The sequence below is a fragment of the Kitasatospora sp. NPDC034023 genome, from assembly GCF_055575795.1.
In genome coordinates, this window is the sequence record NZ_JBVIRY010000017.1 from 1 (window position 1) to 55799 (window position 55799).

Annotated in this window: 55 protein-coding genes (1 of these 55 running past the window's edge); 24 read left to right on the forward strand and 31 right to left on the reverse strand. The window is 71.0% G+C overall.

Translation table 11 applies throughout. From position 1 onward, the window contains the following. From ACZ52R_RS22150 to ACZ52R_RS22175, 6 genes are all read right to left on the reverse strand, one after another. Window positions 1-602, reverse strand: a 602-nt coding sequence (locus ACZ52R_RS22150) for a galactose-1-phosphate uridylyltransferase (RefSeq protein ID WP_465753949.1), incomplete at its 3' end; no start/stop codon positions are given. A gap of 130 nt (window positions 603-732) precedes the next feature. Continuing rightward, on the reverse strand, window positions 733-1773 hold the full coding sequence (locus tag ACZ52R_RS22155) for an ABC transporter permease (protein WP_360503613.1): 1041 nt from the start codon (window positions 1771-1773) through the stop codon (window positions 733-735). Next, window positions 1770-3365, reverse strand: a complete 1596-nt coding sequence (locus ACZ52R_RS22160) for a sugar ABC transporter ATP-binding protein (protein WP_465624214.1) — start codon at window positions 3363-3365, stop codon at window positions 1770-1772. The genes ACZ52R_RS22155 and ACZ52R_RS22160 overlap by 4 nt, the downstream gene beginning before the upstream one ends. 47 nt (window positions 3366-3412) lie before the next feature. After that, the gene (locus ACZ52R_RS22165) at window positions 3413-4411 is read right to left on the reverse strand and encodes a substrate-binding domain-containing protein (protein WP_465624212.1); all 999 of its coding nucleotides are present in this window, start codon (window positions 4409-4411) and stop codon (window positions 3413-3415) included. Window positions 4412-4735: 324 nt separating this feature from the next. Continuing rightward, window positions 4736-5542 carry a DeoR/GlpR family DNA-binding transcription regulator gene (locus ACZ52R_RS22170; RefSeq protein ID WP_360503621.1) on the reverse strand — a complete coding sequence of 269 codons (807 nt, stop codon included), beginning with the start codon at window positions 5540-5542 and terminating at the stop codon, window positions 4736-4738. A 190-nt stretch (window positions 5543-5732) separates the two neighbouring features. After that, window positions 5733-7853 (reverse strand): alpha-galactosidase, encoded by a 2121-nt coding sequence (locus tag ACZ52R_RS22175; RefSeq protein ID WP_465753950.1) that lies wholly within the window; start codon window positions 7851-7853, stop codon window positions 5733-5735. A 408-nt stretch (window positions 7854-8261) separates the two neighbouring features. Between ACZ52R_RS22175 and ACZ52R_RS22180 the strand changes: the two genes are divergently transcribed. Next, a complete protein-coding gene (locus ACZ52R_RS22180) occupies window positions 8262-9293 on the forward strand; it encodes a substrate-binding domain-containing protein (protein ID WP_465663039.1) in 1032 nt (343 codons plus the stop codon). Between the two features lie 267 nt (window positions 9294-9560). Continuing rightward, entirely contained in the window at window positions 9561-10391 is an 831-nt protein-coding gene (locus ACZ52R_RS22185) for a YhjD/YihY/BrkB family envelope integrity protein (RefSeq protein ID WP_465624206.1), read from the forward strand. A 127-nt stretch (window positions 10392-10518) separates the two neighbouring features. Here ACZ52R_RS22185 and ACZ52R_RS22190 read toward each other — a convergent pair whose 3' ends face one another. Continuing rightward, window positions 10519-11805, reverse strand: coding sequence for an MFS transporter (locus ACZ52R_RS22190; RefSeq protein ID WP_465753951.1), 1287 nt, complete (start codon window positions 11803-11805; stop codon window positions 10519-10521). Then, complete coding sequence (locus tag ACZ52R_RS22195; RefSeq protein WP_465624202.1) at window positions 11802-12341, reverse strand: ArsR/SmtB family transcription factor; 540 nt, start codon at window positions 12339-12341, stop codon at window positions 11802-11804. Before ACZ52R_RS22195 ends, ACZ52R_RS22190 begins: the two co-directional genes overlap by 4 nt. Before the next feature lie 142 nt (window positions 12342-12483). Between ACZ52R_RS22195 and ACZ52R_RS22200 the strand changes: the two genes are divergently transcribed. From ACZ52R_RS22200 to ACZ52R_RS22230, 7 genes are all read left to right on the forward strand, one after another. Continuing rightward, window positions 12484-12807 carry a hypothetical protein gene (locus tag ACZ52R_RS22200; protein WP_465624200.1) on the forward strand — a complete coding sequence of 108 codons (324 nt, stop codon included), beginning with the start codon at window positions 12484-12486 and terminating at the stop codon, window positions 12805-12807. A 441-nt stretch (window positions 12808-13248) separates the two neighbouring features. Then, window positions 13249-13614, forward strand: a complete 366-nt coding sequence (locus ACZ52R_RS22205; protein WP_465624198.1) for a hypothetical protein — start codon at window positions 13249-13251, stop codon at window positions 13612-13614. Window positions 13615-13765: 151 nt separating this feature from the next. Further along, a complete protein-coding gene (locus ACZ52R_RS22210; protein ID WP_384379104.1) occupies window positions 13766-14113 on the forward strand; it encodes a VOC family protein in 348 nt (115 codons plus the stop codon). 246 nt (window positions 14114-14359) lie between these two features. Then, window positions 14360-15322: an alpha/beta hydrolase gene (locus tag ACZ52R_RS22215; protein ID WP_465753952.1), complete on the forward strand. Its 963-nt coding sequence runs from the start codon at window positions 14360-14362 to the stop codon at window positions 15320-15322. Between the two features lie 310 nt (window positions 15323-15632). Then, window positions 15633-16583, forward strand: coding sequence for an SDR family NAD(P)-dependent oxidoreductase (locus ACZ52R_RS22220; protein WP_465624223.1), 951 nt, complete (start codon window positions 15633-15635; stop codon window positions 16581-16583). A gap of 288 nt (window positions 16584-16871) precedes the next feature. Then, window positions 16872-17399: an Imm50 family immunity protein gene (locus ACZ52R_RS22225; protein ID WP_360503649.1), complete on the forward strand. Its 528-nt coding sequence runs from the start codon at window positions 16872-16874 to the stop codon at window positions 17397-17399. Continuing rightward, complete coding sequence (locus ACZ52R_RS22230; RefSeq protein WP_465624194.1) at window positions 17383-17781, forward strand: Imm50 family immunity protein; 399 nt, start codon at window positions 17383-17385, stop codon at window positions 17779-17781. The genes ACZ52R_RS22225 and ACZ52R_RS22230 overlap by 17 nt, the downstream gene beginning before the upstream one ends. Window positions 17782-17977: 196 nt before the next feature. On the opposite strand, the gene ACZ52R_RS22235 is transcribed toward ACZ52R_RS22230, so the two are convergent. Beyond that, complete coding sequence (locus ACZ52R_RS22235) at window positions 17978-18673, reverse strand: DUF1062 domain-containing protein (RefSeq protein WP_465753953.1); 696 nt, start codon at window positions 18671-18673, stop codon at window positions 17978-17980. An 821-nt stretch (window positions 18674-19494) separates the two neighbouring features. Here ACZ52R_RS22235 and ACZ52R_RS22240 point away from each other — a divergent pair. Further along, window positions 19495-20226 carry a DUF7873 family protein gene (locus ACZ52R_RS22240; protein WP_465753954.1) on the forward strand — a complete coding sequence of 244 codons (732 nt, stop codon included), beginning with the start codon at window positions 19495-19497 and terminating at the stop codon, window positions 20224-20226. A gap of 644 nt (window positions 20227-20870) precedes the next feature. Here ACZ52R_RS22240 and ACZ52R_RS22245 read toward each other — a convergent pair. Further along, window positions 20871-21452 (reverse strand): RICIN domain-containing protein, encoded by a 582-nt coding sequence (locus ACZ52R_RS22245; protein WP_465624190.1) that lies wholly within the window; start codon window positions 21450-21452, stop codon window positions 20871-20873. Between the two features lie 399 nt (window positions 21453-21851). On the opposite strand from ACZ52R_RS22245, the gene ACZ52R_RS22250 reads away from it, so the two are divergent. From ACZ52R_RS22250 to ACZ52R_RS22265, 4 genes are all read left to right on the forward strand, one after another. Further along, a complete protein-coding gene (locus ACZ52R_RS22250; RefSeq protein ID WP_465624188.1) occupies window positions 21852-22217 on the forward strand; it encodes a hypothetical protein in 366 nt (121 codons plus the stop codon). A 591-nt stretch (window positions 22218-22808) separates the two neighbouring features. Then, the gene (locus ACZ52R_RS22255) at window positions 22809-23759 is read left to right on the forward strand and encodes a hypothetical protein (protein WP_465753955.1); all 951 of its coding nucleotides are present in this window, start codon (window positions 22809-22811) and stop codon (window positions 23757-23759) included. Between the two features lie 10 nt (window positions 23760-23769). Continuing rightward, on the forward strand, window positions 23770-24534 hold the full coding sequence (locus tag ACZ52R_RS22260) for a hypothetical protein (protein ID WP_465753956.1): 765 nt from the start codon (window positions 23770-23772) through the stop codon (window positions 24532-24534). Continuing rightward, window positions 24531-25457: an MvdC/MvdD family ATP grasp protein gene (locus ACZ52R_RS22265; RefSeq protein WP_465624182.1), complete on the forward strand. Its 927-nt coding sequence runs from the start codon at window positions 24531-24533 to the stop codon at window positions 25455-25457. Before ACZ52R_RS22260 ends, ACZ52R_RS22265 begins: the two co-directional genes overlap by 4 nt. Window positions 25458-25810: 353 nt before the next feature. Here ACZ52R_RS22265 and ACZ52R_RS22270 read toward each other — a convergent pair whose 3' ends face one another. Further along, window positions 25811-26560 carry a hypothetical protein gene (locus ACZ52R_RS22270; RefSeq protein ID WP_465753957.1) on the reverse strand — a complete coding sequence of 250 codons (750 nt, stop codon included), beginning with the start codon at window positions 26558-26560 and terminating at the stop codon, window positions 25811-25813. 226 nt (window positions 26561-26786) lie between these two features. Here ACZ52R_RS22270 and ACZ52R_RS22275 point away from each other — a divergent pair, with 226 nt between their 5' ends. After that, window positions 26787-27161, forward strand: a complete 375-nt coding sequence (locus tag ACZ52R_RS22275; RefSeq protein WP_360503676.1) for a hypothetical protein — start codon at window positions 26787-26789, stop codon at window positions 27159-27161. 215 nt (window positions 27162-27376) lie between these two features. On the opposite strand, the gene ACZ52R_RS22280 is transcribed toward ACZ52R_RS22275, so the two are convergent. The 4 genes from ACZ52R_RS22280 to ACZ52R_RS22295 form a co-directional block, all read right to left on the reverse strand. Then, the gene (locus ACZ52R_RS22280) at window positions 27377-27988 is read right to left on the reverse strand and encodes a TetR/AcrR family transcriptional regulator (protein WP_465663029.1); all 612 of its coding nucleotides are present in this window, start codon (window positions 27986-27988) and stop codon (window positions 27377-27379) included. After that, entirely contained in the window at window positions 27985-29505 is a 1521-nt protein-coding gene (locus ACZ52R_RS22285; protein ID WP_465753958.1) for an MFS transporter, read from the reverse strand. The genes ACZ52R_RS22280 and ACZ52R_RS22285 overlap by 4 nt, the downstream gene beginning before the upstream one ends. A 73-nt stretch (window positions 29506-29578) precedes the next feature. Then, the gene (locus ACZ52R_RS22290; protein ID WP_465753959.1) at window positions 29579-30220 is read right to left on the reverse strand and encodes an NTP transferase domain-containing protein; all 642 of its coding nucleotides are present in this window, start codon (window positions 30218-30220) and stop codon (window positions 29579-29581) included. 68 nt (window positions 30221-30288) lie between these two features. Beyond that, window positions 30289-30849, reverse strand: coding sequence for an NUDIX hydrolase (locus tag ACZ52R_RS22295; protein WP_465624174.1), 561 nt, complete (start codon window positions 30847-30849; stop codon window positions 30289-30291). Between ACZ52R_RS22295 and ACZ52R_RS22300 the strand changes: the two genes are divergently transcribed. Next, entirely contained in the window at window positions 30818-31081 is a 264-nt protein-coding gene (locus tag ACZ52R_RS22300) for a phospholipase A2 (protein WP_465624222.1), read from the forward strand. The genes ACZ52R_RS22295 and ACZ52R_RS22300 overlap by 32 nt on opposite strands. On the opposite strand, the gene ACZ52R_RS22305 is transcribed toward ACZ52R_RS22300, so the two are convergent. The 6 genes from ACZ52R_RS22305 to ACZ52R_RS22330 all read right to left on the reverse strand — a co-directional run bounded on the left by ACZ52R_RS22305 (window position 31051) and on the right by ACZ52R_RS22330 (window position 38388). Then, window positions 31051-33516, reverse strand: coding sequence for a helicase associated domain-containing protein (locus ACZ52R_RS22305; RefSeq protein ID WP_465753960.1), 2466 nt, complete (start codon window positions 33514-33516; stop codon window positions 31051-31053). The two genes, ACZ52R_RS22300 and ACZ52R_RS22305, sit on opposite strands and share 31 nt — an antisense overlap. 140 nt (window positions 33517-33656) lie before the next feature. After that, the gene (locus ACZ52R_RS22310; RefSeq protein ID WP_360503697.1) at window positions 33657-33929 is read right to left on the reverse strand and encodes a hypothetical protein; all 273 of its coding nucleotides are present in this window, start codon (window positions 33927-33929) and stop codon (window positions 33657-33659) included. Continuing rightward, window positions 33926-34624 (reverse strand): helix-turn-helix domain containing protein, encoded by a 699-nt coding sequence (locus ACZ52R_RS22315; RefSeq protein WP_465624170.1) that lies wholly within the window; start codon window positions 34622-34624, stop codon window positions 33926-33928. The genes ACZ52R_RS22310 and ACZ52R_RS22315 overlap by 4 nt, the downstream gene beginning before the upstream one ends. Continuing rightward, window positions 34621-36993: a hypothetical protein gene (locus ACZ52R_RS22320; RefSeq protein WP_465753961.1), complete on the reverse strand. Its 2373-nt coding sequence runs from the start codon at window positions 36991-36993 to the stop codon at window positions 34621-34623. The genes ACZ52R_RS22315 and ACZ52R_RS22320 overlap by 4 nt, the downstream gene beginning before the upstream one ends. Window positions 36994-37000: 7 nt before the next feature. Next, entirely contained in the window at window positions 37001-37654 is a 654-nt protein-coding gene (locus ACZ52R_RS22325) for a DNA-binding protein (RefSeq protein ID WP_465663017.1), read from the reverse strand. Window positions 37655-37794: 140 nt separating this feature from the next. Next, window positions 37795-38388: a TetR/AcrR family transcriptional regulator gene (locus tag ACZ52R_RS22330; RefSeq protein ID WP_465663015.1), complete on the reverse strand. Its 594-nt coding sequence runs from the start codon at window positions 38386-38388 to the stop codon at window positions 37795-37797. Window positions 38389-38552: 164 nt separating this feature from the next. Between ACZ52R_RS22330 and ACZ52R_RS22335 the strand changes: the two genes are divergently transcribed. Further along, window positions 38553-39548: an alpha/beta hydrolase family protein gene (locus ACZ52R_RS22335; protein WP_465663013.1), complete on the forward strand. Its 996-nt coding sequence runs from the start codon at window positions 38553-38555 to the stop codon at window positions 39546-39548. 101 nt (window positions 39549-39649) lie between these two features. Beyond that, complete coding sequence (locus tag ACZ52R_RS22340) at window positions 39650-40669, forward strand: aldo/keto reductase (protein WP_465663011.1); 1020 nt, start codon at window positions 39650-39652, stop codon at window positions 40667-40669. Between the two features lie 98 nt (window positions 40670-40767). On the opposite strand, the gene ACZ52R_RS22345 is transcribed toward ACZ52R_RS22340, so the two are convergent. The 4 genes from ACZ52R_RS22345 to ACZ52R_RS22360 all read right to left on the reverse strand — a co-directional run bounded on the left by ACZ52R_RS22345 (window position 40768) and on the right by ACZ52R_RS22360 (window position 43848). Beyond that, a complete protein-coding gene (locus ACZ52R_RS22345; protein ID WP_465624161.1) occupies window positions 40768-41412 on the reverse strand; it encodes a hypothetical protein in 645 nt (214 codons plus the stop codon). Continuing rightward, window positions 41409-42089, reverse strand: coding sequence for an RNA polymerase sigma factor (locus ACZ52R_RS22350; RefSeq protein WP_465663009.1), 681 nt, complete (start codon window positions 42087-42089; stop codon window positions 41409-41411). The genes ACZ52R_RS22345 and ACZ52R_RS22350 overlap by 4 nt, the downstream gene beginning before the upstream one ends. A 422-nt stretch (window positions 42090-42511) precedes the next feature. Further along, complete coding sequence (locus ACZ52R_RS22355) at window positions 42512-43336, reverse strand: hypothetical protein (protein ID WP_465624157.1); 825 nt, start codon at window positions 43334-43336, stop codon at window positions 42512-42514. Window positions 43337-43461: 125 nt separating this feature from the next. Then, on the reverse strand, window positions 43462-43848 hold the full coding sequence (locus tag ACZ52R_RS22360) for a MerR family transcriptional regulator (protein WP_465624220.1): 387 nt from the start codon (window positions 43846-43848) through the stop codon (window positions 43462-43464). A gap of 130 nt (window positions 43849-43978) precedes the next feature. Here ACZ52R_RS22360 and ACZ52R_RS22365 point away from each other — a divergent pair, with 130 nt between their 5' ends. From ACZ52R_RS22365 to ACZ52R_RS22375, 3 genes are all read left to right on the forward strand, one after another. Further along, complete coding sequence (locus tag ACZ52R_RS22365) at window positions 43979-44644, forward strand: class II aldolase/adducin family protein (RefSeq protein ID WP_360503724.1); 666 nt, start codon at window positions 43979-43981, stop codon at window positions 44642-44644. Next, window positions 44641-45081, forward strand: a complete 441-nt coding sequence (locus ACZ52R_RS22370; protein ID WP_360503727.1) for a carboxymuconolactone decarboxylase family protein — start codon at window positions 44641-44643, stop codon at window positions 45079-45081. Before ACZ52R_RS22365 ends, ACZ52R_RS22370 begins: the two co-directional genes overlap by 4 nt. Before the next feature lie 285 nt (window positions 45082-45366). Beyond that, window positions 45367-47889 carry a hypothetical protein gene (locus ACZ52R_RS22375; RefSeq protein ID WP_465753962.1) on the forward strand — a complete coding sequence of 841 codons (2523 nt, stop codon included), beginning with the start codon at window positions 45367-45369 and terminating at the stop codon, window positions 47887-47889. A gap of 1356 nt (window positions 47890-49245) precedes the next feature. Here the strand turns inward: ACZ52R_RS22375 and ACZ52R_RS22380 are convergent. Then, a complete protein-coding gene (locus ACZ52R_RS22380; protein WP_465663004.1) occupies window positions 49246-49833 on the reverse strand; it encodes a DUF6939 family protein in 588 nt (195 codons plus the stop codon). Window positions 49834-50498: 665 nt separating this feature from the next. Here ACZ52R_RS22380 and ACZ52R_RS22385 point away from each other — a divergent pair. Together ACZ52R_RS22385 and ACZ52R_RS22390 are read left to right on the forward strand one after the other, a co-directional pair. Next, window positions 50499-50759 carry a hypothetical protein gene (locus tag ACZ52R_RS22385; RefSeq protein ID WP_465624151.1) on the forward strand — a complete coding sequence of 87 codons (261 nt, stop codon included), beginning with the start codon at window positions 50499-50501 and terminating at the stop codon, window positions 50757-50759. A gap of 693 nt (window positions 50760-51452) precedes the next feature. Continuing rightward, window positions 51453-51722, forward strand: coding sequence for a hypothetical protein (locus ACZ52R_RS22390; RefSeq protein ID WP_465624150.1), 270 nt, complete (start codon window positions 51453-51455; stop codon window positions 51720-51722). Between the two features lie 145 nt (window positions 51723-51867). Here the strand turns inward: ACZ52R_RS22390 and ACZ52R_RS22395 are convergent, their stop codons facing one another. The 3 genes from ACZ52R_RS22395 to ACZ52R_RS22405 all read right to left on the reverse strand — a co-directional run bounded on the left by ACZ52R_RS22395 (window position 51868) and on the right by ACZ52R_RS22405 (window position 53839). Continuing rightward, window positions 51868-52506: a nucleotidyltransferase domain-containing protein gene (locus ACZ52R_RS22395; protein WP_465624149.1), complete on the reverse strand. Its 639-nt coding sequence runs from the start codon at window positions 52504-52506 to the stop codon at window positions 51868-51870. Between the two features lie 378 nt (window positions 52507-52884). Continuing rightward, a complete protein-coding gene (locus tag ACZ52R_RS22400; protein WP_465663002.1) occupies window positions 52885-53451 on the reverse strand; it encodes a hypothetical protein in 567 nt (188 codons plus the stop codon). A 52-nt stretch (window positions 53452-53503) separates the two neighbouring features. After that, a complete protein-coding gene (locus ACZ52R_RS22405) occupies window positions 53504-53839 on the reverse strand; it encodes a hypothetical protein (RefSeq protein WP_465624148.1) in 336 nt (111 codons plus the stop codon). Between the two features lie 673 nt (window positions 53840-54512). On the opposite strand from ACZ52R_RS22405, the gene ACZ52R_RS22410 reads away from it, so the two are divergent. Then, on the forward strand, window positions 54513-54788 hold the full coding sequence (locus tag ACZ52R_RS22410) for a hypothetical protein (RefSeq protein ID WP_465624146.1): 276 nt from the start codon (window positions 54513-54515) through the stop codon (window positions 54786-54788). Window positions 54789-55136: 348 nt separating this feature from the next. Here the strand turns inward: ACZ52R_RS22410 and ACZ52R_RS22415 are convergent, their stop codons facing one another. Both ACZ52R_RS22415 and ACZ52R_RS22420 read right to left on the reverse strand, forming a co-directional pair. After that, a complete protein-coding gene (locus ACZ52R_RS22415) occupies window positions 55137-55544 on the reverse strand; it encodes a Mu transposase domain-containing protein (RefSeq protein WP_465624145.1) in 408 nt (135 codons plus the stop codon). Window positions 55545-55589: 45 nt separating this feature from the next. Further along, a protein-coding gene (locus ACZ52R_RS22420) for an SMI1/KNR4 family protein (protein ID WP_465624143.1) crosses the window boundary here: on the reverse strand, window positions 55590-55799 show its 3' portion. The gene runs 276 nt beyond the window's last position; the window shows 210 of its 486 coding nt (coding positions 277-486); its start codon lies beyond the right edge, outside the window — the gene reads right to left on this strand; the stop codon is at window positions 55590-55592.

Genomic DNA, 55799 nt, shown 5'->3' on the forward strand with positions numbered 1-55799 from the left:
GCGGTGCGCGGGGTGGTGAAGGGGAAGGCGTAGATCTGGCCGTGCGGGTGGGCGAGGGTGACGCCGATCTCGGCGCCGCGGTTCTCGAAGCAGTACACCTGCTGGACGCCCGGCAGGGCGGAGAGTTCGGCGGTGCGGTCGGTCCACGCGTCGAGGACCAGGCGGGCCCGCTCGGGGGTGAGGTCGGCGAAGGAGGCGTCGTGGTCGGCGGTGAAACAGACCACCTCGCAGCGGCCGGACGCGGGACCGCCGGTGTGCAGCGGGTCGGACTCCGCGGGCACGTGTGCGGCCGCGTCGAAGGAGAGGGACGGGAAGCGGTTCTCGAAGACCGCGGCCTCGTAGTCCAGGGCCGGGATCTCGCTCGACCGGTCCGGCCGGGAGGGGCAGAGCGGGCACTCGTCGGCGGGCGGGAGGTGGGTGCGGGCCTGGCGGTGGGCGGCGATGGTGACCCAGTCGCCGGTGGCGGGATCGAGACGGATCGCGGAGAGGCTGGTGGTGGCCTCCGGCGGCCGCAGGTCGGTGGCGTCGCGGACCACGGACTCGTCGGTGTCGTAGTAGATCAGCTCGCGGCCGTCCGCGAGCTTGGTGGTGGTCTTCTTCACTGTTCTGCCTTCCGGGACCTCCGGCACGTCACGGAGGTCGGCGTTTCCAGGATGGTCGGCGGTGCCCATGGCGGAGGCCGCCTCCGGTGGGGGGCGGAGGCGGCCTCCAGGGGGCTCGGGAGAGGGCGGGTCAGGCCGGCAGGCCGACCGCCCGCTCGCGGCCGCGCCGCTGCTGGATGACCACGGCGGCGACCAGCAGCAGGCCCTGGGCGACGTTCTGCCAGAAGGTGTTGATGCCCTGGACGGTGAGGCCGTTCTGCAGGGCTCCGAGCAGGGCGACGGCCAGCAGGGTGCCGCCGATCCCGCCCTTGCCGCCCTTGAGGGCGCAGCCGCCGAGGGCGGCGGCGGTGATGGCCTGGAGTTCCAGGCCCTCGCTGCCGGAGGTGGGCTGTCCGGAGCCGGTGCGCGCGGTGAGCAGGACACCGGCCACGGCCGCGACCATGCCGGTGAGCGCGTACACCGAGAGCAGGTACTTGTTGAGGTTGATGCCGGCCAGCCGCGCGGCGGTGTCGTTGCCGCCAAGGGCGTAGATGTTGCGCCCGATGTCGGTGTAGGTGAGCAGGACGTGCACGGCGGCGGCGATCAGGATGAGGATCCACACCATCGTCGGCAGGCCCGCGATCTTGCCGCGGCTGAGGAAGACGAACAGCGGGTCGCCGAGCACGTAGCCCTGGGCACGTCCGTCGGAGATCAGCTGGGCGACGCCCTTGTACGCGGCCAGTCCGGCCAGGGTGGCGATGGTCGGGTTGACCCGGCCGTAGATGATCACGGCGCCGTTGAGCAGGCCGACGGCGGCGCCGACCAGCACGGCCGCGCCCATGCCGAGCAGTGCGCTGGAGCCGGTGGAGGTGAACACCATCGCGCTCACCACGGAGGCGAGGCCGGCCTGGGAGCCCACCGAGATGTCCAGGCCGCCGCAGATGATCACCACCGTCTGGACCACGGCGAGCAGCCCGGCGATGGTCGCCGCCTCGGCGATCACCTGGATGTTGTTCCAGCTCAGGTAGTTGATGTTGAGCGAGCCGAACAGGGCGAGCACGGCCGCGAGGGCCAGCAGCAGGATGAGGTTCTGGCCACCGACGACGTCGAGCAGCGCCCGCGGACCGGTCGGCCGCGCGGGCCCGGCCGGGGCCTGCGGCCGCTGGTCGGCGGTGGCGGAGGGGGTGGTCATCGGGCAACTCCGGTGGTGGCGTCGGTGTCGGTGGTACGGGGGCCGGTGGCGAGGTCGTCCGTCATGGCCAGGGCGAGGACGGCCTCCTCGGAGGCCTCGGCTCGGCCGAGTTCGCCGGTGACCCGGCCGTTCTGCATGACGAGGATCCGGTCGGCCAGGCCGAGGACCTCGGGCAGCTCGGAGGAGATCACCAGGACGGCGACGCCGTCGCGGGCCAGGTCGGCGATGATCTGGTAGATCTCGGCCTTGGCGCCGATGTCGACGCCGCGGGTCGGTTCGTCCAGGATCAGCAGCTCGGGGCGGCGGGCGAGCCAGCGGGCGAGCACCACCTTCTGCTGGTTGCCGCCGGAGAGCGTCCGGACCTCGGTCTCGATCGAGGGGGCGCGCACCCGCAGCCGGTCCGCGTACTCCTGGGCGAGCTGCTTCTCGGCGGCGCGCTTGACGAAGCGTCGGCGCCGCAGCCGGTCGAGGCTGACCAGGGAGGTGTTGTCCCGGATGGCGCGGTGCAGGAACAGTGCCTGGGCCTTGCGCTCCTCGGGCGCCAGACCGAGGCCGGCCCGGATCGCGTCCTTGGGGGAGCGCAGGCGCACCGGCCGACCGCCGAGGATGATCTCGCCGGAGCGGATCGGCGCGTCCCCCGCGAGGGCGAGGGCCAGTTCGGACCGGCCGGCGCCGATCAGCCCGGCGAGGGCGACCACCTCGCCGGCCCGGACCTGGAGGCTGACGTCGCGCACGTCGTCGGTGGTGAGGCCGCGGACGTCCAGCACCACCCGGTCGGTGGCGACGTCCTGGCGGACGAACAGGCCGGCCAGGTCGCGGCCGACCATCAGCCGGACCAGCTCGCGCTCGTCGGTCTCGGCGGCGGGCAGGACGCCGGTGAGGGTGCCGTCGCGCAGGACGGCGATCCGGTCGGCGAGCCGGAAGATCTCCTTCATCCGGTGCGACACGTAGACGATCGCGATGCCCTGGTCGCGCAGCCGGCCGATCAGGGCGAACAGCGCCTCCACCTCGTGTTCGGAGAGGGAGGAGGTGGGTTCGTCGAAGGCGATCGCCCGGGGCGGCACGGCGCCGGTGAGCGCTCGCATGATTTCGACCAACTGGCGTTGTGCGGCGGTGAGTTCGGATCCGAGCAGGTCAGGATCGAGAACCTGGTCGAAGCCGAGTGCGGCGAGGTCGGCGGTGATCCTGCGGCGCAGTTCGGCGCGGTCGAGGCGGCGGCCGGCCCGGCGGGGGAGGCTGCCGGCGTAGACGTTCTCGGCGACCGACACGTGCGGGATGATCTCCGGCTCCTGCGGGATGATCCGGATGCCCGCGCGGCGCGCGTCGGTCGGCGAGGAGAGGTCGAGGGGGACGCCGTCGAGCAGGACCCGGCCCTCGGTCGGGCGGTGGTCGCCGCTCAGGATGCGCAGCAGGGTCGACTTCCCGGCGCCGTTCTCGCCCATCAGGGCGGTGACCTGCCCGGGCGGGAAGGCGACGGTGACGCCGTGCAGTGCCCGGACACTGCCGAAGGCCTTGCCGACGTTCTCGGCGGCCAGGCCGAGGACGGGCTGCGGGGACGGTCCGCCGCCGGGCGGGGATTCGGGTGCGGTCATGTGTGCCTCGCTGGAGGTGCGAATCGGACGGTTCTGGTGCGGCACCGTCAGTTGCAGGTCATGCCGCTGTTCTGCCACGTGGCGGCGTCGACCATGGTGGTGGGGGCGAAGCCCTCGGCGGGGAAGTCCTTGTTGTTCTTGAGCTTGTCGTACATGGTCTGGACGGCCAGTGCGCCGACGTCCTTGCCGTTGATGAAGAGTGCGGCCTTCATGCCGGTGGGCTTGCCGCTGGTCCAGTCCTTGCAGGCGAGGTAGGCGCCGAGGCCGACGCCGGCGATGTCGTCGGGGCTGACGCCGGCGTTCTGCAGGGCGGTGACGGACCCCTGGACGTTCTCGTCGTTGCAGCCCCAGACGATCCAGTGCTTCACGCCGGGGTTGGCGGTGAGGGTGGCGGCGGTCTTGTCCTGGGCGCCGGTGGGGGTGTTGTCGGTGGCGACGTCGATGTTCTTCACGCCGTCACCCGCGGCCTGGGCGAATGCGGCCTTCGCGGCCTTGACGCGGTCGCCGCACACGGTGACGTCCTGCTTCCAGGCGGAGATGATCCGGGTGTCGGCCGCGTTCCAACCGGCCTTCTTGAACTCGGCGGCGGCCCGCTTGCCGACCTCCCCGCCCATCTGCTCGCCGCTGAACCCGACCCGGGGGACCAGATCGCTCTTCGCGCAGGCGCCCGGGGCCGGGCCGGTGACGCAGATCTGGTCGTCGGAGGTGAGGAGGGCGACCTTGGCGTCCTTGGCGGTCTGCACGACCTGCGGGCCCACCGCCGGGTCCGGCACGACCACGATCAGCCCGTTGCTCTTGCCGGCGATCGCCGACTGCACCTCGCTGACCGTCTTGTTGGCGTCGTTGCCCAGGTTCACGACCTTCAGGTCCACCCCGAGCTCCGCGGCCTTCGCCTTCGCGCCCGCCGCCTCGCCGACGAAGTACTCCTGGTCCCCCTGCTTCTGCAGGTACGTCAGCGACACCTTGCCTTCGACCTTCGCGGTGTCACCCGCGCCCGACGACGACTCCTGGCCCGTCGAGCAGCCCACCGCGGCTACCAGGGACACACAGCCCAGCACGGCAACGGACAGAACCCGACCACGACGAATGAACATGCGAAGACTCCCGGTAAGGAGAGAAGGGTGAGGGAAGAGCCCGCGGGAAACATCCGCGGAGCCGGTAGCGCTTGAATCAAACACAATCGATCAGAACCAAACTTGATCAAACGTGCTCGCACAGGAAACTCCCCTGTCGGGCGTTCGTCAAGACCTTCGTTCCCGCTCGCGTCGATTCGAGACGATCCCGTTATCCGCATCCGCCGGAGCCGCGCGACTGCGCCCCACCCGCTCTCCCCACCGGGAGTCGAGGAAACAACTGCCGTGACCAGAGGGTCAGTTGACTGACTCTGCGACGATCACCTCGCCCACCTGCTCGGCCACGACGGTCCGGCGCTCGGCGGACAGCCCCTCGTCGGTGACCAGCACGTCGACCTGGTCCAGGGCGGCGAAGGTGGCCAGGCCGACGGTGTCCCACTTGGTGTTGTCGGCGACCACGACCACCCGGCGCGCGGAGCCGATGAACACCCGGTTGGTCTCCGCCTCGGCGAGGTTGGGCGACGTCAGCCCGGCCTCGACGGAGATGCCGTGGCAGCCCAGGAAGAGCACGTTGACGTGCAGCGAGCGGATCGCCTGGTCGGCGAGCGGGCCCACCAGGGCGTCGGAGGGCGTGCGGATCCCGCCGGTGCGCAGCACGGTGGTCCCGGCCCCCGCCCCCGGGCCGGCCTGCTCGAACACCTCGGCGATCCGCAGGGAGTTGGTCACCACGGTCAGCCCGTCCACCGACGCCAGCTCCCGGGCGACGGCGTGCGTGGTCGTGCCCGCGCCCAGGCCCACGGCCATCCCGGGGCGGACCAGTTCCGCGGCGGCCCGGGCGATCGCCTCCTTGGCGGAGAGCTGCCAGGACGACTTCGCCTCGAAGCCCGGCTCCTGGCTGCTCGGGGCGCCGGCCGGGACGGCGCCGCCGTGCACCTTGTCCAGCAGCCCCTGGCGGGCCAGGGCGTCCAGGTCCCGGCGGATGGTCATGTCCGAGACGCCGAACTCACGGGTGAGTTCGTTCACCCGCACCCCGCCCCGCTGCCGGAGCCAGTCGAGGATCATCGCGCGCCGTTGCCGCGCCAGCAGCTGTGCGTTGTCAGTCACGTGGCACTCCTAGGTACGCACGCGGACGCGGCCGGCCCGCGGGCGGTACGGCCCGACGGCCCGACCGTTTCGGGTGCGTCTGTTGGTGGTGGAACGTGTGACTATACGTGTCCGGGTCGTCGGCCTTTCTCCCGATGCCGACGGGTGGTGGTCCCGTGGCCACGGGGTGGTGGAAGGCGGCGGTGTCGGGTCAGGACAGGGTCGTCCAGCCCTGCGCCGCCGAGGAGTTGGGCTGATCGGTGACCACGGCGGAGGTGGCCGCCGGGTTGGGGGCGTCCAGCACCAGGCCGGTGGCGACGTTGGTGACGGTCAGCGCGCCGGTGGCGGTGTTCTGGACGACCCGCCACTTCTGCTGGGCGTTGTTCGGGTCGTAGCCGTTGGTCACGTATGCCGCCGCGCCGGCCGAGCCGGGTGCGGTGAGGGTGCCGTGGACCTGCGTGCCGGTGGAGCAGTTGTCGGTGATGTGCACCGTGCCGTCGGCGTTCGCGGCGAAGTTCCACTGCTGCGAGGTGTGGGTGTTCCACCACGTGTTGACGTCGACGATCGCACCGTCCGCGGCGCTGCAGGTGCCCTGGACCTCCAGGGCCTGGCCGCCGGTGCCGCCCGCGCTGATCCCGTGGTACTTGCCGTCACCGATCACTGCCGCCGCCACGGTGGCGGCCTGGGGGGAGAGCCGGAACATCGCGACGCCGTGCGGGGCGACCCGGTTGCCGCCGACCGTGCCGCCGGCGGCGACCGTGCCGGTGGCGCCGGTCCACAGCTCCTTGTACGTGTAGCCGTTGCCGGTCAGGCCGAGCGAGGCGAGGCTGCTGCCGATCGTCTGCCAGTTGTTCGGGTCCTGGTTCACCAGCAGGACGGCCGTGTCGCCGCCCGCGAGTCGGCGCTTGAGGACCACCGGGCCGGTGCTGCTGTTCGGCGCGGCGCCGACCAGGGTGGCGGGCTTGGCGAGCGCGTCCTGGTCGATCCGGATGACGTCGGCGTTCTTCATGATCGCCAGACTGGCGGCGGTGATGCCGGTGGACCAGGTGGTGCCGCCGTCGGTGTGCTGCGAGTCGGCCGCGGCGCGCAGGTCCGCGCCGGACACGAGCGGCGAGGCCATCATCGACAGGACGGACACCTCCGTGCGCGACTCGTCGTCGGTGAACGGCTTGTGACAGGAACAGGTGTCGGTGACGCCCCACGAACCGTAGACGTCCTGCCAGCCGGCGAACATCATGTCCATGTCGTTCCAGCTGCCCGGGCGCACGTTGCCCGGGTACTGCAGCGCGGTCTGCAGCTGCCCGCCGTACAGCACGCCGCTCAGGTCGCTGGCGCGGTCGCCGCCGATCCGGCACATGTTGGCGACCTGCCCGCACCAGACGCCGGTCGGCGCATAGCCCGGGGACTGGTACGGCGGGGTGCCGGCGGCCTGGACCACCGGGTCGGTGCGGGCCGGGTCGTTGGCGTTCAGCAGGTACGGGACGCCGGTGTGGACGGGCTGGGCGGAGAGGCTGAGGGCGACCTTGGGCCTGCCCCGGGCGGCGGAGGCGGCGTCGAGCGCCCGCTGGAAGGTCTGTACCCGGGCGTACATGGACTGGGTGAGTTCCTTGCCCTCGCCCTGGGTGCCGTAGTTGTGGCCGTCCGGGCCGGTGATCGGCGGGCCGTACGGGCAGTCGTCGTACTTGACGAAGTCGACGCCCCAGGAGACGAAGTCGTTCGCGTCGGTCGTCTCGTGGCCGAGGCTGCCGGGGTGCATCTGGCAGGTGAGGTAGGTGTCGGTGGCGTACAGCCCGAACTTCATGTTCTTGCTGTGGGCGTACCAGGCCAGGTACTGGATGCCGTTGACGGTCTGCCCGTTGACGGTCTGTGAGGGGAAGGTGTCCGCGCGCGGGACCAGGTGGCCGGAGGTGGGGTCGTTGCCGGTGCCGTCGGTGCCGGCGACCGGGTTCCCGGCCGCGTCGTAGAGCTGCATCGAACCGTACGAGGTCCGCACGAGGTCGGTGCTCTGGCCGTCGCGGTGCCACAGCGACCAGCCGTCGTCGATCGTGACGGTGTCGTAGCCGGCCGCCACCAGGCCGTTGGCGGACATGAAGTCGATGGTCTGCTTGACCTGCTGCTCGGTCACGTTGGTGCCGAGCGAGTTCCAGGAGTTCCAGCCCATCGGCGGGGTGAGGGCGGTGCCGTTGTCCAGGGCGGCGGCCGGGGTGGCGGTGGTCAGCGCGACGGCGCCGAGGCCCGAGGTCGCCAGGGCGAGCGACAGCAGCGCACCGGCTATGGCGCGGGGTGACCCTGCGGTGAATGAGCGCAGGCGTGGGCGCAGGCGTGGGCGCATGGGTGCTCCAAGATGGTGGGCAGTGGGGGTGCCAGAGCGATCGCCTGTTGAGATGTGTTGAGTAATGTCGAGAGCCGACGGAAGCCACTCAGGCCTCAACAGGGGCAGGCGCAGGCTAGTGGCTCGCCCCGGTCCGACTCAAGTGCCGTTCCCAGGAGCGATAACGAGCGGGTATCGGCCTGCATCTCGTCGTCGCGAGATCTTGACGGCCAGGTGAACGTGGCGTTTCCTAGCAGCTCTGCGTTCGAACACGTTGGATTCTGATCGATTTGAACGTTCAAACCGTCACATTCGCTCTGCCCTGCCCTTCTGCGCTCCCACGCTCCTACGCTCTTGCCCTCCTGCGCTTCGCACTCATCCGCTCCGCCGGCCGCACACCGGACGGTCGCCGTTCAAAGGAACCAGGCCATGCGCTCCACTCGAGCCCGCCGACCGGCACCCGCCGCCGCGGCCGGCGCGGCCGCTCTCGCCCTGGCGCTGACCGGGTGCTCGGGCGAAGGGCCGGGCACCTCGGGCCACGGCCCGATCTCCATCACCTTCCTGCAGAAGCAGGGCGACCAGGGCTACTTCGTCGACGAGGCGGCCGGGGCCAAGGCCAAGGCCCGCGAGCTCGGCGTCGAGCTGACCCTCGTGGACGTCGGCAACGACCGCGACCGCTCGCTCACGGAGGCCAAGAAGGCGATCGACCACAAGACGGGTGGCCTCATCGCCGTCGTGCCCGACCCATCCGTGGGCCCCGAACTCGTCGCCCTCACCCGCCAGGCCGGCCTGCCCCTGCTCTCCGCCGACGACCAGATCTGCGCCGACTACACCGATCCCGGTGCCTGTTTCGCCAACGGACTGGTGCCCCGGGTCGGCTTCAACGGCGCCACCATGGGCGCCGCGGTGGGTGAACGCGCGGCCGGCGAATACACCAAGGCCGGCTGGAAGGCCGCCGACACCTGGACGCTGTCGATCGGGAACAGCGACATCCCGGTCTGCCGGGACCGCATGAACGCGGCGGTGGACGCGTTCTCCGTCCACGGCGGTGCGGCGCTGAAGACCGCGAAGGTGTGGGCGGCCAACACCGTCGAGGACGCCCGCCGCCGAACCGCCTACGCCCTCACCTCCAAACCCGGCGTCAAGCACTGGGTGGTCTGGGGCTGCAACGACGAGGACACCGAGGGCGGCATCCAGGCCCTGAGTGAGGCGGGCTTCGGACCGGACAACGTCATCGGCGTCGGCATCGGGGCCTACCTCGCCTGCAAGGACTGGCTGACCGGCAAGCCCGCCGCGATGCGGGCCGCGCTCCTCCTCAAGGGCTCCCAGGTCGGCGCGCTCGCCGTCCAACAGATGGTCGACCGGCTGAAGGACGACAAGGCGCTCCCGCGCGAGACCACCGTCCCCGCCACCATGGTCGACCCCTCCAACTGGCAGGCGTCCGGCGCCGTCTGCACCTGACGGCCCTGGAAGCGACAGCGGTCGGGGCCGGTCTCAGCCTCCCCGCCCGGACCGAAGGCCGTTCGCACCCGCGTCCGCGTCGGAACCTTCCCGGGCAGGGCGGTCGCGCTAGGCTCGCGTCGTTGCGGAGCTCCGATACCCGAGGAGAGCGGCACGGCACACATCAACCACGAGCGCCTCACCAAGACGCTGACGTTCTGGTTCCGTCCGGCTTTCACGCTGCGCGTCGTCAACCGCTTCCAGCGAATCGTCGGCTTCGACCGGTCGATGGCGCTGGCTTCCGGGGCATTGGCGGCGCTGGTCCCGCTCGCGATGCTCACCAGCGCCCTCCTCGGCCTCGTCGGACACCAGGACGTCGCGAACCCGATCATCAGTCGGTACGGCCTCACCAGCGGTGGAGCCGAGGCGGTCAGACAGCTCTTCTCGTCGGCCACCGACGCGACCGCCGGCGAGGGCGTCCTCGGGACTCTCTTCCTGGTGATCTCCGTGTTGAGCTTCACCCGGTCCGCGCAGCGGTTGTTCGAACAGACCTGGCAGCTCAAGCCGCTCAGCGTGCGCAACACACCGAACGGCTTGCGGTGGGTTCTCGTCCTCCTGGCGTACCTGGTCGTCACCGGCTGGCTGCGCGTCGAGCTCGGTCGTGGGCGCCTCGAACTGACAGTGTCTCTGTGCCAGGCGCCGCTGACGGCAGGTTTCTTCCTCTGGAGCGGCCGGCTCCTCTCCGCACAGCGGATCGCCTGGCGGGAGCTGCTCCCGTTCGCCGTCGTCGGGGCGGTCCTGACATCGGCCTACTCGGTCGGCGCGACCGTCTATCTGCCGCACCTCTTCGATTCCTACACCACTCGCTACGGCCCGGTGGGCGCTGTCGTCGCGATGATCTCGGCGCTCTTCACCGTCATGCTGGTCGTCGTCGGATCGGCGGCCCTCGGACGGGAGGTCGGCGACGAGCTCGGCCGGATCCGTCGGGGGCAGCGCCCTCCCCACGACGAGGTCCTGCGCGAGTGGGAGAGCCTGGTGGAGCAGATTCGATCGCATTGGCGTCCGGCTCGGGAGCAGTTCTCCCGGCACCACGGACCCGAGGACCCGAAGCACCGCTGACCGGCTCCCGTGGAACGCCCACGCCGTGCACGGCAGGACCCAGGAACACCTCCTTAACCCGGACGTCAGCCCACTGACCCTCACCTACCAGGCCTTCGCCGTACGCGACGCCGGCCCGGTCAGGACCTCACTTGGCGCCCGCGTGAACGGGAACCCGGGATTCCTGCTGATCCGGACCATCGACCGGGGCGGCGGCACGCAGCGCCGCCTCGACCCGGCGGTTGCTCGTCATGGTCGACGTGACGGCGGTCATGGTGAGGAGGAGGCCGGCGGCGGCGTAGAGCGGGGTGCGTACGTCGTAGGTGGTGGCCAGCCAGCCGCCGAGGAAGGCGCCGAAGGGGGCGGCGCACATGCCGAGCATGCGGGAGGTGGAGGCGACCCGGCCCATCAGGTGGGCGGGGACGATCGTCTGCCGGAGGGAGGGGCCGAGCACCATCGTGGCGCCCATGCCCGCTCCGCAGACGGCGAGCGCGAGGCCGGCGACGTACGGGTTCGGGGCGGCGGCAAAGCCCAGGATGGCGAGTCCCTCGACGGCGGCCGTGCAGGTCAGTGCGGCGCCGGTGCCGAGCCGTCGGCCGAGGAAGGAGGCGATGCCCGCGCCGAGCAGACCGCCGGTGGCCTCCGCCGTGAGGAGCAGGCCGAAGCCGAAGGTGCCGACGCCGAGACGATCGTGCGCGAAGAGGGCGAGTACGGTCTCCACGGCGAGGAAGGCGATGTTCCCGACCGCCGGACGCAGCGCGAGCCCCAGCAGCAACCGATCCCGGAAGACGTACGACGCGCCGGCCCGGGCCTGCCGCAGCAGCGACTCACGGGCCTGCGGTACGGGCCGGGGTGCGGCAGGCAGCGACCGTACGAGCACCGCGGAGAGCGCGAACGACACCGCGTCGGCGAGCAGCGGAAGCGCCCGCCCGAGCGCGAGCAGGGCACTGCCCGCGGGCGGCCCCGCGAAGCCGGACGCGGCGGTCTGGGCGCCACGCAGGCGGGAGTTGGCGCGCTCCAGGAGCGCGGTGTCGCGGCCGAGCAGATCCGGCAGATAGGCCGTGGCGGCCGTGTCGAAGAAGAGTCCGCCGAGGCCGAGCAGGAAGGCGACGGCCGCGAGCAGCGGAATGCTCAGCACGTCGAGCGCGGCCGCTGCCGCCGGTATCGCGAGCAGCACCGCACGCGCCGCGTCCGTGACCCACATCGTGCGCCGACGGTCCCAGCGGTCCACCAGCGCACCGCCGAGCACCCCGAAGAGCAGCCACGGCAGCGTTCCGGCGGCCGTGACGACGGCGAGTGCCATCGGATCCCGCGTCAACGTCAGCGCGAGCAGCGGCAGCGCGGCATGCGACACCCCGTCACCGAGCGAGGACACCGTCTGAGCGCTCCACAGCCGTCCGAACCCGGTCGGCAACTTCTTGACGTCGTAGGTCACTTGGCGTCCCCTTCGGCCTGCGCGCGCTGTGCCGGGTGGAAGAGTGCGAAGACGAGTGACGCGTCCGGCAGCGACGGATCGGACAGCTCCCGGTACTCGTCCGCCAGCGCCTGCAGTCGCGCCCCCAGCTCGGCGAACTGCTCCTCGGTGAGCCGCAGATGCGCCATCCGTACGTGGCGCTCGCCGTCGGCCGGCGACGCCTCGAGGTCCGCCACCGCATGCCGCATCAGCACGTCCGGCCCTCCCTCGCCCGGATCCGGCAGCTCGATCGACCGCGCGGCCATGGCGTAGTACCGCTCGGTGACCCCCCGGACCTTCCGGGTTCGCACCACCTTCACCAGGCCGGCCCGTTCGAGCAGTCGTACGTGGTAGCTGGAACTCCCCTTCGCGAGGCCCACCCGCTCGGCGATCTGCGTGATCGTCGCGGGCTCGAAGCGGAGCACGGCCATGATCCGGTGACGCGTGAGATTGGAGACGGCGCGTAGCTGCTCGTCCGTGGTGACGTGGAACGTCTCGGGAAGATCATCGGTAGGCATGCGAGTAATGGTCAACGACTCTTGACCATTGGTCAAGGGGGTTTCGCCCGGCCGAGCGCAGGCGGTGCAGCGTGTTTGCCCCGGTTGTGGCGCATTTGTTGCCAATATCTCCGTACATGTCCGTGACTGCAGAGGAGGAGCCATGTCCGTGATCCTGACGTTGGAGGTCGCCGGCGATCCGAAGGCGTTGGAGCAGTACGCCCAGGACAACAGGAAGACCTTCCACGGGGTCCTCGAAGCGGCGAAGCGTCATGGGCTCATCGCCCACCGCTTCTACGGCACCGAGGACGGTAGCCGCCTGATGGTGTTGGACGAGTGGCCCGACCGGCAGAGCTTCGAGTCGTTCTTCCAGGAGCAGGACTCCGAGATCCGGCCGATGTTCGAAGCCGCAGGAGTAACGACGCAGATCGAACCGAAGGTCTGGCGGGAGCTCTCCACCCAGGACGCCTACGGCTGGGGCGCCTGATCCCGGAGGTACCACGTCGGCCGAGAGCCGACCTGCCACGCCGGGTGCCGCGCGGGCGGCAGCCCAGGGCGTCGGGGAGTCCGAGAAGGTCGGCGAGGTACCAAAGGTCGGCGCGGTACCAGATGACGGGCAGCCCCATCTCGGTGCCCTGAAGCCCGGGTTCGCGTCAGCGGTGACGTACGCGTGAACGCCACCGCTGACGCCCCGGAGCCACTGGTCGCCCGGGCGCTCACCCAGCGGTAGGCGGGTCGGCAGGGAGGTCGGCCTGGCACGGGCCGCGCACCGGACGAAGTGTCAGGGAAACGTCCGGCCAACGTCGTTCCTCGACCTGCCGGTGCACGGGCAGACTGCTGTGCGGACAACGACAGGGGGCGCCCCATGCCAGAGGTCGCTGTTGTCCACCGTTCCAGTGCCCCGGGGCCAACGAACCACGGAGGAACCATGCGTCGTCGTATCGGAGCAATGATCGCTGCCGCCTCGCTGGCCGGCATCAGTATTGTCGGCATGTCGGGAACCGCCCACGCCGGCACGACCGGTTCGGTCAGCATCTCGGTTCCGGGCTGCATCGGCCATCTGAACCTCGCGGCCAACTGGGCCTACGGCCACCTGGACTCGTACACCACCACCTGCTGGCTGACCATCTTCGATCGGAACGACCAAACCCATGCAATGAGCTCCCAGACCATCTCCTTCGGGCCTGGCGGGAGCGGTGACACGGGCCAGTTCTACCACGACAGCGTCGTCCACGCGGTGGCCATGGCGATCTCCAACGGCAGCCAGAGCAACGACACGGCCTGGTACCACTGAGGCCGACGATCCGGTCGGACGGGCCGGCCAACGGGCCGTCCGATCTGTGATCGTCCTCGACGCGTCCCCGCCGGAGTGGGCGGCCGGCGGCGGGCGCGCCGTAGTACTCCTGGGGAGACAACGTCAGGTTCGTTCCCCTTTGGAGTCGTCGATGGCCGTTCGCCGTGTCGTGCCCAACATCCGCTCCGAGGCCGCGCAGGAGAGCCGGGAGTTCTACGGCCTCCTGGGCTTCGAGGAGGTCATGAACCACGGCTGGATCATGACCCTCGCCTCCCCGTCCAGCCCGGCCGCGCAGATCAGCGTCATGACCAGCGACAAGACCGCGCCCGTCGCCCCCGACATGAGCGTCGAGGTGGACGACGTGGATGCGGCCTACGCGGTCATGCGGGAGAGCGGTGCGGAGATCATCCACCCCTTGCAGGACGAGGAATGGGGCGTACGGCGGTTCTTCGTCCGCGACCCCAGCGGACGGGTGGTCAACGTGCTGGGCCATCGCTGACGGCCCGCGCGCCCGGTGAACGTGCCGGCCACGGCCACTCGTCGAGCGGACCGGTCGTGCCCGCCGGCCCGCGGTCCCCGCGGTCCCGCGGTGAAGTCGAGCCATCCGTCGGCGCTCGGGGGACCTCCCCGGCCGGGGGCGCTGCGGGGCGGCGCGGGTGGGGCTGGCAGGCTGTGCCGGTCGGGGCGCTGCCGGGTGCCCCTCGGCGAGGGGGTACTGGTGGCGGGTGAGCCGGGGGGTCGGCGCGTGCCCCCTCTTGACCGGCAGGTGCGGGCGGCGGTGGCGGCCGCTGGTGAGCGGGCGCGGGAGGTGCTCACCCCGGAGCGCCTGACGGCGTGGCAGGAGCGGGACGTCGCCGCCCGGCCCCGCCCGACGCTCGACCGGATGCGCGATGGGGGCCGGTTCGAGGTGGAGGAGCTGCGGGTGCCGCGGGCCGACGGCAGCGACGTCACGCTCGTCAGCGCGCGGCCCGCCGGGGTTCGCCAGGCGCTGCCGCTGCTGTACTACCTGCACGGCGGCGGGATGGTGACGGGCAACGCGTGGTCCGTCCTGCCTCGGCTGCTGCGCGCGTGGGCGCTGCCACTGGGGCTGGCGGTCGTGTCCGTCGAGTACCGGCTGGCGCCGCGCACCCGCTTCCCCGGGGCCGTCGAGGACTGCTACGCCGGACTCGCCTGGGCGGCCGAGCACGCGGACGTACTGGGCGTGGACCCGCGGCGCGTGATCATCGGCGGCAAGAGCGCCGGGGGCGGGCTCGCCGCGGCCCTGGCCCTGCTGGCCCGCGACCGCGGCGGTCCGTCGCCGGTCGGCCAGCTGCTGCTGAGCCCGATGCTCGACGACCGCGGCGACACCTTCTCCAGCCACCAGATGGCCGGCCACGACACCTGGGACCGCACCTCCAACGCCACCGCCTGGCAGGCCCTGCTCGGCGACCGGTACGGCGCCGCCGACCTTTCGCCGTACGCGGCCCCGGCCCGGGCCACCGACCTGTCCCGGCTGCCCCCGGCGTACGTCGACGTGGGGTCCGCCGAGACCTTCCGGGACGAGGCCGTCGGCTACGCCAACGCGATCTGGCAGGCGGGCGGCGAAGCCGAACTGCACGTGTGGCCCGGCGCCTGCCACGGTTTCGACACCATCGCCCCGAACGCGGCCCTCACCCAGGACGCCCACGACGCCCGCACCCACTGGCTGCGGCGCGTCCTCCAACGGTGAACCCGGCTCGGACCGGCCTTAACCGGCTCGAACCGGCGTGACCCCCCGGCCCGAGCCGGCAGACACGGGCGGCACGCGGCACGCGGCGTGAGGTGTCGGCCCCGTCGGCACGGGCCCTCTCCAGCACACCGTCTGCGGAGACGGTGCCCCCACGTGGTCGGAAGCCTGTCGGCGGTGACGGTGATCTGTCGGCGGCATGTCGGCGGCATGTCGGCCGTATGCCGACCGTATGCCGGTGGGGGGTGCGACCTTGGGCGGGCTGGCGCTCGCCGTGAGCACGCAGCCCCCCGAGTACAAGGAGTCGGTCACCGTGTCTTCCTCATCCCAGGGCCGACCGTGGAATGTTCACCGCCTGCCGTCCGCCGAGGGCAGGACCGTCCTGGTCACCGGCGGTAATGCCGGGATCGGCTACTTCGTCGCGGAGCAGCTCGCCGCGACCGGCGCCGTCGTCGTGCTCGGCAGCCGGGACGCCGCGAAGGCCGAGGCCGCCATGGCCTCGATCCGCTCGCGCGTCACCGGCGCGCACGTGCGCCACCTTCGGCTGGACCTCGCCGACCTGTCGTCCCTGAAGGCCGCCGTGGACAGGCTGGACCTCGATCACCTCGACGCGGTGGTCCACAACGCGGGGGTCGCGCTCGACGACCCGCCGCGTCGAGAGACCGCGGACGGCCATGAGCTGATGTTCGCCACCAACCACCTCGGCCACTTCGCGCTCACCCAGTGGCTGGCCCCCCTGCTGTCCGCGGCGCCGAGGGGCCGCATCGTGACGGTGGGAAGCTTCGCGGCAAGGTCAGAGCGACTGGACCTGGGCGATCTGCAGTCGACCCGGGACTACCGGCCCAAGCGCACCTACGGCCGGTCGAAGCTGGCGCAGATGTGCTTCGGCTTCGAACTCGACCGCCGTCTGCGCGCCGGCGGCAGCACCGTGCTCAGCGTGGTGGCCCACCCCGGCGGCGCACTGGACTCCCTCACCCCGTCCCGCCCGCCGGTGCGCGTGACTACCCCCGGCGAGCGGCTGCGCGGCCTGCCCGCCGGGCTCCTGGTGCAGGGCAAGGACGCCGGGGCATGGCCCGTCGTCCGTGCCGTCCTCGACCCGGAGGTGCAGGGAGGGCAGCTGTGGGGGCCGAGGGTCTTCGGCCTGCGCGGCACACCACGGCGTGAGCCCGTCCCCGCTCACATGGCCGACCCGGCCGTCGCCGCCGGCCTGTGGGCCGCCAGCGGTGAGCTGGTCGGCGCCGACGAGCACCTCGGCTTCCGGTAGGCACGCAGCCGCAGGACGGGGCGGCCGTCCGGTCGCCAACTGCCCTTCTCAGGGCGGTTGGCCAGCGGAGACGGCATGGAACGGCCGTTCGGTTGCCGTTTTCTGGGAGCTTCCTGGGAGCGCTCGAGGGTCGTTCCGATCCGCCTGCCGTCGGCGTCGGTGATCCGGGCCCGGACCGAGGGAGCAGTATCATCCCAGCTCAGGCGCCCGTTATTCGATCTCCGACTGCACCGGGGACGAGGATCGGCCAGCAGGGCGCGAAAGCACCCGGAGCGAAGGGACCCACCCGTGTCAGCCGACACCTGGCCGGAACTCCTGATCCACTCCGAGCGGTTGACCGCGCTCTACTCCGAGCTGCCGCCCCTGGAGCACCTGGTTCTCAGATCGGTGCACCTGAGTCCGTACGGCGCCGCCGTGACGTTGCGGGTCGAGTTCCCGCGCTTCCCGGACCTCGCTCCCGCGGCGTGGACCGACGCCGGATGCGACCGGTTCGAGGCCCAGATCGAGTTCATGGGTGTGGACGAGGACCTCCGGATGCGGGGTGTCCCCCACCACACCGTGGTCGACATCGGGCTCACCCCCTTCGTCGAGGGCCGAGTACGCCGGATCACGGTCGCGGTGAGCGGGCCGGGGCTCACGCTGGACTTCACCGCGCATGCGGAGCTCAAGGCCGGCCATCTCAACGCCTACCGCTCCGGCGACGCCGATCCCTATGCGGCCCCGCGGTGGTTCGAGAGCCGGCTCGACCAGCGCCGGCACCCGAACCAGGTGCTGCCTCCCACAACGGCGAAGGTGTTCTATGAACGGTGCCCATGACTGGTCTGCCGAGTTGACCAGCCCCGAGACGGTCCGCATGGTCCTCGGCTCCCCGCCGCCACCACTGAGCGACTACGAGCTGACCTCCGTCCTCATCGACGAACGCGAGGCGTCGGTCACGCTGAGGTTCTTCGCCTTCGCCGTCCCGGCCGGCGCCGCGCAGCTGTGGCAGGAGCGAGGCCACAACGCGGTCGAGTTCGTCCTGCTCTGCCTCGGCGTGACGAACCTCGAAGTGGACGCCTGGTCCGGCTGGCCCACGACCACCGCCACCCTCACGGGGAAGACGGTCGTACTCGGCGGCCGGGGCAAGCAGGTGTCCTTCCAGGCCGCCCGGATCCGCGCCGAGTCCCCTATCGGACGGCTGGCCAGCCGAGCGCAGTGACGTCACCCGAAGGTCGAACAGGCTCCCTCAGCGGCTGTTGTCGTTCCGATCTTTTGGGTGTTGGTCGAGCAGGAGTCTCGATCGGGTGACTGTGGGATCGGGTGACGGTGGCGGGTGCCGGACAGAGCAGGGCCTCTTGGCAGTTCGAAGGCTGTCTACGCCAACAGGCTGTCCAGGAGGCCCTGCTGTCCCTCTTCTACGCTCCCGCCGTCGCCGAGCGCGATGATTGCTGCAGCGTGTCGTGCAACCCGACGTGGCTCAGGTCAGTGCGCACGTCGGTCGGAGCGCCGAGGAGCTTCGAGTGTTTCGCGACGTCGACGGATCCGGGTCCGTGGATGGTGAGCTCGAAGTCCTGACGCACCTTGGCGTCCAGAGCCGGCGGCAGGTGGATACGCCCGTCCCCGACCATGCGTCGTATCTCGGTGCGGCTCAGACCGAGCCCGATCATGAGCAGTCGTTCGACGCGGACCGGCGCGGGCAGCTCGAAGCTGACCAGCACCTTGAGCGGTGTCGGGTCGTCGAGTGCGTAGAGGGGCGTGCGGGTCTCCAGTTCCCAGGTGCCGGTCCAGTCGAGGCGGTAGCCGTTCTTCGCGGCGAGCGACGCACTCATCGTCAGCTCCCGTACCACGGCCGGGTCATTGCTCTCGTACGCCACCCGGCGAGCGGGCTCCAGCGACGAGACGTGGACGCGTTCGTGGACGGGCACCTTCGACGTACGGTCGCACGCTGCACAGCTCAGGAGAAGCCAGACGTCGAGGAGCTTGCCGTTCGCGTTGACGCGGATCTTGCCCGAGGGACGGTGACGCGTGCCGGAGCAGTCCGGGCAGGGTCGTACGACGGTGGGCAAGGCGGACTGACGCACGGCCCACAGGGCCTTGCGGTCGGTATTCATGGATGTGGTTGCTTTCAGGACTCAGCAGGAGCTCTCGCAGGCCGGGCTGCGGCTCCTGGGATCTGACGGATGCACACGAGGGCGCGAGTCATCGCCTCGGGGCCGAGTCGTCAGACTCCGAGGTCAACCGCGCGACAGGTTGGCTGGTGCTACGTGGCAGCCGTTACAGGTCCATGCGGGCGATCGTGATCGAGGCCACGGCCCGCAGGCAACTCATTTTCCGCCGCCCGCCCGCCCGCGAGCCCTGGCAGCGCCAGTGATCAGTCCTGTGGCCGTGGTCGGGCACCGTCGCGCGTGGATAATGCCCTCCCGTGACTTCAGATATAGGCCGCCCGAGATGGTGGTCCGCGCTTCGAGGCTTCCTGCTCTTCTTCGTGTGTGGCGGGCTTGGCTCCTTCGGCTATGGGGTGATTCGGCATCGCCCGGTCGACGGGATGCCGTGGGGCGGGCTGCTATTCGGGGCGATCATCTGTGCGATGCTCAGCGCCCTGATCCCGGGGCGACGGCGCCGCTGAAGTCCCTCTCACCCGAGGGAACGCGTTCAGGCCACGTCAGCCAGGGGCCGCCCGCCCCAGCGCAGTCTTTTCTCGCTGCGGATGCGGGCGCGTTCTCGGCGTTGGGCTGCGAGGACGTCGGGTGGCGGGCGTCGGCGTTGCGCCGGCGCAGGTAAGACACCAGCTACCAGGGAGGGCGCCGAGCAGGCTCCCTCAAGGAGAACCATCCGGACCTCAACCCGCTGCCGTGCTGCGAGACTTACCGGGACAGCTGCTCGATCAACAATTGAGTTTCGCGGTCTGTTCGGGGCTGATAGCGTCCTCGACGTGGCAAAGCTGAACCAGATCATCGCCGTTGAAAAGGGCGTCAAGTCCAAGTCCTTCCAGGAGCTGACGCAGGCCCACCAGGACCTGCAGAAGCCCGCGCTGCTGGCCGGGATCTCCCGCACCTACCAGCCCAAGGACGAGGAGGGCGAGCAGCTGCCGCCGGAGTCGACCCGTGTGCAGCTGAAGGCCGAGGACATCCTCCGGTCCACCGCGAACACCCTCACCCGGCTGTTCGACGTGACGGCCACCAAGGACTGGGCCAACATCGACGCCAGTGCCGACGTGGTGGTGGACGGCCAGGTGCTCCTGGCCCAGGTGCCGGTGCCGTACCTGCTCTTCCTGGAGAAGCAGCTCACCGACCTGTTCACCTTCCTGAAGAAGCTCCCGGTGCTGGACGCCTCCGAGTCCTGGAACCTCGACCCGTCCACCGACTCCTGGAAGACGGAGCCGGTGCGCACCATCCGGACCAAGAAGGTGCCGCGCAACCACGTCAAGGCCGAGGCCACCGAGAAGCACCCGGCCCAGGTCGAGGTCTACTACGAGGACATCGCGGTCGGCTACTGGACCACGGTCAAGTTCTCCGGCGCGCTGCCGGCCCGCCGGGTGAACGAGCTCGCCGAGCGGGTGGAGAAGCTCCAGCAGGCCGTCAAGTTCGCCCGCGAGGAGGCCAACGCGGTCGAGGTCACCGACCGGCGGGTGGGCGACGCCGTCTTCGGCTACCTGTTCCGGTAGCCTCACGATCGCCCGCCCGGGGAGCCGGGCGGGTGCGCCGAGCGCGCCAAGGACCCCGTCCCGGGAGACCGGGCGGGGGGCGCTGCGCGGTGCGAAAAGCTGACACTGATGTTGAAGCTGACCAGGGGTCACAGTGGAGGTTCGATTCCTCCCCCCGGCACCACCGGCCGGGGTAGCCCAAGCCAGGCAGAGGCAGGCCCCTTGAATCTCAGACTCTCGCTCCAGTCTCAGCATTCGCCGCCGAACACCGGATCGACCGGGTGCGGACGAATATCGACGAATGCAGGTTCAAGTCCTGTCTGTGCCGCTCCGTGGCACGGTAGTTCAATGGCAGAACGCGTCGATTTCAATCTGATCCGCGACCCTTAAACGTGCCGGTGTGCGCAATTGGGCGGCAAACAGGGGCCCGGGAGCTGGCTACGCTCCCGGGTCCTCTCGCGTTTCCGGCACGGCCGATACGGCCGACACGGCGGGACCACGGCTGGGTTGCAGAGCCGCCGAACGGAGTCGCGGCAACATCACGCTCCATCCCTATGACCTCTGACTGCGCATCAGGGATGATGGCGCCGGCTCGGATGAGGCCGGCGCCACCGTTCCGGGCGGTTCCTGGTGGGGCAGGCTGCCCGGGGTCGACCCGGGGAGGGTCAGATCGACTCAAGCCACCAGCCCTGGTTGCTCCAGCCGTTGCTGTCCCAGAGCTGGACCTTGGTGCCGTTGGCGCCGATCGTGTTCAGGTCCGCGTCCAGCACACGGCCGTTGTAGCCGTTGACCCATCCGTAGCTGGCCGCGTTCCACCGCTGGTTGGTCCAGCCGTTGTAGTCCCAGAGCTGCACCTTGGTGCCGTTGGCGCCGATCGTGTTCAGGTCCGCGTCCAGGTAGCGGCCGCTGTAGTTGTTCTGGATGTAGTCGATGTTGCCGTCGGTCCACAGGGTCCAGTTCTGGTTGGTCCAGCCGTTGCAGTCCCAGAGCTGCACCTTGGTGCCGTTGGCGCCGATCGTGTTCAGGTCCGCGTCCAGGCACTTGCCGTTGTAGTTGCTGTGGATCCGGTACTGGCCCACGTAGTTCAACGCCGCCACGGCGCGGACCGCACCGGGCTTCGCGTTCGTACCGGACGCCCGGTCGGCGGCCGCGCCGCCGTCGGCAGCCGAAGCCGACCCGATGCCCGCGCCGAGGGCGGCCGCGGCCAGGGCCAGGATTCCGAGGCCGGTGCAGATCTGCTTGCGCATGAACTCTCCTCGCAGAATGAGTGAGCGTACGGAGCATGTGCACGATCCGGAGGCAATGCCGACCGGAGACCCGTCCCGCAGGTGTCCGTCCGCACGGGGATTCACCGCGCTGACCCTGCCTGACCACGACCGGGCCGCTCCGGTGCCGGGCTCCGTGGCGCTTGCCGTGCCAGCCGACCGGCTGACACGACACATCCTCGCCGCGGCGGGACACCTGCGGCCACGACGTTGACCCGACGTTCGCCCGACACTTGCGCCCGGCCGGTCCGCCACGAAGGACGGGGTCTCCGACGAGCGACGAACGGCCCGAGAACGCGTCCGGGCCCGGCCCCCCGTCGGACCGGGGGCAGCCCCTCTCCTAGGGTGGCGTACGCACCGAGCCCGACAGGGAGACCGCCCATGACCAGCAGTTCTCGCCCGACAGCAGCCGTGTCGCCCGTCGAGGCCGGCAACACGCCTGCCCGGGTCAGTTTCTGGTCGGCTGCCCTGGGCGTCGGCCTGATCGTGGCCGTCTTCGCCACGCCGATGTTCTGGCTCTTGTACGGCGGCTACTACACGTTCGCCATGTTCGTGTCCGGGGTCGTCGCCATCCCTGCCGGGCATCTGGGCCGTCGCCGTGGCAAGCGCCTGGGCGGCCGCGACCGCGGCCTGGCCCTGCTCGGCATCGTGACCGGCTGGCTGCTGATCTTCTGCAGCCTACTGCTGGTCCTGGTCTACGCCGGGGCGACGGCCGGACTCGGGTTCCTGGTCGACTCCGCAGGCTGAGCCACGGCCGCCCGGGCACACGGCCGCCCGGGCACGCGGCTGCGCGGGAGCGATCGGCCGGGCGCGGCAGGGGCGTGGAAGCGGTCGTCACCCGAGGGCTGCGGGAGCGCCTGCCCACCCGGCCGGCCGTCGATCCCGCTACGGTCGGTCAGGGAGGGAAGGGCCGCTCCGGGGGTATGTCTACGCACAGTCACCCCAATTGATGCGTGGTCGAACCGGGAATAGCCTGGGAGGACCGAGGGGCCGGCGGTTGCCAAAAGATGTCGGCGTGCCCTGGTCGTCGTCCGCGCTCCCCATCCCGGGGTCCCCGGGGTCCGCTGGTTCGGCCGGTTCGGCCGGTTCGGCCGGTTCGGCCGGTTCGGCCGGTTCGGCCGGTTCGGCCGGTTCGGCCGGTTCGGCCGGTTCGGCCGGTTCGGCCGGTTGAGCGCGACGGCATCGAGGGCGGTGCGGTCGAGGGCGGGCGGGTCGAGGGCAGTGTGGTCGCGGTCTTCGCCCTCGGCGCCGCTCGGCACGTGGTGAGCGTCCCGGGGCCGAAACCCGACAGTCGCCACAACCCGACAGTCAGAGAAGGCGATCACGGTGGTATTCCAGATGTTTCCCGACACCGGCCAGCTCAGGCTCGCGAACCAGGCCACCACCGGCCTGGTCGCCTTCGACGTGGATCCGACGGTGTCGCCCTGGTTCCTGCAGGTGGTGGCCGTCGGGCCGAACTGCCAGCCGCTGCGCGGAAGGGCACCGGACATCGAACTCCGGGCGGGCCAGGGGCTGATCACGGCCGTTCCGCAGAAACCCGCCGAGGCGGCCATCCCCGACGAGACCGGGAAAACGGTCGCGACCGCGTCCTGGACCCGGGACACGAGCGATGTCTTCACGGTCCAGCTGGACGTCGCCGCCCCCGGCGTCTCCGCCTGGAACCTGCGGATCACCAACAACGACCCGCAGGAGCTGGGATTCGTCTGGACCTCGGCCGGGTCCGTCGCGGACGGTCGGCAGCCGCGGCTCCAGATGAACACCACCGTGAAGGTGACCGTCCAGGGCACCGCGCCCGACCAGGTGATCCCCGTGGCCAACATCGGCCCGGGCACGCTGACCTTCGCCGGACCGGTCGAAGCGGACATGGGCGCCGGATTCGTCCTGCACAGCTTCCCCGACAGTCTCGCCCCCAACACCTGCGGCCAGCTCGTGCTCAAGGTCACCCCCGGCGGCCACTTCGCCGCACCCACGCAGACCGCGCACTTCACGCTGAACTGCAACGACACCACGAGCGCCGACAAGACCCTCCAGCTCACGCGCGAGCAGGTGAAGGACGGCAAGGACGGCAAGGACGGCAAGGACAAGGAGGGCAAGGACAAGGACAAGGAAGGCAAGGAGAAGGAGCACAAGGACCACGTCGGCAAGGAACTGGAGACGCACGTCAACCCGCTCGCCGGGCCCGCATCCGGTCAGCAGTCCGAACACTTCATCCCCGCGGACCAGCGCCCCGACCTCGCGGACAGCGCCCTCAGGAACGAGGACCCCGAGACGGGCCCGGGCAGAGGCTAGGCCCCGCATCATGTGGCTGGTGCTCTGCGATCCCGGCGACCAGGCGGCCCTGTGGGCCCACGAGGGACTGCGAAAACGCGGACTGGAACCGCTGGAACTGCTCTCCCCGCAGGCCCTGCTCGGCTCCACCAGGTCGGCCCACCGCGTCGGCCGGCACGGAGCCGCCTTCGACATCGCCCTGCCCGACGGGCGCGTCCTGGCCAGCCGGGACGTCTCCGGCGTGCTCAACCGGGTGGCCGCCGCACCCTTCGGGCTCCTGCCGTTCGACACCCACGCCGACGCCCGGTACGCCCAGGAAGAACTGAGCGCCCTCCTGCTCAGCCTGCTCACCTGCCTCGCCCCGGTCTCGGTCAACCGGCCCGGCGCGACCGGCCTGTGCGGAGCCTGGCGCTCGACTGCGGAGTGGACCGTCCTCGCGGCCAGGGCGGGACTGCCGGTGCCACCGGCCCGGATCTCCAGCAGCCCCGAACCCGAGCCGCCCTGGGACGCGCCCGGCTCCGGCGGTGTCCTGGTGCTCGGCGAACACGTATTCGGCGAACACGGCTTCGGCGCGCCCGCGGCCGAGGACGAGAAGGCGTACGTACGCCTCGCCCGGCTCGCCGGCACCGACCTGCTCGGGCTCGACCTGCACCGTGACGGCGGGCAGCGGGTGGTCTTCGCAGGAGCGACCCCGCTACCCGACCTCCGCTCCGGCGGCGACCCGTTCCTCGACCGCCTTCTCGACCACCTCACCGGCCTTTCCGGCCCTTCCGGCCTTTCGGAAGAAACTCGATGATCATCCTCTGCGGCATCGCGAGCGAGGCGCCGATCGCCCGGGTCACCGCCGAACTCGACGAGTTGGGCCTTCCCTACACGCTTCTCCACCAACGGCTCTTCCTGGAGCTGCCGTTCGAGCTGAACGCCACCGCCACCGGCGTCCGGGGACGGCTGACCGGGAACGGCGGATCCGTCGACTGCGCCGAAGTGACCGGCATCTACGCCCGACTCATGGACTGGCGCCGACTGCCGGAAGCCCGCGAAGCGAACGAAGCAGGCGCGGCCGGCCGGGACACCCTCCGCAGGTGCCAGGCCTGGCACGAGGCCCTGAGCACCTGGATCGAAATCGCCCCGGGCCGCGTGATGAACCGGGCGGCCGCGACGGCGTCGAACCTGTCGAAGCCCTACCAGTCCCAGTTGATCCGCCACGCCGGATTCCGGGTGCCGGAGACACTCGTCACCAACGACCCCGAGCTGGTCCACGACTTCAAGGCACGCCACGGCGAGCTGGTCTACAAGTCGATCAGCTGCCAACGATCCGTCGTCCACCTCCTCGACCGGGACGCGATGGACCGCCTGCCCCTCATCCGCTCCTGCCCCGTGCAGTTCCAGCAGCGCGTCAAGGGCACCAACATCCGCGTGCACACCGTCGCCGACGACGTGTTCGCCACCCGGATCGACACCGACCGGGTGGACTACCGCTACGCCCACCAAGACGGCGGCCGGGCCGAGCTCTCCCCGTGCCAGCTACCCGACGACCTGGCCGAGCGATGCCTGCACCTCGCCGAGGAACTGGGACTGGCCCTGGCCGGCATCGACCTGATGCTCGCCGACGACGGCGACGTCTACTGCTTCGAGGTCAACCCCAGCCCGGCCTTCAGCTACTTCGAGTCCCACACCGGCCAACCCATCGCCCGCGCCATCGCCCTCGCCCTCCGCTGACGGAGTCGCTGGAGGGCGAGCAGCTCACCCGGGCCGTCCGGCACGTTCACCCGAACCGCCCACAACCCCCGAACCCGATCCACCACGGCTCGGTCCTTCTGAACCGTCCTTCAAACCCCACCCCGAAACCCAGCCGCTCAACGAACCACCGGCCCGCCACGGCCAACAGGTCACACCCAACGCTGAGCCGTCACACCTCCGAGCAGATGGCGGGCTGCCGATCGGACTATCAGCCCCAGGCATCGGACCGGCTTCCGGGAGAGGCTGGAACCATGGATCCGCGCCACCTCAGGCCGCACATGGTGCGCCGGCTGGACAGCTGGGCGGCCGGGGCGGGGGTGAGGCCGGGGTGGTCAGGTGCCGGGGGTGGGCGTGGGGCGGCCGACTTGCAGGTGGTAGTCCGCGGCGGTGGCGAAACCGCCCGCGCTGCCTCGCAGGCTCAGCTCGTGGCGGCCGGGGGTGAGCGGTTCCAGCCGCACCCACAGGCCGCACGCGTACTGGTAGAGCTTCCCGGAGCCGGCGGTGAAGGGGTTGCCCTTGACCGCGTCGAACCCGATCGGGGTCGGGTCGATCGTTTCGACGGTGAGTGCGTGGCCGTCCAGGGTGGCGCTGCCCTCGGCGGCGGTCATGAAGTCCAGGCAGTCGCTGCGGACGCCGATCAGGTTCACCACGGGGAAGATGATCGGCATGTCGGCGGGGACGGTGCAGGAGCGTGTGACGGCTCCGCCCGTGGTGCCGGCGAGGAACCAGAGGTCGGCCTTCTGCCCCTGGCCGCAGAGGTGGCCGTCGCGGTCGAGGACGGGATTGCGGGCCTGCTCGATCGAGGCGGCCCAACTCCACCAGCTCGACTGGACGTCGTACGGGAGCATGGCCCGCACCCTGGCCGTGTAGGCGGGGTTCGCGTCGGGCGGGGGGTCCTGCGTCGCCGGGGCGCTGGGCGAAGGAGCCTTGGCGGCGGCGGGGCTGGAGGCGGCCCGGTCGGAGGCGGTCGGGCCGGAGGCGGCCCGGTCCGATGCGGCGTGGCCGGAGGCCGGTGAGCCGGTGCAGGCCGCGGTGAGGGCGAGGGCGCCGACGAGCAGCCCGGCCAGTCGTCTGGGAAGCATGATCGCAAAGCCTAGAGGGCGGCGAGCCGACGGCGCCCGGAATATTCCTGGAGTGGCGGCCCGGCCCGGACGGGGCGAGCGGGACGAGTGAGCGGCAGCAGGACGGGGACGGCGGCCAGGAACCCTGTCGCCGGGAGTCCGGCGCCGTGACGCGCCCGGCGGATAATGGCCGGGACCGCAGGCCGGCTGCGCCGGCGGCACGGATCGATGGAGAGGCGGAGGACGGATGACCCTCACGGAAGGCCGGCGCGTCAGGTTGGCCGAGGACCTCGGGATCGGCGAGGCGGTCGCCGGGGAGCCCGGGGCCGTCGTCGGGTTCTTCTCGCTGGGAGCCGGGCTCGAGGGCACCGTCGAGCGGGTGGACGGGGAACTCCCGGAGAGCCATGAGATCCGCGAGTACCAGCGACTCAAGGCCCTGTTCGAGGACTACGGGCACACCATGCCGGTGGCGAGCCGTGAACGGCTGGAGGCGGAGATCGCCGTACTGGAGCCGGAGTGGGCCGCGCACCGGGAGCGGGGGAAGCAGGTGACGGTCCGGGTCCGGCTGGACAACGGCTTCGTCCTCGACGGGGCGCACCAGGACATCCTCACCCCGCTGTGAGGGAGGACGTCCTGGTGCGGCGGCGGCAGGCCCGCCGGGCGGGCTGACGGCGTCGCCGGGCGAGTGGACGGCGTCGCCGGGCCGGAGGTTGTCGGTCGGCGCGCCGGACATCGGGCGCGGTTCGGCAGCGACCGTGTCGACGCCCTGTTCGCAGGGGGCGTCGCCGCCGGGAGCCGGCTGCGAACAGCGCCGGAGCGCCGGCCACTGTGGGTGAACTACGGTGCGTCGGCGGGTTCGTCAGCGGGTGCGTCGGCGGGCGGAAGGTGTCCGCCGGCTCCGCTCAGCAACTGGTGGAGCAGGTCGAGCACCTCGGTGGGCTGCGCCCCGGCGAGGTGGCCGAGGGTGCCGGCCGAGCGGGCGAGGATCACCCCGCTGAAGGCCGCGGCGGCGAGTTCCGCCCGCAGTTCGGGGCGGTCCAGGCCGTCGCGCTCGAAGCGCTCGCGCAGCGGGTCGACCAGCCGCCGGTCCAGGTGTGCCTGCGCGGCCTCCTGGACGGAAGGGTCGCCGGAGGGCTGCATGACGATCTGCAGGATCGGGCTGGTGCGGCGTTCGAAGAGTTCGAACAGGTCGCCGAGCCGCTGTGTGTCGAGCAGGTCGGCGGGGGTTTCGTCGCCGTGCTCGGCTTGGACCAGGGCGAGGTAGAGCTGGGTCTTGCCGCCGAAGTAGCGGGCGATCAGGGCCGGGTCCACACCGGCGCGTTCGCCGATCTCGCGGGTGGTGGTGCGCTCGAATCCGCGCTCGGCGAAGAGTTCGCCGGCCGCGTTCAGCAGTTCCTCGCGGCTGCGGGCCGCGTCCCGTCGGCGCGCCCGGGCGGGGGTCTGGCTCACCCGCGCGCTCCGCTGTCGCGACCCGAGGTCGCCCTGGTCGTGCTCTCGTTCACCAGCAACTCCTTCACCGGCAACTCGTTCACCGGCAACTCCTTCACCGGCAACTCCTCGTTCGCGGACCGCACCGACGGCCTTCCGCCCGCTCCGGCGGTCGCGCCGGGGTCCGTCGCGGCACGGCGCCGCGGCAAGACGATGGTAATCACCGCGACGAGGATCCACACCGCACAGCCGATCAGGGCGGCGACGCGGTAGCCGTCGCCGGAGGGCAGCGCGTGCCCGGGCGCGGTGTGGGCCTGCAGCACGGCGGCGCTGAGCGCGCTGCCGGTGGAGTAACCGACGTAGCGCAGCACCTGGTTGAAGGCGACGGCGCTGCCGGTCTGGTCGGCCGGTACCGCGCCGACGATGAGTCCGGGCATGACGGCGAAGGTGCAGCCGACGCCCAGCCCGGCGATCGCCATGACCGCGAACGCTTCCCAGAGCCGGTCGCGGGCGACCAGGAACACCAGCATCGACAGCAGCGACAGTCCGCATCCGATGGGGAGCACCAGTGCCGGGGAGGTGCGCCGGGCCAGCACCGGGACGACCTTGCTGGAGAGCACACTGGCCACCGAGAACGGCAGCAGGACCAGGCCCGCGACGGTGACCGAGGCGCCGAAGCCGTAGCCGGCGGAGCCCGGGGTCTGCACGAATCGCGTCAGCAGGGACATCAGCAGGTACATCCCGACGCCCGCGACCAGCGCGGCCACGTCGGCCGTCAGCACCACGCGGTGACGCAGCGAGCGCAGGTCGACGAGCGGGTGGGCGGTGCGCAACTCGTGGCGGGCCCACCAGGCCAGCAGCAGCACGGCGCCGGCGGCCAGGGCGAGCAGGCCGGGCGCGGTCCAGCCCCAGTTCTCGCCCTCGCTGAGGACGAGCAGCACGCCGCTCAGGCCCAGGCCGAGCAGGACGGCGCCGAGCGTGTCCAGCGGCTCGGGCCGACGGTTCGCGGCGGCCACCGGCAGCACCAGTGCCCCGGCGGCCAGGGCGACGGCGCTGATGGCCGCGCCGAACCAGAAGCCGGCGTGCAGGCCGAAGGACTGGGCGAGCAGCCCGGTGAGCGGATAGCCCAGGCCCACGCCGGCCACCGTGGTGATGGAGAGCATCGCCACGGCGGAGCGGGCACGCTCACCGGTCAGGCAGTCGCGGGCGGTGGCGATGGCGAGCGGCGTCAGCCCGAGGCCGACGCCTTGCAGGGCGCGGCCCACCACCAGACACCCGAAGCCCAGCGGGAGCGCGCCGAGCACGCTGCCCACCAGCACGGTGGCGACGGCGGTGAGCATCACCGCCCGCCGCCGGGGCCCGTCGCCCAGCCGTCCCATGACCGGGGTGGCCACCGCGCCGACCAGCATGGTGACGGTCAAAGACCACTGCGCGTCGGTGAGCGAGACGTGATCGACGGCCGCGATCGTCGGCACCAGGGGCGCACCGAGGCTGCTGATGACAGCCACCACCATGCCGAGGAACACCAGAACGGGCACCAACGCCTTTTGTCGCAAGCCTGCTGCGTACACGACCCACCACTCTCCCCGCTTTAGTCATCAGTTGATGTCTTCATATGATGACATGAGGGTGGAAGGACCGGTGGGGCAGCCTGGGATGTGCCGGGCGACCGGCGGCGACGGGCGACAGGAAGAGGCGGCCGGTGTTCTGTGCTCCGGGCCCGGGGTCGGTGGTGACGGTCCAGGTGACGGCAGCCGGGCGGGCGCGGTGTGCGGCGACGGCGGCGAGCAGCCGGTTGACCGGGACGAGGGTGTCGGCAGGCAGGAGCACCGCGAGCGGGGTGTCGGGCAGGTTGGCCAGGGCGGCGTAGGCGGCTCCGGCGGTGCCTAGCGGCTGGTGCTCGCGGTGGATGGTCAGCTCCACCTGCCGGGCGCAGTGGGTGAGGGCGTAGGCCTCGACGTCCTGGGCGCCGGTGGCAGGGTCGGTGCTGGTGAGCACCGCAATGCGGCGCATGCCGATAGCGGTGAGCTGGGTTAGGGCGTGACCGAGCATCGGGGTCGGGCCGTTGGTGGTGTCGATCGGCACGAGCACCTTCGGCGTGGACTGCAGCTCGGGGTCGGCGGCTACGCGCAGCCGGGTGCCCCGGCCGCCGGCCAGGACCAGGGCGACGGTTCGCTCGGGCAAGCAGAGCAGGGTGCTGCTGTAGTACTGGATGGTGGTGGTGGTGGTGGGGGTGGTGCTCCATTCGGTCACGGGGGGTCCTCCCAGGTAGCGGGCGGGCGTGGTGTGGTCGGCCCGGCCCCCGTGCCGCTGACCTCCGGCTACAGGAGCTGGAGGTGGTCGAGGGCGAGGTAGGCCGCTGCGGTGTCGGTCATCGCTCCCAGGCGCAGCACGCGGTCGCGGAACTCGTGCAGGGGGAGGGTGACGACGTCGATGAACTCGGTGCGTTCGGGGGTCGGTTCAGCGACCCTGACGCAGTCGGTGGCGAGGAAGACGGTGCGGCGGACGTTGGAGTAGGCGTCGTGCCAGTAGGAGCCGATCTCGGCGATCGTGCCCTGGTAGCCGGTCTCCTCCAGCAGTTCCCGGGCGATGGCGACCGCGGCCTGCTCGCCCGGCTCGATGAAGCCGCCGGGGAGTTCATGCAGGACGCGCTCGGGGCCGGGCCGGTACTGGCGGGCGAGGATGACGTGCCGGTCGGGAGTGAGGGCGAGCACGGCGCCAACGGGCCGCTCGCGCTTGAGGTAGAACTCCTCCTTCCGTCCATCGGGCATCTCGAAGTCGACTTGATCGACGGCTCGCCCGAACTTCAACTGGGACACCGACGTCTGCAACTCCCCCGCACCGGACAGGATCGACGGCTTCGACTTCAGTCTCGCCTGCATCCGCCACGACTTCGGGTACCACGACTACAAGGACCTGTACGGAGAAGATGGCTTCCGCAACAGCCTGACCGGCCCCTCCCCCAAGGCCCGTGTCGACGGCGTCTTCCTCCAGGACCTGACCGAGGCCTGCGAGGCCCCGAGCCGGCCGCGCGTTCACACCACCGCCGAGCGCGAGGCGTGCCACCGGATCGCCGGCTCGTACTACTCGGCGGTCGTCCTCTCCCGCGGCTGACCCGCCGGCCGTCCCCGGCGCGCCGCGCCGCCGACCCGGAACACCGGGCCGGCGGCGCGGCGCGGTTGAAGGGCGTCCAGCAGGGCGGTCTGCTGATCGGTCAGTTTGCCCTCGGTGCGGGCCTTGTCCTGCTTGCGCAGCCACGTGCCGGGCCGGAACGCCGGGTCGGCCTCGCCGCCGGTGCGGTTGACGGGGCCGGTGAGGGTGCCGCCGGCGGTGAGGTAGGCGAGCAGGCGGCGGTAGGAGCGGTTCCAGTCCGGTTCCAGGCGCCACAGCTCGTCCAGCGCGTCGAGCTTGGCGGCCTGCTCCTCGGTCAGGTTCTCCGCCCTGCGCTGGCGGCGCATCCACGCGCCCACCGCGTAGTCGTCCAGCTTCGCGGTCGCCGGGATCGCCAGATGGCCGTGCTGCCGCTGATAGGCCCTCGCGTAGGCGTGGCCGCGCTCCCACGCGTTGGCGTTCTTCGACCAGATCATGCCGAGCGCCTCCAGTTCGGAGACGCGGGCGGGGTCGAGCAGGCCCTGGCCGTTCAGGTGGCGCTGACGGGCGAGCCAGGAGACCAGCTCGGCGTGCGTCGTCCGGTCGGTGGGGTCGAGGTGGCCGTGCTCCAGGTGGAACACGGCCGCGACCGCGTGCATGCGCTGCCACTCGGTGGCCCGCGGGTTGAACACCCGTAGTTTCACGGCTTGCAGGATCGCGCCGGCGTGGTGCCGGGCGTCGATCCGCAACCAGTCGATCGGCGACTGCGGCGCCGTGGGGCGCTGCTCCCCCTCGCCGGCCTGGGTGACCGCGTTCTCCGGGGTCTCCGTCGTGGTGGCCTCCGCCGTGGTGACGTGCTGGGGCTGGGCGCGGTGGGCGCGCAGTTCGGTGATGCGGCCGACCACCCGGGCGTCGTGCGCCGCCAGGGCGCGCAGGACGCGCCAGATCGTCCGGAACGACGAGGCTTCGATCTCGCTGTCGGCCTCGGCCTTCACCGCCTCCCCGGCCTCGCGGACCTCGGCGGGGTCGGCGTCGGCGGTGTCGTCACCGACCTCCGGGGTCGGCAGGTAGACCGGGATGACGACCCAGCTGACCTTGCCCTGCCGGTAGGACTGGCGCAGCGCCCGGCCCACCGCCTGCACGATGTCGATCACCGACGACTTGGGGTCGGCGAAACAGACCGCGTCGACCGCGGCGATGTCGATGCCCTCGGACAGCAGTCGGGAGTTCGCGAGGATGCCGCACTCCTCGCCCTCCTCGCCGGGCCGCTCGCCGGTGTGGGCCCTGAACTCGGCGAACGCGGCCCGGCGTTCGCGCAGCCGGTCGGTGCCTGCCACCGCCTTCGCCCAGATCCGCTCCGGACGGTCCTCGTCCGCGAGCAACCCGGCCGCCTCCGGCAGGCCGGCGGCGAACTCCCGCGCCGCCGCCACCCGCGAGTGGAAGGTGATCACACGCCGTAGCTGGAGGTCGGCGACTGCGCGCAGCACGGCGATCTGCAGGGCCAGGCGCAGCAGTTCCTCGTTGGAGCGCTGGGAGCGCAGGTCGGCGATGGCGGGGAGGTTGAGGAGGTCCCGCAGGTCCTCGTCGGTGACGACGGGCACCAGGACGCGGTAGTCGGCGAGGTAGCCGTGCTCGATGCCCTGGCCGAGGGTCCAGGTGTAGACGATGGGGCCGTAGATCCGCTCGTCGTCCATCGAGCACAGCGCGGGCAGGGCCTGGGCCTGGGCGTCGGCGTCTGCGTTGGTGTCGGTGTCGGTGTCGGTGTCGCCGGTGAGGTCGTCCAGGCCCGCCGTCGCCGTCCGGTCGTCCGCGATCCTGGGGGTCGCGGTGCAGTAAAGCCGCCGCACGGCGGGGACCTGGTCGTCGTCGTGGACGGCCGCCCACGCCTTGCCCTCGGAGCCGGCCGTACGGTGGGCCTCGTCGACCACGACCAGGTCCCAGGCCGGGAGGCCGAACTGCTGGTGGGCCTGGACGATGCGCTCCAGCGAGGCGTAGGTCGCGTACACGGTGACCGCCTCCCCCGGCCGCACCGAGGCGACCAGGTCAGCGATCCGCGCAGCGTGTGTCGACACCTCCGCCCTGACCCGGCCGCCGGCCTCTGCGCTCTCCAGCGCCTCCTCCCGCGAGCAGGCCGCCACCGCCAGGCCCCTGCGACCGCCCCGCAGCGACCACGCCTCGGCCGTCTGCTCCAGCAGTTCGATCGTCGGCACCAGCACCAACACCCGTCCCCGGGGCGCCAGTCGGCGCGCGCACCCGGCGGCGATCAGCGTCTTGCCGGAGCCGGTCGCCGCCACCACCGTCGCCCGGCCGCCCGTCTTCACGGCCTTCACGGCGGCGGCGACGGCGTCCTTCTGGAACCAGTGCAACGGCAACGGGTTCACCGCCGCGACACCGGGCGCCTGCGCCGGGACCGTGGTCTCGGTGGTGGTGGCGGTGGCGGTGGTCGTCGTGGTGTCCACGGCGCGGTGTCTCCTGTTCTGCCGGTACTGCCGGTACTGCCGGTACTGCCGGTACTGCCGGTACTGCCGGTACTGCCGGTACTGCCGGTACTGCCGATCATGGCTGCGGACCGATCGTGGGTGCGGACCGGTGGGTGGGTTCAGTCCGGGTAGGCGTAGCGGTTGAGGGTGTCGATGAGAGTTTCGACCAGGTCGCCGAACGGTGTGATCTCCCAGTCGCGGTCGGCGTCGAAGCAGTGTTCGGTCAGGAGGATGTCGCCGAGTTCATCGGTCAGCTGCTGGGCGTCCTCCTCGCCGGGCGGGGTGTCCGGGTCGAGGGGGACGCCGACTGCCCCGGCGGCGCGGCGCAGCAGCGCGAGGGAGTCGTCGGAGCCGGTGAACCAGGCCGGGCGGTCGGGGTGTCGGTCCGTCATGCGGGGATCCAGGCGCGGACTTCGAGGTACTGGATGTCGGCGTCCTCGACGGCGCGGCCGGTTTCGACGAGCCAGGTCCGCATGGCCTCGGTGACGTCGCCGTGGTGGGCGGCGACGCGGCGGGACCATTCGGCGGCGTCGAAGCCGCCGGTGGAGGCGGAGCCGTAGGTGCGTTCCTCGGTGCCGTCGGAGCGGGGGACGAAGCCGCGGCGTAGGCCGCCGGAGTCCTTCTCCGACCCGGCGGAGTAGACGTACTGGTCGGCGCGCATGCGGACGGTGAAGGCGAGGCGGCCGCCGGCCCGGCCGGTCTCGTGGACGACGGGGGCGAGGTGGGAGGCGCCGGAGCGGATGGCCTGGCGTCCGGCGCGTCCGGCCATCGATCCGCCCGCCTCGCCGACGACGTCCTTGCCCCGGACCCGGGCTTTCTGTCCGGTCTTGGTGCGACGGCGCTCCACGTTCTCCTGGGCGATCGCGGTCAGGGTCTCGGTGTCGCGTTCGCCGCCGCGCACCGCGCGGAGGACCTGGCGCAGCGCGTTGACGAAGGCCGCACCCTTGCCCTTGGTGAAGAACTGGGAGACCAGCGAGGCGTCACGGCCGAGCATGGCGGCGATCTGGCGCTTGGTGTAGCGCTGGTCGATCAGCTGCTGGGTGAGGCGGGCGGCCTCGTTGGGGTTGTTCGGGTCGGCGGGGCTCACTGCGGCTCACTTCCGTCCGCGCCCGTGGCGGCACCGGCAGCGGCGTTTTCAACGGCGAGTCCGGCGGCGACTCCGGAGGCGAGTTCGACGCGGCCGCGGGCGCGCAGGGCGAGGTACTGCTCCTGGCTGGTGGGGTGCGGGACGGGCCCGGTGAGGTGGCCCTTGAGGAGGTAGTCGCCGGGTTCGCCCCGGTAGGGCCAGGGTTGGCGTTCGGTCAGGGCGATGCCGTCAGTACCGAAGTAGACGACGGTGCCGGGCCGGGCGTGCAGGGCGCCGGCGCTGCCGACGACATCCTTGCCCTGGCGGTACTTCATGTCCAGCAGGGCGGCCCGCGCTCCGGACCACACGTAGGCGGCCCATTCGGGGTGGGCGTAGGGGTCGCGGGAGAACCCGGCCTGGCGCTGCCAGGTCACCACGGCGTCGTCCTGGCCGAGGATCTCCACGCCGGCCGGCAGGGTCTCGCCGACCGGTGTGGTGCCCGAGACCAGGCGGGGGCGCTGCGCGAAGCCGCCGAGGCCGAACAGCAGGACGGCGCGTACGGCGCGCGAGGCCAGGTAGGCGGCGGTGCGCTGCCGGGCGTCGGTGTGCGCCTTCGAGAGGTTGGTCAGGTCCGCCCAGGCGGCCTTGAGGCGTTTGCCCCATTCGTCGAGCGGCTTGCCGTCCTCCCACACCAGGCCGCCGAGGACCTCGATCCGCCACGGCGCGAGGTGGTTGGCGAGGGCGAGGTGGATCTCGGCGCCGCCCGCCCAGGTCGTGAACGTGGCGCCCGGCTCGGACGGGTAGACCCAGGCGCGGTCGCCGGTGACGGGCGCCGGAAGCAGGCCGACGTGCTTCCACCCGGCGGGAACGGTGACGCGGACGTTCCAGTGGGAGCAGGACATCAGGGCCTTGGTCTGCTCGGCTTCCGTCATGGCGGCGAAGGCCCGCGCGGTGATCCGCTGCGGGGTGCCGACCGGGGACTTCCACAGGTGCTTGGCGTAGGCGAAGGTGCGGTCGTACTCCACCAGGGCGGGCAGCTCGGCCGGGACGCGCGGGGGCAGGACCAGCTCGGTGCGGCCCTGGCCGCCGGTCGCGTGCAGCAGGCCGCGCAGTTCCTCGGACAGCACCGGGTAGCCGCCGGCGAACCGGCCCTTGACCGGGACGGTGCGCGACCACAGGTCCCGTCCGGTCTGCGACGGCGAGCCCATCAGGACGACGTCGTCCCAGTGCCGGCGCAGCGCCTGCCACAGCAGCTTGAACGCCTCGCGCACCGTCACCACGTCGGCGCCGTCCGGGTCGAACCACTCCCCCACCGAGCGGATCTCGGTGCTCTCGCCGTCGGGGGCGGCGGCGGGGGCGTAGCGGCCGACGGGCTGGCGCTGGTGGACGAAGTGCCCGGCGAGCTTGTCGCGGCCCGCGCCGACGGCGGTGGTCCACCGCTCGCAGGGAGTGTTCAGCCAGGCGGCGACGGCGTCCTTGAGCGTGCTGTAACGCTCGGCGCCGTCGTGCCAGGGGGCGCCGGCGGTGATGTAGACGCGTTCGGTGCCCGGGGCGGCGGAGAGGACGGCGTCCAGGATCTCGCCGGGCGTCCGGGCACCGAGCGCGAGGCGCACGACGCGGTCGCGCACCGCGAGATCACCGGTCGCGGCGTCCAGGAACACCGTGGCGCGGGCCTGCTGGGTGAAGTTCGGTCGCTTGGAGACCAGGCCGGTGGTCACGGCCTCGAAGCGGGCGCCCGCCGGCCCCTCGGGGATGGTGGGCAGGTCACGCGGCCCGGCGACGGCCGCCGGGCGCGGGACGGCGGCGACTGCCGGGTGCTCCGCAGCAGCGACCGGAGCGACTGGAGCGACCGAGGCCGCCGGTTCGGCTGACGAAGCGGCGGCGAGGTTTTCGGCGGTGGCCGGCTCGGTGACGGCAGCGGCGGAGCGGGTCAGCGCCGGGGCAACCGCGACCGCCACTACGGGCTCCGGCTGTGGCTCCGGCTGCGGCGCCGCCTCTGCCTCTGTCTCTGTCTCTGCCACGGGCGCCGACGCCTGTACGGGCGCCTGAACGGGCGCGGGCACGGACGCGGGCACGGACGCGGGCACGGACGCGGGCACGGGCCCGGCGGCGACCCGCTCCTCCGCCGTGGCGGCGCGAACGGCGGACGGGGTCGGGTCCAGCACCGGAGCAAGCCGCACCACGTCGCCGAGCGTCAGGCCGGCGGCCTTGGCGATGGCGTCGGCCCTCGCGCCCTCGAACCCCGCGAGCCCGGTCACCCGGCGCGCGCGTTGGACGGTGAGCTTGTCCAGCTCCTTGCGCGCGGCCGCGACGATCTTCTCCGCGGCGGCGATCTCGGCGCGCAGCTCCCGCAGACCGGCGAGCTCGGCGGTGTACGTCCTACGGTCCATCAGCGGGTCACTCCCCTTCCACGGCGACGGCCGCAGCGACCACGTCGACAGCCGCGGCGGCCGCGCCGACCGTGGGGACGTAGGCAATCGGGCCGCCGGACACCGACGGCAGGCGGGTGCCGAGCAGCAGGTCGGCCAGGCGGGCGTCCTGCGGGTCGGCGGGAGTGGCGGCGTTGGCCGGTGCGGTGAGGTCGGTCAGACGGCCGGCCAGCCGGGCCTTCGGGAACCGGAAGCGGGCTGCGGTGCCGGCGGCGCCGTCGGACTCCCACTCCGTCAGGCCGCTCAGCACCGCCACGACGAACCCGGTCACCGTCACCGGCAGCACCCCGCCGGCCGCGACCCGGGCCGGATCGCACCGCCACCAGCCGGACAGCGAGGCCAGCAACTGCTCCTCGTCGAGCGCCGTCCCGAAGCCGACCCACTCCCGGCCAGGCCCGTCCACTCGCCGGAGGGCGTCCGAGCGCAGCACCGCCACCTCCGCCGCACCGAGCACGCTCAGGTCGGCGACCGGCCGGGCCTGCAACGCCTGCAGTGCGGTCAACGGGAACACCTGCCGACCCGTCTCGCGCACCCCGGGCACCACGCCGGTGGCCATCAGCTTCTTCACCGTCGGGATCGAGCACCCGAGCGCCGACCCGGCCTGCCCGGTCGTCACGAACACACCCAGACCTCCACGCGTCTACAGCTAGCTTCAAACACTATCCCAAGCGGCGGCTCCCCTCTGGTAGGCCCCTCGCATACGCCGAAGGGTCCGGTCGAGGGCGGTCGAGGGCGGTCCGGGGCCGTCCGGGGCCGTCGGCGTCAGGGTGACGGTGGTCGCTGCAGTCCCTGGAGGAGCAGTTCGATCAGTCGGCGGGGGTCGTAGCGGGGGTCGCTGTCGCGTCCGATGCAGAGGTTGCCGATGCCGCGCATCAGTTCGTAGGCGTGCGTGCCGGGTGTGATCTCGCCGGCGTCGACCGCGGCATCGAGCAGCTGCGCGCAGACGGGCACCAGGCGGTCGAGGAAGTAGGAGTGCAGCGCGTCGAAGCCGCTGTCTGATTCCAGGGTGTTGGCGAGCCCGTGCTTGGTGACCAGGAAGTCGACGAAGAAGTCGACCCACCGGCGCAGCGCCGTGAGGGGGGAGTCGGTGTCGGCCAGCAGGGTCGGGCCGGCCTCGGCACAGGCCTCGACCTGGTGGCGGTAGACGGCGACGACGAGGTCGGCCCGGGCTGGGAAGTGACGGTAGATGGTCCCGACACCGACGCCGGCCCTGGCCGCGATCGCGCGGATCGGCGCGTCGATGCCGGAGGTGGCGAACACCTCGGCGGCGGCAGTGAGGAGCGCCTGCTGGTTGCGCAGCGCGTCGGCCCGCTTGCTTCGGGTCGGCGCCTGCGCGGACCGGTCTGCGGTGGACACCACGTTCTCCGTCCGGACGATGGTTGACTAAGCGGAACGTTGTTCCGTATCGTAACTGGAACAAGGTTCCGCTTTGAGCTTAGCCGGAGCGGGGCCCTCCCGTCCGCCGCACCCGCCAGCCGAGCGAGACCGGCAGCAGAGCCGCAGGAAGGGAAAGGCACCTCATGACCGCACCGATGCGTGCAGCGACGACTGCACAGACGACTGCACCGACTCACGCCGCCGACACCGTCAGCGAGCCCGCCCCCGTCCTTTCCGTCCACCCGGTGGTCCTGCCGGCTCCCGGCCGCGCCGTGGACCTGAACCTGCGAGTCACCGCCCCCATGACCGGAGGCGACCTGCCGGTCATCCTCCTCTCGCACGGCCAGGGGCCCTCGAACAACCTCTCCTCACTGAACGGCTACGCCCCACTCGCCGACTACTGGGCGGCGCACGGCTTCGTCGTCATCCAGCCCACCCATCTCAGCTCGAGGACGCTGCGCCTGGATCCCCACACCCCCGGGGCACCGCTGTACTGGCGGTCACGGGCCGAGGACATGACGCGCATCCTCGACCGCCTCGACGCGATCGAGACCGCCGTCCCGCAGCTCCTCGGACGCCTGGACCCGAGCAAGGTGGCCGTGGCCGGGCACTCGATGGGCGGGCACACCGCGAGCCTGCTGCTGGGCGCCCGGCTCACCGACCCCGACCACGGCACCGAGGTGGACCTGGCCGAGCCCCGGATCACGGCGGGCGTGCTGCTCGCCGCACCGGGCAGAGGCGGCGACGCCCTCACCCGGTCCACCGCCGAGAACTACCCGTTCTTCCTGACCACCGACTTCTCCCGGATGACGACGCCCGCACTCGTCGTCGCCGGCGACCGCGACCTCTCCGCCCACCTCACGGTTCGCGGCGCGGCCTGGCACACCGACCCGTACGTCCTCTCCCCCGGCCCCAAATCCCTGCTCACGCTGTTCGGCGCGGAGCACGGCCTCGGCGGGATCTCCGGATACGACGTCGCCGAGACCACCGACGAGAACCCCGAGCGGGTCGCCGCCGTCCGGCGGCTCACCTGGGCCTACCTCCGCAGCGCGCTCTACCCCGGGGATCCCGCCTGGCGCACGGCGCGTGAGCTGCTCGCAGCCGGACCCGACCCGCTCGGACGGGTCGAGTCCAAGTAGCCCGCCGGCGCCACGCATCGCCACCACGCTTCGACCCGTCCGACCCGTCCGACCCGTCCGACCCGTCCGACCCATCCAATCCGTCATGGAGGAACACAGCCATGCAGTACCGCACCTTGGGCCGCACCGGTGTGCAGGTCGGCTCCCTCGCACTCGGCGCGATGAACTTCGGCAGGATCGGGCACACCACCCAGGACGAGGCCACCGCCATCGTCGACGCCGCCCTCGATGCCGGGATCAACCTCATCGACACCGCCGACGTGTACGGCGGCGGCGAGTCGGAGGAGATGGTCGGCAGGGCCATCGCCGGCCGCCGCGACGACATCGTGCTGGCCACGAAAGCCGGCCTGCCCGTCAGCGAGGAGCGCAACCACCGGGGCGGCTCGCGCCGCTGGCTGGTCACCGCGCTGGACAACAGCCTGCGCCGCCTCGGCGTCAACCACGTCGATCTCTACCAGATCCACCGGTGGGACCCGAGCACCGGCGACGAGGAGACCCTGTCCGCCCTGACCGACCTCCAACGCGCCGGGAAGATCCGCTACTTCGGCTCCTCGACCTTCCCCGCCTACCGCATCGTGCAGGCCCAGTGGGCCGCCCGCGAACACCACCTGAGCCGTTACGTCACCGAACAGCCCAGCTACTCGATCCTGCAGCGCGGGATCGAGACCCACGTACTGCCCGTGGCCGAGGAGTACGGCCTCGGCGTGCTGGCGTGGAGCCCGCTGGCCTCGGGCTGGCTGTCCGGCGCGATCCGCGAGGGCCGGGAGGTCACCACCAACCGCTCCACGCTCATGCCGCAGCGCTTCGACACCACCATCCCGTCCAACCGGGCCAGGCTCGACGCGGTCGAGCAACTGGCCAAGGTCGCCGACGACGCCGGTCTGACGATGATCCAGCTCGCGCTCGGCTTCGTGACCGCGCACCCCGCCGTCACCGGCGCGCTCATCGGTCCCCGCACACGGGAGCACCTGCACGCGCAGCTCGCCGCCGCCGACACCGTGCTCTCCGCCGACGTGCTGGACGCGATCGACGCCATCGTGACACCCGGTGTCGACCTCGCCGCACACGAGAAGTCCGACACCCCGCCCGCGCTGCTCGACCCGTCACTGCGCCGCCGCTGACCTGCGCGGGCGCCCCGACGATCGTCGGGGCGCCCGCCGAGACTGCCGGAAGGCCGTGCCACAGCCCGTCACGGCCGCAGGGTGGGCCTACGGACGGATCAGCCCACGCCGACCTCGTTCGTCTGGGAGAGCGGGAAGCAAGCGGGAGTCTGCCTGGTCAGCGAGATCTCCAGGTTCCCGACGGTGCTCGGGTGGACCGCGCCCTTCGGGTCCTTGTCGAGCAGCAGCAGGCTCTCACCGGGCGGGATGGCGGCGGGGTGCAGGACCGCGATGCGCCCGTTGGCGGGATCCAGCGACATCACCGACTCCAGTCGGCTGCCGTCGGTGGCCACCGGGGTGTGGCAGGAGTCCGAGGGCGTCATGACCAGCGCGGGCACGCCCACCGAGCGAAGGGCGCCCTGGAGCCCGGACCAGTCGGCGCCGATCAGCTGGAAGGAGACGGTGCCGTCCTTGTTGGGGGTCACCGAGTAGGAGGCGGTGGTGAGCTGCACCGCGGTCGAGCCGCCGCCGTCCGTCCGGGAGGTGGCGGGGCCGGCCTGTGGCGCGGCGGTCCCGCCGGTGGAGCCGCTGTGCGGCACCAGGACGACCGCGGTGACCGCGGCGGCCAGCCCGAGGCCGGTCGCCACCAGCCTGCGGGTGTGGCGCGGCCGGATCCGAGCCGTGGCGCCGGTGGCGGGCAAGTCCGCTGCACGGGCGGCGAGTTCGGCGCCGAGCTGCTGCCGGAAGTGCAGGGGCGTGGTCACGAGGCGGCCTCCAGGAGTGCGTTCACGGACGTGCTGGTGGTGCTGGACGTACTGGTGGTCCTGGACATGCTGGTAGCGCTGAACGTGCCGGTAGCACTGGACGTGCCGGTAGCGCCGCTGATGCCGGCGGTACTGGTGGCCTGCGGGGCGGCCTTCTGCAGAGCCTTGCGGGCCCGGTGCAGCCGCACCCGGGCGGTGGCCGCGCTGATGCCCAGCGCCTTGGCAGCCTCACGGACGGCCAGCCCGTCGACGGCCACCAGGTCCAGCACCGCGCGCAGCGGCTCGGACAGGGCGGCGTGCTGGGCAGCCAGCCCGCGGGCCTCGCGGGCCGCGTCGATGCGTCCCTCGATCGCGGACACGTCCTGCTCGTCCAGCATCCGCTGGCCGGCGATCCTGGCCACCGCGTTGAGCTCGCGGACACTGCCGCGGAAGTGCGCAGCGATCACGTTGCGGGAGATGCCGTACAGCCAGGCGACGGGCGCGCCGCGGCGGGCGTCGTAACTGTCGGCCTGCTCCAGCGCCGTCAGGAAGATGTCGGCCGTCAGATCGGCTGCCAGGTGCACGCTGTCGGTGCGCCGGGTGACGAAGCCGAGCACGGTGTCGAACTGCTGCTGGTAGAACACGGCGAACGCCGCCGGGTCACGCGAGGGTGGCGCTATCGGATGCTCCGCTGACACGGATGACTCCTTGGGACGACGAGCACTGCCTTACGTCTCTACTTGGCTCCGACGCCCCGAACCGTTACACGCTGCTTTTCCCACGGCCTGCCACGGCCTCCCGCAGCCTGGCACTGCTTCAGCCCGCCTGTCACCCACCCCCTGCCCCGTCCGGCTGGTCTTCGGCCGGTACGGGCTGCTGAACGTCTTCACCTGCCCCGCCGGGCCGGAACATCCGCACCGGTGGAGCATCCGGCAGGCACTGCCGTGAGACTTCGGGTGGCGCCCGTAGTCCCGAACGAGCCGCCGTCGAGGAGGTGTAGGCGGGTCGTCTCGGCCGAACAGCCCTGTGAGGGGGTGGGCGTCCACGTCCTCCCGGTCGCACTGCTGGGCATCGGGCAGGGATACCGGTGCGGAACTACTCGGAGCGCTGCTGCGCCGGGTCAGCGGCGAGTCGGCTGGCAGCGCTCGATGCGGTCGAGGTCGCCGGCGAGAAGGTCGCTGTGGCTGATGGTGAAGTCTCCGTTGAGCAGGGCATCTCCTCCGCCGTAGTGCTGGCCCACGACAGCGGTGGGCAGGAAGGAACGCAGGCTGTGGCGCATGTCCCCGGGGTAGTCAACAGGTTCGCCCCACTCGGAGGGAGCCTGGTCGGTGGAGAACAGGACCCAATGATCCACGGGGACGGCGGCGTCGAGGTCCGGGGCTGCTCCTGTGTGGCAGTCCAGCGCGGGCACGGTCAGCCGGTCGGGGTCGAGCGGCTCATACCACAGCAGCAGGGGCTTGGCGCGCTGGGCGTCAGCGTTGTCGAAGCAGCAGACGGCGATGGTGTGGTCGGGGAAGTGGTCGGCGTAGAAACGCATGAGGTCCGGGTTGAGGTCCGGCCGCCGGTGTGACGGCACCAGCTGCAGTGCGGCAGGGATCGCGGTGGGGTCAGCGGCCAGGAGCACTGTGTAGACGTCGTGCTCGAAGATCTTGACGGTCTCTGGCTCCCAGCTCATCCACGTGATCTCGTCGACCGCCACCGCGATGGGTCGAACGGCGGCCACCATGCGCTCAAGAACATCACCGCTGCGTCCGACGGTGAGGAAGTGCCCGGGGGTGAGCCGGCTGGTCGGCACGTGCAGCAGCATCGCGTTCGGACCATCAGCGAGGTTGACGGCAGTGTTCTGGTAGCCCAGGACATGAACGAGACCGTGCAGCGGGTGCTGCTGCCGACCGCAATAGACGATCGTGCCGGAGAACGCGGCCTCACTGGTCGAGATGCACATGGTGGCACGGTAGCGCCCGGGTACAGGTGGGAAGCCAGAGGGTATGCACGCGGACCGAACCGCCGGTGATCCGCCGGTGATCCGCTGGTGAGCGGATCACCGGCGGGGTCGGCACCACACGCGGTTCACGGCGCCGGATCCGGCGTCTGCCACGCCGCCATCTGCTCTCGGAACTTCGGGCATCTGACGATGTCCTCTTCGCTGCACCTGAGGGCGTGGGTCAGGAGCTGATGGGCGTGGTCGAGATCGACCATGCGCTGCTGGATCTCGGTGATCTTGGCGCGGATCATGGCCTCTCGGCGTGGCTGCTCCTGCTGGAACTCGCCGATCTCGGCCAGGCTCAGCCCGGCCTGCTGGCACGTGCGCAGGACCGTGATCCGCTCGGCGGCCTCGGGCGGGTAGCGCCGCTGCCCGCTTTCGCGCTCGGGCGTGGGCAGCAGGCCGTGGCGCTCCCAGTACCGGATGGCCGAAGCGGGCACTTTGGTGATCTCGGCGAGTCGGCCGATCGTCATGCGCACGTTCTGCTCCTCCTGCTCCTCGTCGATCGGGCACTTGACTTGAACCTTAGTTCAAGGAGAAGAGTGGCCGGCACGAGGACAGCGGCGAACGAGAGCCGCTGGCAACACACTTGGAGACACCGCCATGAGCGACAGAAACGTACGGAACGAACGGGCCGACCAACTGGTGGAAGCCGCGGAGAAGCTCTTCGCGGCCGGGGTGATGTCCCACTCCGGGCACGCCAACCTGAGCGCCAGGCTCGACGGTGAGCGCCTCCTGCTGACACCGGGATTCGTCCGCGGCCTGAGGCCCGAACAGCTGGCGACCGTCGGCTTCGACGGGCAGGTCCTCGAAGGCGAGCTGCAGTCCGTCAGCGCCGAGATCATCGCCATGCACAGCGCCGTGTACCGGGCCCGCCCCCACGTGGGCGCGATCATCCACACCCACTCGCCCTCCGCGACCGCCTTCGCCGTGGCCCACCGGCCACTGCCCTGCCGCACGGAGCCGATGCTGCGCTTCGGACAGGCCGAGGACGTCCCCGTGGTTCCCTGGGGACCGCGCGGATCGGACGTATCCGTGCGCGGCATCGCCGACGTGCTGCAGCAGCGCCCGACGACGGCCGCCGTCCTGCTGGCCAACCACGGCCTCCTGGTGTTCGGCCCGGACTCGGCGGCCACCGCCCACCTCGTGGTGGCGATCGAGGAGAGCGCCCAAGCCGAGATCGCCGCCGCGGCGATCGGCGGGGCCGTCGACTTCCCCCCGGGCGCCCAGGAGGCCGTGCGCGCCGCGATCGCGCGGGTCGCGTCATGACGGACGACACCCTCGCCTCCCGCACGGAAGCCGTACGCGACCGCTACCGCTCCACCCTCGGCACCGTTCCCGGCGGGGTCCAGGACCGGCTGCGCCTGGCCCAGGAGTTCGGCCGGCTGCCGACCGAAGAGGCGATCGCGGCACTGCGCCACATCGTGCTGACCGACAGCCCGCTGGGAGCACGCGTCCAGCAACTCGTCCACTTCGGGCAGCTGCTGGCCCTCGGCCGCCCACACCCCGCTCGGATCCACGCCCAGGGCGCACTCCACGCCGGAGCCTGCATCGCCGATCTCATCGGCGTCGCCGAGACCGCACTCATCACCGCCGGCGTGCCGGCATACGCACTCGGCACCGAGATCATCGCCGAACTCCTCCCCCACCCAGGCTCCGACGAAGAGCGACCGTCGGATCATGCGAGCGGCCCGGCCCGACTCTGACGACGTTGCCGTCCTTCCGATCCTGCGGAGTGCCAGCACGCCAGCCCGGCTGACGGTCCACCAGGCCAGGCTGGCGTGAGCAGGTCATTTCTGACCCGCGATGTCTACTGACCGTTTACTACGTCTTTTATGTTCTCGGCGTTGAATGCAGACACCGCTCAACGCGAAATCCACGACCGCCCGCAGCTATGAGCGTCTATCCGTCCGGACGAGCCATCAAAGAGCCGCCGTCCCGGTCCGCCAGAAGCCCGTCGCCCGCAGACGCCGGCCTGGCAGCATGTCGGGATGACTGAAGAGGTGCACAACCACAGCGAGGGTTCGCCTCGGAACGTGATCCAGGCGGGAAGCGTCCGCGACATCTATGTGGGCTCCGCCCCCGCTGGCGGACGGTCTGCCTTCGCTGTCAACGCCGAGAACGATGCGCTGGACGGGCTGGCCCGCGAGGTCCTGGACCAGTGGCGTGACGAGGCCAACGTCCGCGGTCTGCGAGAACGGGTTCCGATGGTGATTCCGTGGAAGCTGGACCAGGGACACCAGAGCGGGCCCGGCGAGGAGCACTCTGAGCGGGTCGGGCTCGAGGGTCTGGTCGACCGGGTCAAGACGCTCTCACTACACCAGTTGGTGATCACCGGGCCGCCCGGGGCAGGTAAGTCCTCCCTGGCTGTCCTTCTCGTCGTCGAGCTGCTGGAGGGCAGGGAGCCGGGTTCCGGGGAGGCCGTTCCGGTCGTCCTGTCGTTGTCAGGTTGGGAGCCCGAAGTCAGTCTCCAGGACTGGGTCATCAGGCGGATGAACGAGGACTACGGAGGACTCGTCCGAGGCTTCGACCAGTACGTGGTGAAGTCGCTGGTGCAGAACCGACGGATCGTTCCGGTGCTGGACGGCTTCGACGAACTACCCCCGCTGGCCCGCAAGGAGGCCGTGAAGGCGCTGAAACAAGCGTTCGGGACGAGAGATCCTCTGGTCCTGGCATCCAGACCAGAGGCCTACCAGGAGGCCGTCGACGCGGCGCCTTTCCTGCGAGGTGTTCCGGTGCTGCGCGCCTGCCCGGTCCCGCCCGAGGCCGGTAGGGCCTACCTCGCCCAGATGTGCCATCGGGACCGCATCGGATCCTGGCAGTCGCTCTTCGATGCGATGGACAGCGACCCCGAAGGGCCGGTCGCCACCACCCTCTCCTCGCCCCTGATGCTCTGGCTCGCGGGGACGGTGTACGCGCCGAAGGACGCCGATCCTCGTGAGCTGCTCGACGCGACACGGCTGCCCACGCAGACCGACATCGAGGGCCATCTCCTGGACGGGCTGATTCCGGCCGTCTGCGCGCAGGGACCACGGCCGTCCTACCTCCCCGGACCGGTGCGCCGCTGGAGGTCCGGCAGCGCGCCCGCGTACGTCCGCTACCTGGCCGGCGAACTCCACCGCCGACGCACGCAGGACATCGCCTGGTGGCAGGTGCGGAGCCCGCTGACCGAGCCTGGCGTCTGGGGCGCCGTCGTCATCATCGCCGTAGCCGTCTGCGGCACGTCTGCGAGCTATGCGATCGCGGGCCTGGCCGCCCTCCTGGGGGCTTCTCCCCCGCGGCCCGGGCTCGGGATCCCGGGCATGGGCCAGGTGCTCGGGGCCGTCGCCGCGGTCGCCATCATCGCCACGGCGTTCGGAAGGATCGTCACGCGGCACCTGTTCAGTGGCTTCGACGATCGCCCACGACGGCCGGCGCCCGGAATCAGTGGCCGCCTCCTCCTGGCAGTGTCGGCCGTCGCTACGGCAGCCGTCGGCGTGGCCCTGCCCGGCAGCATGACGGCGAACCTGTGCCTCTTCGCTCTTCCCCTGCTCGCCGGTGTGCTCCTGACCCGGTCGGCCGACTCCGAGATCGCGGCCAAGCCGAGGCAGTTGCTGCGCGACGAGCGCAGGATCGCTCTGGTCGAATCCGCAGTGGTCGCGCCGACCATCGCGGGGACCTCACTGGCGATCTTCCACTGGCTCAACGGCGATCCACTGCTCATCGGCGGCGGTCTCCTCATCGGCTGGTCGTGCTCGGCCGCAGTGCTGATAGCCCTCAGCCGATGGGGCCGCTGGACCGCCACGCGCCTCATCCTGGCGGGGCGTCGGCATCTGCCACGGGACGTTCTGGGCTTCCTCGAGGACGGCCACCAGCTGGGCGTGCTGCGACGGGTCGGCGGGATCTACCAGTTTCGGCACGCCGGGCTCAGAGAGCGGCTCGCGGGCGAGGCAGTCGGCGGGAGGCCCGGCAGTTCCGCAGGGCCACACGAGGTGGTGCTCAAGAGCAGTATGCGGAGCATCGGGGTCCTGCGAGCGTTCACATTCGACCTGTTGGCGCTGATCTCCGTGTTCCTCCTGGTGGTCTCCCCGATGTCCTCGGGCCCCGGCTTCCGTACCGACCTGCGCCAGACCTGGCTGCTACTGGTGCGGTGGTGGCCCTTACTGCTGGCTGTGCTCGGCGTCCTCGCCCTGGGGGCAATGGCCCTGCGGGCGGTGGCGACGCGGCTGCGCATCGACAGCGAGTGCGTGGAGCTCAACGACGGCCGCAGGCTACGGCTGCGGTGGGATGACGTGGCGGAGGTACGGGTGCTCAGGGTCCGATCCCGCAGGAACGTGGAGACCGGCTCCCCCACTCTGAACGTCTCGTACTGTCTCGCGATGAAGCCGGTGGCCGGACGGGAGACGCCGCGATCCCTCACGGACTCGGACGGCTGGGTGAGGGTGTGGGACCTGGGCTTCACCGAGGTGATGCCGCTCGACCTGGAGGTCGCGCTGTCCCGCTTCGCCGCCGATCGCTGGCGCCGTGACGTCTGAAAAAAACCTGAGGCCGTCACGCGCCAGGAGTGCACCGGGCCCACCCCTGGAACCGAGGACGGCTGGAGGCCCCGGCTGTCCGCCCTGATCCTCCGCACGGTGCCCTGCGGCCACACTGGACACGAGAAATTTTCCGCGGAAAATCCGAGAGCCTGCTGATCCGCTCACGATCCGGCGCCGCCCATGGGACTGGTCGGTGCCGCAATGCCGATCACCCTGACGGTCGCGGAGCAAGCGCAGTAGGTGGTGGCTGCCTGGGGCTGTCCGTCCGAATCCAGGACATCGGCAGCGCGCCGGGAGGCGTTCGCGAGCGCCTCGAGACGGAAATCCGCTGTCCGAGTACGTGCTGATGAGGTTGCCGCGCACCAGGAGCGCGGCCTCGTGGGTACCGCCCAGGCTGCGCTCACGTCGGCCTCCGCCCGTCGCCGTCCGCCGTCGGGCGACGGCGGCGGCGGCGAGCTGTCCGGCCTGGCGCGCGGCGACCGCGAGGTTGGCCCGTGCGATGACCTGGGCGCCGGGTGCGTGCCCGGGCGCTGGGGCCCGGCCGACCCAGAGGTGAGCGAGGACGGGAGGGCTGTCGAGAACGGCTTCGGCGATGCCGTGGACGAGAGGAAGACGGCCATCCCTGAGCACGGGGCGGGCCAGACCAGGAGGGTAGAGGGAGTCGGCGCGTTCGGTGGACAGGTCCCAGGCGGCAGCGCCGGTGTGGGGCTGGTGACTAGGGTCCGCCCCCTGCGGGCTGGCGGGCGGCCACGACCCAGTGAGGTCAGCGGGATCGGCCACCTCGTCCAGGACGATGAGTCATCGGCAGGACGGCCGCCCCGGTCCCCGGTTCGAGCCAGGCCAGGAACTGCCGTGCCGCCTGCTCGGCATCGGACGTGGCCTTGCCGAGAAGCTCGGCCGACCGGCGCTCCGAAATTTTCCGCAGAAAATCCGGAGTCGTCAGGGGAGCGAACTTGTCCCCGGCAGCCGACGCAACGGTGGCCGTCAAGCCGAGGCGACTGCGGGTCGGTGGCGCAGGATCTGTCGACGTCCGGACGAATCGGCACTGGCTCTGCTCGACGTCCGGGATTTTCCGCAGAAAATTCGCGAGGGCAGGGAGTCGGCTCCCCGAACCTGGGAGTACCGGGAGTGCCAGGCAATCAGTGTCGCCGGCGCCCCTCGCCCAATGCTGTCAGCCATCGTGCCCGACTCCGCGAGGCGGGACCGTTGGCCGACTGGGGCGGATCGCGGCCCCAACCTCAGCTACCCGAAGTCCCTTCAGAATTTTCTGCGGAAAATCAGTGGGTCAGTCCTGCCCATGGCTGCGAGCCCTCAGCATCCTCCGCGCACCCGGCATGTCCGACGCGGGACCACTTACGGCATGCGATCGGTGATCCCGCCGGAAGCCTCAGTCTCGTCTTCACTGGGCCAGTGCCCCTCGATGTGCAACTGGATGAGCGCGGCGTGGGAGAGCGGGCTGGTGGGATCGTTGACGTCCCCGTTGGTGGTGTAGTCCAGGAGTACGACGTTCTCCTTGCTCCTGAGCAGCTCGACCAGGTCGCCGACGCAGTGCTCGAGGATCCACCGGTAGGCCGGCAGGTAGATCCGGCGCCGAGCCGTTTCGTAGGGCAGCAGCCGCTCGCCGTGCAGACCGGCTCGGTGGCCTTGAACCGGGCCGTATCGGCTCACCGTCCGCTTCAGCCCCATCATCGTGGTGACCGCGAGCTTCGTGGGGTCGACATCGGAGTTCTGGAAGACCTTGAGGGCTTGCCAGATTCCCTCCACCGACTGGCTGGTCACACCGTCGCTATAGGGGACCGGGATGCCGCCGTGAGGATAGAACGGGCTCAACCGCACCCACGGGTCCGGTCCCTTGGAGGTAACGTCGATGATCTCGGCACCGGGGAACGCAGCGGTCAGTGAGGCCATCGAACGACGACGGCTGGCAATTCGGATCGACACCTGGCGGCCCCCTTGCTGGATGACAACAGGCCCTCAGCATCCCCGACAGCACTGACATCTCGCCCTCCATGCGCCGGATCGGCCATGGCCCTGGCACGGAAGTTTTCCGCAGAAAATTCCTGCCCACCAAGAGCCGCCTGGGCAGAGTGATCGTTCAACGCAGCCTGAGTCCCTGCCCGGCAGCCCGGGGCCCCCACAGCAATGCAGCCACCAGGATCCGCAGGATTTTCCGCGGAAAATCGGAGGGCGGAACAGAAGGAATGACGCCCGGCTCCGGGAGCGGGATCGCGTCCCTCCAGTCCGGGCTGGGTCCCCCAGCGCATCCTGCGAGCGGTGTCAGCCGATCCCAAGGGTCGCAGACGTGAGATCACCTGAAGAGCTGGGAACGACCGACTGACCGTCCCTCGGAGCCGCCTACGGCGATGGCAGCAACATCCCGGGCTCGATACGCGCCGTGTACTCCGACGACCGGGACCAGGCCCCCGCACGACCGTGTTCATGTTCTTCTGTCAGGCACTGCACCAAGCTTCGGTGTCGTCGTCCGCCGTGTCCCCTTCCGCGCACACACGGCGGTACACACCGTCCACGAGCGGGCGGCCTGCTCGCAGCTCCGGCCGGATGCGGCCTCCGTCCACCGCGGTCTCCGGTCGACTCTCACGGACCCGGTGCCCGCCATCCGCGCTGCCGCCGCCCTTGGCCCTGCTGGAACCGGCCGAGGCGTCGACGTCCTGCCACACGAGCGGTCGCGCTGGGACCTCGGCATCCTGCTCGTCGCCCTCTCCCTTTCGCTGCCGAGCACCACCCGCCCCGACCCCGCGCTCGCCGGCGACCTCCTCCCCCACGTCCCCACCGCCACCCTCGCGGGCCACCGCACCCAGACGATCTCGGTCACTCGGCGATCCACACCTCGCGACCGACCCTCCTGACCCGATCGCCGCGAGGCACTGGCCGCGCTCGCCGGCCGTACCCTCGCTCCTCCACGCCGATACCAATGCCTCGCCCTACGGCAGCCCACCCGTTCCGGCCCGGGCCGGAACGGGCTCTACGCAAGGCTTCTCCCCCGAGGACGCCCACACCCCTCCGCCCAACCCAGCGCACCTGCTTCGCCACCACCCCGCCCAGTCCCTCATCCACCGCTTCGCCGACTGAGCCTTCCAGGACGCCGAAGTCCTCGTCCTCCGGCGGAGGTCCGGACGCCGCCCTGCGCCTGCTGGAGCTCCAGCTCGCGGACAGCGCCCAGCACCTGGACGAGCAGCTGCGCAAGACGGCACGTCGCATGCTCGCCTGACGTCGCCGACGGAGGACGCCAGCTCCAGCCGGGGAGTGGGTAAGGGGCTCGGAGTCGAGTACGGCTACTCATGAACCGGCCGAACCGGGCCGCGCACACAACGAACTCTGCGGCTCGGCTCTTCAGCAGGGGCGGTCGCGGGAGAGCCGGATCACCTGGCGTACCTCTCGCTCCCGGTCCGCGTCCGCCCGGCGTGACAGCAGGCCGCGCGGAGAATTTTCTGCAGAAAATCCGAAGCCCGGCGGAGACGGACTCTGACGAAGGGGGCTGATGCCACCTGTGGGAGGTTGCCGACGATGCCGAATGGGCTCATGGGAACTACCCGTCGTTCGTGAGCGTGGTGCCGTTGCGCTTCGGCATGCGCCACCAGCAGACGGTGGCCGCCAGCTGTGACGCTCTACTACCGGGAACCGGCACCCTGGCCTGTGTGGCTGTCAACGCCCTGCAGAGTCCGCAGATATGGCTGGACACCCTGCGGTTGGTCCGGCAGGTACGGCCCGAGCTCACCCACCGGCTCTTCGACTACGTGACCGAGCAGGGCCACGGGCACGACGCGCGACTGCGTTCCGAGCAGCGAGTGGAGCGTCCGCTGACGATCTGAGACGTAGCCGGACCCGAGTTCGGCTGAGCCTGCGACGTGATCAAGAGTGTCCGGCCAGGAGGCCGAACTCGGCCGGACACCGCGGACGCTCGATCCCTGGCGTCCGGATCAATCCGGACAGCTACGCCTGACCGTCCGACACGTACTACCCCGCCAGCTCCGCCAGCCATGGGTGACCGGGGTGCACACGCTTCAGCCACCCGCTGAGGATGTCCCGCCGTGCCGGGCTCAGCAGCGGCAGGACGCCGTCGAAGTCCGCCTGATCCTTGGACCGCGCCGCCTTCGCCTTGAACAGCAGCACCAGCTCCGGCACCAGGTAGGGGATCCCCTCGGCTGTCCACTCGATGATCGTTTCGTACGGCAGCCGCAGACTCTCGTCCCGTCGGCAGATCCAGGTCCCGCCCTCGTGCGGCTCGCGGAAGACGTCGAACAGGAACTGATCGGTTGCCGGATCCCGCACCCAGGTCTGGTGTGTGGCCGCCAGCGCCTCGGCTCCCGCAGCCGGCCAGACCCGCCCCGAACCCGCCGCGTCAAACACGTACTCGGGGAAGCGGTCCCGAATCTCCGGGTATCCCGCCGCCGGCACCGCAATCTCCAGATCGCCGTGTGGCCTCGATTGCCTCCCGCGGAACAGGTCCAGCGCCCAACCTGCTGCGACACACCAGGTCACGCTGACCCCGTCCAAGCGCTTCGCGATCTGTTCCGGCCGCCATGCGTCCGCCCATCTGGCATCCAGTTCATCCGCATCGAGCACAACGCCACCGGGCGGCAGTGAGTCGGTCATCGTGACAACCTACTGCCGGCCACGGTCCAATGGCGTAGGAAACCGGTCCCGCGAGCCGGACAAGCCAGGCTCCTCCAGGCTTCCCCGGCTCCGATTTTCCGCAGAAAATCCGGGTCCGCCAGAGCTGCTTCCGAGGGCAGGTGTCCGACGGCGCGACAACGTGCTGCAGACAGTCCGAACCGCTGAGCCGCCCATGGATCTCCGAGTCTCGGAATTTTCTGCGGAAAATCCGGAGGCCGCTGCCATGGCCGGGCGCGCCCGCTCCGGCAGGGTCAGCGGTGCAGAACGTCCCCCTCCTCCGAGCCGCCGCGGTGCTCCCGGACCAGGATCTGCCCCGTCCCGAGAGGCACAAGGCAGTCCGCGTCACGCGGATTCAGATCAGCGAGATCTGCGGGAAACGGGAAGCCGGTCCCGACATGCGCCGGGTCGAAGGCCAGGCTCCCCCACACACCACTGCCGCAGTCCGACAGCCGGAACTCGTCGACGCCGGCAAGCGCTCGGAGTCCTGCCAGCGCACAGGGACCACACATCCGGCCACCCACGCATGTATTGACCCGCCGGGTTGTTGACACGGCTGATGGGTGGCTGCCCGCCGAGTTCGGTCGGATTGTGGCTGCGGCGAATGATCTGACGGCCGCCCGGGACCATAGAGGTGTTCCGGATGTTGCTGTCGGAATCGGTGCGCGGGACGAACCAGTACGCCATGTGGATGCCGACCCGCCAGTACGGGTCGAAGCCCTCGGGGAGGGTCGCCCGGCGGATGCGTGATCCCTGTCCGTCGGCGCCGACCAGGAGGTCGAACTCGCCGGACGACCCGTCGGAGAAGTGCGCGACGACCTTGTGCTCGTCCTGCTCGAAACCGTCCACGGTCTTGCCGACGACGTACTCAGCGTTGTGCCAAAGCCGTCGCGCCCCCAGGCCGAGGTCGAGCACCTCCATGTTCACCTGCCCCGAATCCTGAGAGCACCGGGTCGTGATCAGCGGTTTGGTCGATTGCTCAGCCGTCCGCCTCGAACCACGACCCGATGTTGTTCAACATGAAGTCGTTCTTCCAGCTGGGCTCCCTCTTCGCCCAGCCGAGCATGGCCGCGATGACCCTGTCACGCGAGACCGTTCGGGTCTGATGGTGCTCTGCTGGAATCCCGTCCCGGTACTCCAGCTGGAACGTGTTGTCCTCACGCATCCAGACCTGGACATACCAGTCGCCGGACTCCTCATCGAGGCGCTCAAGAATCAAGGAACCGCCACGTTGAAGGTTGGCCACCGTCGAGCTGATCGCTGACTCCGACGGGCGCTCGACCAGCACGACCGCGCCACTTCGCATCACAAGCATCCCGAGATCATCCCCCTAGCCCCTGACAACCCGAAGTCCGTACGGCCCGTAGTCCACACGGGCCGTACCAGGAGCCGAGTGAGTCCGCGGGGTGCGGCTTCCTCTCCTCGGGCGGCCGGTTGGACGGCCTGGACACCGGTGATGCCGACCGTCCCAGGCCACGGAATTTTCCGCGGAAAATCGTCCGGCCAGATCCTAGAACGATCCCGGTAGACGACGGGGGAGTGGCCCGGGGAAGCAACCCCAGGGCGTCCAACGCCGAGCACAGCATGGTTCGGCTCCGCTGCTCGGGAACCGGCGGGCGCAGGCCAGACACCCCTGGGTCGGCACCAGACCAGCCAGTACCGTACGGGGACGATCTTCGGGGGCGATCTGGTGCCGCCGATACTGCTGGTGGACGTGGATGGGCCGTTGATACCGAATGCGGCGAAGCCATACCGGCGTCCCGAAGGCTACGAGACGCACCCCTGATGACCCCACGGTGCCTCGTCAAACGCGGCGCCCGAGGTCGCGGCGACCGCCGGCCGGGGCCTGCGATCTGTGCCGTGCCGACGCATGGTCGGTGGCGCTGTCATTCATGACGGTGGTGCTCTTCCTGATCGCAGCCCGCGCGGATTCCCGCGCCGACCGAGTGGGTGTTCGTGCTGTCATGGGGGTCGGATAGGTTGCCTGGATGACTGCCATGGACCCGCTGGTGCCCATCCTCGCCGGGCTGGTCATCGACACCGTCTGGTTCCTCGACAGCTGCGAGGACGACGAGGTGGACCCCGACTCCGCGGTGAAGACGATGGAGAGCGTGGCCGGAGTGCTGCAGCAACTTCCGCACGACCAACGCGACCGGTTCCTACGGACGCTCACGAACCTCGCCGAAGCCGAGCCGAACCCGCAGCGGCGGGAGTTCCTGGAGTCATTCCCCTCCGCCTGCGGCCTGGTCGCGGACGAGGTCTGAACCTGGTCGGGTCGAGCCAGCCGCGGCTCCGTTCGCCCCGAACCCGGACCAGGCGGAGGTGCCCGGCTGCTGGCTGGGTGTCTCGCTGTGGCGTGCTCGCCCCGGTGGCCCAGGATCGACAGGAGGTTGCCCTCGGCGAAGCGGCAGAGTCGCCGCCATACCGAGCGCTCGGTCGACGTCGGCGCTGCCGTGCCGTATGACCAGCGCGATGGCGTTGGCCATCTTCGCCCGATCCGGCGGGTGTCAGCCCCCGCGACCTCGATCAGTCACGCCGCTCCCGGGCCGATGGCCAGGAACTGAGCCGCGGCCGGGTTGGTCGGCTTCGGCGTGCGCTCGCCGCGCGGGGCGTCAGGGTAGTGCTCGTCGGCGATCCGCGGGTTGCCCGGGGTGGGTCGGGCGTGGCGGGCGACCCGGACCACGCTGCCCCGCGACCACGGCGGTCACGATCAGGTCCTCGCCGTGAAAACGGACCCGGACGCTGTCCTCGACAAGCTTGTGTGGCACCGAGTAGCGCACCGAGTTGACCGAGATCGTGGAGTCCTTGCCCACCCGTCGGCTTTCGCCGAACGCGGCGGTGAACGGCTGCTCGGGCACCGGTGGCAGCCGCAGTCTCTCCTCGGCCAGCAGCTCGGCTGGGATCCGGCGGGTCTCGCGGTAGACCCGGCCGTGACCTCGGGCATGAAGGTCTCGCAAGGCTTCCTGCGGCTCGGCGAAGTCGCCGTACCCGCCTCTCAGGTTCACCGCGGTGGGCACCACGTCCCGTCCCATTGGCGATCCGAACCGTCGATTTCTGACTGCTGATCAATGTGTCCGGGGCCGAGGCCATTCGCTGTCCGAGGGCACACCGTCCGGCCAGGCGAAGCGCAGTTCGCCGTCCATCGCGGCAGCCAACCACTGGGCCAGGTTGACGCCCTGGGGCCGGCAGTCACCTTCGGCGTTGGACCACATCGCGCCGTCCGGGTCGCGGAAGTCGATCATCGACCACATCGTGCAGCCCCAGTCGTAGAGCGG

Coding starts and splice junctions, on each gene's coding strand:
- ACZ52R_RS22155 (WP_360503613.1), bottom strand. CDS start 1,773: ATGACCACCCCCTCCGCCACCGCCGACCAGCGGCCGCAGGCCCCGGCC.
- ACZ52R_RS22160 (WP_465624214.1), bottom strand. CDS start 3,365: ATGACCGCACCCGAATCCCCGCCCGGCGGCGGACCGTCCCCGCAGCCC.
- ACZ52R_RS22175 (WP_465753950.1), bottom strand. CDS start 7,853: ATGCGCCCACGCCTGCGCCCACGCCTGCGCTCATTCACCGCAGGGTCA.
- ACZ52R_RS22180 (WP_465663039.1), top strand. CDS start 8,262: ATGCGCTCCACTCGAGCCCGCCGACCGGCACCCGCCGCCGCGGCCGGC.
- ACZ52R_RS22185 (WP_465624206.1), top strand. CDS start 9,561: ATGGCGCTGGCTTCCGGGGCATTGGCGGCGCTGGTCCCGCTCGCGATG.
- ACZ52R_RS22195 (WP_465624202.1), bottom strand. CDS start 12,341: ATGCCTACCGATGATCTTCCCGAGACGTTCCACGTCACCACGGACGAG.
- ACZ52R_RS22200 (WP_465624200.1), top strand. CDS start 12,484: ATGTCCGTGATCCTGACGTTGGAGGTCGCCGGCGATCCGAAGGCGTTG.
- ACZ52R_RS22205 (WP_465624198.1), top strand. CDS start 13,249: ATGCGTCGTCGTATCGGAGCAATGATCGCTGCCGCCTCGCTGGCCGGC.
- ACZ52R_RS22210 (WP_384379104.1), top strand. CDS start 13,766: ATGGCCGTTCGCCGTGTCGTGCCCAACATCCGCTCCGAGGCCGCGCAG.
- ACZ52R_RS22230 (WP_465624194.1), top strand. CDS start 17,383: ATGAACGGTGCCCATGACTGGTCTGCCGAGTTGACCAGCCCCGAGACG.
- ACZ52R_RS22235 (WP_465753953.1), bottom strand. CDS start 18,673: ATGAATACCGACCGCAAGGCCCTGTGGGCCGTGCGTCAGTCCGCCTTG.
- ACZ52R_RS22245 (WP_465624190.1), bottom strand. CDS start 21,452: ATGCGCAAGCAGATCTGCACCGGCCTCGGAATCCTGGCCCTGGCCGCG.
- ACZ52R_RS22250 (WP_465624188.1), top strand. CDS start 21,852: ATGACCAGCAGTTCTCGCCCGACAGCAGCCGTGTCGCCCGTCGAGGCC.
- ACZ52R_RS22255 (WP_465753955.1), top strand. CDS start 22,809: ATGTTTCCCGACACCGGCCAGCTCAGGCTCGCGAACCAGGCCACCACC.
- ACZ52R_RS22260 (WP_465753956.1), top strand. CDS start 23,770: ATGTGGCTGGTGCTCTGCGATCCCGGCGACCAGGCGGCCCTGTGGGCC.
- ACZ52R_RS22265 (WP_465624182.1), top strand. CDS start 24,531: ATGATCATCCTCTGCGGCATCGCGAGCGAGGCGCCGATCGCCCGGGTC.
- ACZ52R_RS22270 (WP_465753957.1), bottom strand. CDS start 26,560: ATGCTTCCCAGACGACTGGCCGGGCTGCTCGTCGGCGCCCTCGCCCTC.
- ACZ52R_RS22275 (WP_360503676.1), top strand. CDS start 26,787: ATGACCCTCACGGAAGGCCGGCGCGTCAGGTTGGCCGAGGACCTCGGG.
- ACZ52R_RS22295 (WP_465624174.1), bottom strand. CDS start 30,849: ATGCAGGCGAGACTGAAGTCGAAGCCGTCGATCCTGTCCGGTGCGGGG.
- ACZ52R_RS22310 (WP_360503697.1), bottom strand. CDS start 33,929: ATGACGGACCGACACCCCGACCGCCCGGCCTGGTTCACCGGCTCCGAC.
- ACZ52R_RS22320 (WP_465753961.1), bottom strand. CDS start 36,993: ATGGACCGTAGGACGTACACCGCCGAGCTCGCCGGTCTGCGGGAGCTG.
- ACZ52R_RS22335 (WP_465663013.1), top strand. CDS start 38,553: ATGACCGCACCGATGCGTGCAGCGACGACTGCACAGACGACTGCACCG.
- ACZ52R_RS22340 (WP_465663011.1), top strand. CDS start 39,650: ATGCAGTACCGCACCTTGGGCCGCACCGGTGTGCAGGTCGGCTCCCTC.
- ACZ52R_RS22355 (WP_465624157.1), bottom strand. CDS start 43,336: ATGTGCATCTCGACCAGTGAGGCCGCGTTCTCCGGCACGATCGTCTAT.
- ACZ52R_RS22360 (WP_465624220.1), bottom strand. CDS start 43,848: ATGACGATCGGCCGACTCGCCGAGATCACCAAAGTGCCCGCTTCGGCC.
- ACZ52R_RS22365 (WP_360503724.1), top strand. CDS start 43,979: ATGAGCGACAGAAACGTACGGAACGAACGGGCCGACCAACTGGTGGAA.
- ACZ52R_RS22370 (WP_360503727.1), top strand. CDS start 44,641: ATGACGGACGACACCCTCGCCTCCCGCACGGAAGCCGTACGCGACCGC.
- ACZ52R_RS22375 (WP_465753962.1), top strand. CDS start 45,367: ATGACTGAAGAGGTGCACAACCACAGCGAGGGTTCGCCTCGGAACGTG.
- ACZ52R_RS22395 (WP_465624149.1), bottom strand. CDS start 52,506: ATGACCGACTCACTGCCGCCCGGTGGCGTTGTGCTCGATGCGGATGAA.
- ACZ52R_RS22405 (WP_465624148.1), bottom strand. CDS start 53,839: ATGCTTGTGATGCGAAGTGGCGCGGTCGTGCTGGTCGAGCGCCCGTCG.
- ACZ52R_RS22410 (WP_465624146.1), top strand. CDS start 54,513: ATGACTGCCATGGACCCGCTGGTGCCCATCCTCGCCGGGCTGGTCATC.